The following is a 57,671-nucleotide window of genomic DNA, read 5'->3' as shown; positions in this document are numbered from 1 at the left end:
TATATTCACGCAGCATCGGCCCGAGGCCAGCTCGACCATCGCCTCGACGGGAGTATGGCGTTCTTCCTGAGCCTTTTAGCTGAATATCCAACCGCTCTCCATTAGGCGTAATCTGTTCGCCAAGCAAGATAGCCCGGCCGTCCCCTAACATGTTAAAATGTCCGAATTGATGCGCCGCATAGGCCTGAGCAAGCGGTAATGCGCCTTCGGGAATCTGGTTGCCAGCAAGAATGGCCACACCTTCATCGTTTTGTAACGCATCGGCGTTAAGCCCCAGATTTGCTGCCAATGGACCATTAAGTATGACCAGCTTCGTTGCGTGTCCAGGTGTTGGGTCAACCTTCGTAAAGAAGGATTGCGGCAAACGTGCATAACTGTTGTCAAAGTTCCATCCTGTATCTTGTGTGGCTGGGTTTTCTGTCATTGTAGCTCCTTTTTGTATACTCATTTTCATCTTCGTTTTTTACATCATACACCTATATTATACCCTTTTCACATCGATGGACACCAATTACATGCCAAAAAGAGCCTACTCAACGTAGGCTCTCAATTTGGGACGAACGTTTATTATTCTTCGTAAATAACGACTGATTTGGTCTCGTCTTCCCATTTAACCGTTGCTTTCAATGATTCGCTAATGAAACGAACCGGTACGACCGTATTGCCTTCAACGATCGTTGCAGGAACCTCTAAAATAACTTCTTTATCGTTTACCAAAGCCTTCGTGCTGTCGATAAATAGCTTCACACTAACACCGTCGCGTGTAACTGTTACCGAACGCTCTTCTGCGTCCCACTTCACTTCAGCTTTTAACGCCTCCGAAATGGCACGGAATGGCACCAAAGTGCTGCCATCTTTTATGAATGGATTCACTTCCAAAGTTGGCTCCTCACCATTTACGTATAAGAAAACACCTTTTTTCCCTAGCTTATGATAAAGCTTAGTTAGCTTTTTATAGGAATTGATGTTTTTAAGGTTTACTTTCACTGCTTCCTTTTGAACATAAACCGCATCTGTTACACTTCCCTGCTCGTCCAATACGTCAGCGACAGCAGATAGCGCAGCATCTCTATCCTTAATTAAATCAAGTTCAGCTTTCAATTCATCACTAATATGGGCACCGTAGTTAGTCAAAAGAAGCTCAGCAATCACAGCACCAGCTGGCTTATCCTTGACATTTTCTATAGCGTTCAGAAGACCTTTATAACCGTTTTTACCATTACCATACGTATTGGAAGTAACAGTTGCATCCGTTCCATCCACTTTCACATTGATTTTTACGCCTGTTTTTGACGTATCTGGTTTATCTGGGTTGTTGCCATTCTCGGATTTGGCGAATGCCGATCCAGCCATAAGGCTAGTTGCAACGATGCAGGAAGCTGTAATCATCCATGTTTTTTTCATTTTCATAATAATGACTCCTTTTTTATGTATCTTTTTATGTCACTTTATCACTCTCTTAGTTATTCGGTAGACTTCCTGATTTTGGATGGGTCGTAGTAAAAAAAGGTCGAACAAGGATCTCTCCTCGCTCAACCTTTTACCCTATCCTTCCGTAGCACGTTTCCAGCATGCTTCCGCGATACTTTTCAAAACCAAGGCCTGTTCCCACCGACTGGATAGTTCCTTGCCATCCGCCCCTGTGAGCGCATAAGGCGCAGGTCCAAGCTCGCAGACGAAAGGCAGCACATCGCCCGGCTTAGCTCCCTGCAGCCAATAGCGCATCGCTTGGGTCCACCATTTTTCAAAGCGCTCAAGGATCGCATCGGAGTAGCCAGCATCCACTTGTATTTGCTCACCTGAAGAAATGCGGCTATGAATCGCGGACGTGCGCTGCAGCACGGTTTCGAATAATAGCTCTGCTTTTTCTTGCTCCAACATCATTTCCCCAGCCAACACATAATGGGAGATATCTAGTGTAAAACGCAGATCAGGCAGCGCTTGGGCGTATTGCACGGTGCGGATCAAGTCTTGTGTAATTTTGCCGCGGTGCGTCTCTACATAAAATGGGATCCTATGCGTAGCAGACACAGCAACGAGTCCACGCAACAGCTCCATTGCCTCTTCGCCAATCACAAAAGAGTCGGCCACCTGCCCGTTCACGTAAAGCATTTCCATATCAGCTGCATGCTGAAAATGACTTGTTAAGTCACCCGCTCTATATGGGAAACAATGAGAGCCAAAGCTGAGACTGTATTGCTGCAGTAACCTTTTCCACTCATCCCTCGTATCTACCTCTGGCACTCTAGCTAGGATCCCAGTAAAGCCCGCACCTGCGATACGCTCGAACTTTTCCTCTAGTGGAAGCTCAGTTCCATCTTCCCCCAGACACATCATAGCCCACATGGATTGATGAATTTCAAGTCGCGGTGGGCGATTAGAGCCATCATTAATACGGGCATTATCGAATTTTGCCACCATCAGCGTTAGTATCCTCCCAGGCTTCCTGCCGGTTTATTTTTATTGAGGTCACCATGCGCCTCCATGTACACAGCGCGTTTCTTCATCGTTCGATCCGCCTCTTCCTGTGCCGCACGCGCATCGCCGCCATGGACATCTTCAATCATCCAACGCTGTCCAAAGCCTGCATGCACAACTTCATCTGCCCAGTCAAAATCCTGAAACGTCGTCATCAGCGGATCCTTCGCGACATCTCGGCAAAACTCCCACTCCTCACGTTTACCAGGCGGATACTTCATCGCCGCTTTCTCAATAGCGATCGTCAAATGCGAGTAAGCCTCGGTGCCCTCAAACAGCTGTGCCGTCATATCGTACCACCCCGTCCAGTTGGGGAATTGATACACATCATACCCCTTCGCTCGGAGCGCTGCCTCACCAAACCAGCTGTGGCGAACCTCATCCCACATATGCCTAGCCGTATCGCGATAGAAATGCCAGGGCTTGCCTTCTGTTGTGAAATGGACATACGCCACGCCCTCTGCTGGAGACATCTCGAAATACCTCGCCAGCATCATCGTCAAGAATCGTCCTTCCTCGTTGTCTGGGATGGAAAAACCTTGCATTTTCACAACTTGTGACTGAAAACGACTGTCTCGTACACTCCTTTTCGGCATGGCGAAAGGCTCAGTTGTGATCCTAACAGCTGGATCCACTGGGACCCTTTCTTCCCACCCAGTAATACCGCCAGCTGCTGCTAGCAGTTGCTCCACATACATTCTCCAGTGCCTCGCTTGTTCCTTCTCAGCTTCCGAGGCAGTTAGCAAAAGATGCTGCAGCGCTCCGTGCCCCCAATCCATTTGCTCCTCGCGGTCGATGAGCTGGTGCTTCATGATATGGAGCGTAGGTTCATCAACGAGAGGCTGCGCTTTACCCTTATAGGCATGAATCGCAGCGATTTGTGCCGGTTTCACGACTTCAAAAAGTGCCGTCAACAAGCCTAATGTTGTCGCTGAATTCAGCACCGTTTGCATGAGCTCGTTCAGCGACGCATCTGGGCATTTGTCGAATGCCACGGTGCTCATCCGGAGCTGCTTAATCCGATTGCGGAATTGATCGTGGTGCTCCGCATCCTGCGAGCTTAAGCGCGCAAGTGCTCCTTTTATTTCATATTCAGGTCTAGCCGCCATATGAGCGGCCTCGATCCGCATGAGTTGACGATCTACATAGGCAATTCGTTGTAATGTTTTCGCTGATTCCTCTACTGACATCCCAATACGATCCCAATCCTTGATTCCCATGAATGGATGCAACATAAGTACCCCTCCAGTTTATTTGCACTATTTCGTTTACTCATAAAATAATCATAGTGCCATTTACTATTAATATACATGCATTGAATAACATGAAAATTTGCACTAAAGCACATAATCTTTAGGATCCACTTAGGGTTACTTTGCAGAAAGTGAACGTCATGTTGCCATTGATTCTTCCGCTGATGCTCGCTCGATTGTTTAGATTATTTTAATAACTAAGTAAGCGCCTGTTTAGATATAGGACTTATAATAGGGAGAGAGTGAGTAAATAATCGGGGGTCAAGTATGAGTAAAAAGCTAGGTATGATCTCGATCATCATCATTATTGGGGTAGCATCCGCTTAAATTTAGCGTTCTATTCCGTTATTTACCATGTACATCTCACTCACACATCCCCTGTTTAAAATGAGAAAAAAGTTAGCCAGAGCAGCTCTGGCTAACCTTACTTGTTTGCTATGTTTGCGCTACTCAGTACCAGCTTGTAAACACCGATGAAGTTCCATACGTCAGCGGGATTGCAGCGCCAATCATCACAATTGGCCCCCACCAAGTAAATAGCGAGACACCCGCAACTAGGCTGATGACGATCATCGCTGGTAGGACAAGGATGGGCATCGCCCTCTGAATCGCTTGGTGCTTCATCGTATCTTGAATCGGGAATAGTGACAGAAACGGCGCCTTCAGCTCATCCTTGCAAAACGATTTCCGCCAGAAGACCAGTAGGACTGCCGCAAGAATCCAGACGAGAATTTTAATCGCGCCAGGCAAAATAAACAGAGCTCCGCTAACCACGACAACGAACTGTATCGACTGTCGCCATTGTAAACCATTTCGGAAATAGGATTTTACTAATAGCTCAGCAATACCAGTGCCGGCTCCTTTGCCTTTGAGCAACCGTTTCGATCTACTGAATAAAAGCGGGTACCTGCGTGTCGGCTTTCTTTTGCGCTCCATCACACGAATTAACATCAAGGAGACGATACGCATCCGCGCATCTCGCTCTCTTGCGATATCCGCGAAGAAGGAGCCTTTTTCACGCAGCCGCGTCCGGGTTAGAAGTATGAATGTTACTAGCCCAAGCCCTATCGCTGCCCAACTATAGAAGATTCCATCCGTGATCTCTGTAACTAACAGTTGGAATAGGAAGAATCCGCCCGCAAATATGACAATACGAAACACCCAAAGCATGAACCTCTGGAATCGAAGTGCAAGCAATTGACGAACTAGTCCAATATTCAGCTTAACTACATAAGTCAGTAACCAGAAGCACACGACTTGTACTACGCTATATGTATATACAGGCACTAATAATGGCAGGAAAAGGAGCGTTGCCAACATCGAAGTGACGGCCTGCAGCACCACCGAATAACGATAGCCGAGATGCATCAGATGTCGAAACCAGCCTTCATTTTGCCGGAGAAACAACTGATCTCCCTCTTCCACAAAATAACGCAGCGTACCCATCCATGTGAAAATGTAGAAAAGTGTTGCCACCGTATGTATCGATATCCCGCTTAACCAAGCTGGCGGCGTCATATACCACGCATAATAGTGATAACCTGCCACGATCAACAGGGGAATGACAAAATAAATCGCAATGACCCAATCGACGGCCATGCGTAAGGCACGGTATTGGAATTTGATATCCGAACGAACTCTTCGTGCAAAAACCTGAAAGCTGCTGTTCAAACCGCTGTCGCCCCCTCTCATAATAAGGAATGGAAGCAGTCGAACAAGGTAGCTTCTGGCATGTCGCATTGTTTTTGGATGTCTTGCAGTGTACCGTTCGCAACCAATCTGCCACCCGAAAGCAGCACAAATGAACTGCAAATCCGCTCCGCCGTATCTAATACATGGGTACTCATCAGAATGCCCGCGCCACGCTTCCGTTCCTCTTCCAGCATCCCCAAGAAATCCTTAATCGCCTTCGGATCTAGGCCAATGAAGGGCTCGTCCACGATGTACACATCGGGTTTATTCAAAAATCCGAGAATGAGCATGATCTTCTGCTGCATGCCTTTGGAGAATTTCCCAGGCAATTGATGCTTCTCATCGAGTAAACGGAACCGATGCAGCAGGTCATCTGCTCTCTCCAGGAACACTGTTCGATCCAGTTCATAAACCGAAGCTGCGAATTCCATATGCTCCCACAGCGTCAATTCATCATATAGAATCGGGTGCTCGGGAATATACGCGTAGCTTTTGCTTTCACCCATGAAGGAGATTTTGCCTTTAAAATCCTTCAGTAACCCGAGGATGCTCTTGATTGTCGTGCTTTTGCCAGCGCCGTTCGGACCTAACAATCCCACGAGCTCGCCTTGCCTTACCGTAAAATGAATCCCCTTAATAATATCCGGCACCTCATCGTAACCGGCCTGTTCAATATGAATATCTAATACAGCTAACTGTTCGTCTGACATTTCGTGACTTCCTTTCCATCCTTATCGTGCATCAGGTACACTTTGCCAACATCGTATCATGAAAGTTTGCCCAAAGTATGAAGGTTGGATAAAAAAATAAAAAACCTCTATCGCGGCCACCCGAAAATGAGCGACAGCGTTTAGAGGTAGCTATTACAATTTGGGTTAGATCAGGGTGAAACCTAACATGAAATAATTAGTACCATCTCAAAGCGACAGGCAGAACTTGGATAAACAAAACAAGGTTCGTTAAGCGTTTCATCATCGTATTCACCCTTTCAAAAAGACAGAAAACGCCTATCCTGTGGTAGGATAGGCGCCATTGCCTCGAATATTAGTTGCACATCGTCGTGCGGTTAATATTATTATACGAGGCGATCGTTTACATGTCAATTATAATGACATGAATATTTATACTCGCTTCTTAAAGCTGATACACAGGAAATTACGTCATGTAACCTAACACAAACAATTACACAACTCACTACGAGGTGCTTTCCCCTTGCACACTGTAACTATTGATAATGGCCGCCGCAAAGTCTACGCGGTTGTTCCGAAAAAAGTGATACAACCTGCGAGCTTCAGGAGACTCTTCGTCATAACGCGCAAAGTTGAAAAAGTCATCGTCGACCCACCCCTCACTCCGAAGGTTTTCGATGGATTCCGCAATTCTATTAGGGATGATTGGTTTCAGGATTGTTGTCATATGACCACTCCATTCACTAGAATCTTTCAATCTAGTAAAAGGATGCCCAAATCCAGCAAAAATTAAACTAACATACCGATCTCCCTTAGAACTCTGAATAGCTAGATACCGATTTCACAGGCAATGTTACCGTTATCGCACCGCCAACTACTGCTATGTCTGTTAACTTGGCGAGATCCTCAGTAGCACTTGTTCGTCTACCAGAAACATTGGCCATCGTCAGGCCGCTGATCGTCGTCGTGATCGCAGAAGAGCTGTTGTTAATCAGCACGACGGATGCTCGGCCTGTGCTGTTTTTCCCGCTAACCTCATTCACAGTAGCGGATTTCATCTGCTCTCACCTACGCAATCTATTTGTCTTATGTGTTTATTATAGGTTTTAGGGTGTAGGACCAACAATGAGGGCGGATGTCGATTTACTGCAGTAAAAGTCTTTTTGTGGGGGGATGGGGGCTAGCGCAGGCGCGAAAAGCAAAAAAGAGCTGCCCTCAAGCAGCTCTAAAGCTACTGAAGGACAACTCTTTTTACAGATAAACATTAACAAAGCTTACCAGAACAACTCGCCATGCCCGAGCAACCGAGAAAGACCCTCTACGAAATAGTAATCACCATAGATGAGTGGAACATCGACGTTCTTGCCTTCTGGGTAGTGGCTTGTGCCATGCGTAACCAGACCTTCTTCGGATTCGGAATCCCACGCGCCGTAGTTGGTGTAGAGCGAGTGCAGAATCCGCTCACCCGCTTCACGGTAGAGTAAGGCCTCTTGGCTGCTCACTTGCTCTGCGATCAGGAGCAAACCACAAGCCGCACACGCGCCTGCCGAGGAGTCGCGGTACGCCGGAATGCCATCTGGCAACCGGAAATCCCAATGTGGCACATGGTCCTCCGGCAGGTTCGCCAAGAAGAAGTGCGCGGCACGCTTCGCTGCCTGCAAATACTTCTCATCGCCTGTGTATTTATAGCTCAGGCTCATCCCGTAGATCGCCCACGCGGTTCCACGCGACCAGGCCGATTCCGGCGCAAAGCCTTGCCCACCGTTCACCGAAAGCTTCTCTCCAGTGGCAGGATCAAAAATCACAATATGGTTCACCGATCCATCCGGACGGATAAAGTGATCAACCGCCATGTCGGCATGCCTGACGGCGATTTCTTTGAAGCGCGGATCACCCGTGGTCAGCGCTGCCCAGTGCAGCAAGGGCAGGTTCATCATGCAGTCAATGATGGCCCAGCCAGCATTATCCTCGCCTTCGCGCCATGGATTCCAAGCGCGTATGTAGCTTCCCTTCACGTTGAAACGCGCAGCTAGCAGATTCGCTGCCAACAAGGCGCGGCGCTTGGAGTCATCTGAGCCAAGCAGCTTGTAGCGGGCAACACTTGTCAGCGTCCACATAAAGCCGATATCATGATCCAGACGATAGTAGTCGGTTATAACTTGATCGAGCTGTTGTTCACAGGACTCTGCCAGTTGCTTAAGCCCCTCATCCTTCGTGTCTCGGTACAATAGCCATAGCAACCCTGGCCAGAAACCAGCGGTCCACCAATAAGCAGGCTCCAGCTTATATTCGCCATCCACACTTGCATGTGGGAAGCCATCACCAATTCGCTTGCTGGTTTTGCCTACTTTTGCTACCGTTTGTGCCCAAGCTTCCTGAGCCCACTCTTTCTGAATTGTCATCGGAGACACTCCTCATCAGGTTAGTTGAAACGTTTAACCTATTATATCACCTGGCTTTGAGAAATGCTCAACCTGTTTAAACTTGGTTATCCTGTTATATCTACAACGACAACTCCCACGCATCCAAGCTTTCCAACTTTGCTTCCCCATTCCGAGCAAACAGCTTGATGCCAAGACTGTCTCCCTTTGGATAAATCCGATTCGTTAACGTCTTGAGCCCGTTATTCGCGAACAGCTCCACCGAAGTTCGATCCAAGAACAGATGAAGCCGAATACTTCCGTCTTCCAGCGGTTCCACAATAACTTCACTCACACCCGCTTCACCTGAACCGGCGCGCGTACGATCAACGCGGAGTATACGCTCCGCTACCGAGTAAGAAACTTCCGTGTTCTCGGTGCCATCCGCTGAGCAGCGAACGAGAAGTCCAAACACTGCCTCAGCGCCAGATTCCTTCGTATTAAACACGACAATCAGCTCTAGCTGGTCGCCTTGAACATTCTCCAATGAAACAATCGCATCAGCTGGAATCCTTTGTCGATCGACGCTCTCCTTGCCATTCCGCAGCGCCGCCAATTCGGCCACAGGCTGCATCCGCAGCGTGCCATCCTCAGCAAGTGTCAGCTCACGCGGCAAGGTAAAAGCCCCCATCCAGCCATCTGCCTGCTCAGGCATCTGGGCTCCCCAAATGTTCATCCACCCCATGAGGATGCGCCTTCCCTGTCCGTCCACCAATGTTTGCGGTGCATAGAAATCGAACCCATAGTCCAGCCTCTCAGCGTAACGGCAATCGAATTCCCCCGTCTCATAGCTTAGCTTACCTGTTAGGTACATGGTCTTGGTTGCGCCCATATTCATCGGGGAAATAATCAACACATGCTCATCACCTAGCGGGAATACATCAGGGCACTCCCACATATCCCCCATCGTTCCATTGCTCTCCGCCGCAACCCCGAGATAGCGCCATGCCAGCAAATCAGAGGACGTGTACATCAACGCTTTGCCCAAGCCATCCTTTCCGTAACCGACAACCATGTACCACTGACCGTCATGCTGCCAAACCTTCGGATCGCGAAAGCCGACCCCGCCTTCTTCCGGTGCGCCCCCAATAACAGGATTAGTTCCTGATTTATAAAAAGTTACCCCATCCGTACTAGTTGCAAGACACTGAACCTCTGTCGGTGTGCGCCCATCCACATGGCCTGTGTAGACGACTGTCAATACCCCGTTATCATCGACTGCACTACCCGACCAACAGCCATACCCACCTGTTTCACCGCTGTCGTATTCTTCCGAAGGCGCCAACGCGATGGGAAGATGCTCCCAGCGCACCAAATCCTTGCTTTTGGCATGACCCCAGTGCATCGGCCCCCATTTCGGCTCAAACGGATAATGCTGATAAAACACGTGATACTCCCCGCTCCAATAAATGAGCCCGTTCGGATCATTCATCCAGCCCGCTAGTGGCATGAGATGATAGCCAAGCCTAAATCCATCTTCCGTAACCGACTTGGCGGCTTGCTCCAATGCTTGATTCGCTTGTTCCACACGTTCCATGTGGCGCTTATTCCTTTCTATTCCTAGCTGATGACTCATCTGAGAACCTCCTCCATCCAACTGAAAGAAAGCCAATCAAGTACTTCTATAGCAAAACTATATCATGCCCGAAAATAAAATGCTTGATTTTCAGTTGAGATTATGCAGGTACTTGACAGCCGCAAAAAACGAGCCCCAATGGGCTCGCTAGTTTGGATTTGCAATTGTAGACTCACACTTCCCTACTTGAACAACTTCCAGCTCGGCCTTCCGCGACGGGTAGCTTCCGATGTGGAAGGCTTGCCAGCAGCTAATGCCAAAGACGAGCATGGCCGTAACGAACCAGCCACGTATACCGAAATGAGCAACAATAACACCGCCGAGTAATGGCCCGGACAAGCAGCCTAAAAACATCCAGGAATTCACCATAGCGAAGGTCTGCCCCTCCATCCCCTTACGGGCTAAGCCACGCACCTGGGCTTGAATGTTGGGCATCATGCCTGCTACGCACAGACCGAGCAGAAACCTACAAACAAGTATGAGCGGATAAAGATGCGTCACAGCATGCAGGGCACATAAGAGGAACGCAGTACTGGTCGCTATTTTCAGCAACAATAGAGGTCCTACGCGATCGGAGAGCATGCCCAGCAACGGTGAGAAACCGATAACTGCAAGCGATGTCGCCGATAAGGTAATGCCGAGCAGCCATTGATCGTTGAGAAAGGTAAACGTATGCGTGGATTGCCGCACGTAGTAAGGGATAATTGGATTCGTCCCGACCAGCGCGAAATTAATGCATAAGGCGCTGAGCAATAGAGAGGGGAGCGGCTTCATCCGCCAAATGCGCTTCCAATCGGACAGCAATGTGCTTCGTTCCATTTTAGAAACAACAGGGGTGCGGGGACCTTCTTTGACAAAACATAGAACGCTAACGGTCGCAAGTAAAATACAGATACTCATGGCCGGATACGAGCCTTGTACTGTGTAGAAGGATAGCAATGTTGAGGCGATCAACGGTCCGATTAACGAACCGGTCTCGCCCATCATCTGCATCGTGCCGGCGGAGACGCCGACTTTGTTTTTGGCAGCGCCAATCAAGATCAGCACCATTGTGAATGGCAGGATGCCGGTAAAACAGCCCTGCGCCAATCGCAGCAGCGCCAACTGCCAAGGCTCGTTGGCAAGTGACATGCATGCCGTTACGAGAGTCATACCAAATCCCGACCACAACATGACAGGCTTTCGTCCATACCGATCCCCGATACGTCCGAGGAAAGGCATCAACAGCATCATGATCATGAAATTGGCCGAGAAAATCGCGCCTGACCATATGTAAAGGGAATCCCCACTCACATGCCCAACATCCTGAAGAAAGCTGGGCAAGAGGGGAACGAACATACCGTGTGCGGTTGATACAAGCAATTGTACAGAAAGCAACGCTGTAAACTGCCGATTCCACGGGTCCATGGCGTTAGAAAGAACCTTCGATAATGCTTTCATTCAGCGCATCCACGGGATAATTCGCCTTGCGATGGGCCTCCACCTCAGGGGATACAACCGCTTGATTACCAGCTTGTGTTGATACGGACATATTCATCATTTCCTTTCCGAATAGGCGAAGCACCTTTATTTTAAAAGCCACTGATTGAGATCAAAATCCTTCTCCGCCAGCTTCTCTTCCACTAGAAATTTCTTCGTTCCATCAAGCAGCTTCACACCATCGTCCTTAAAATTAACATCTTTGATCGTCTCGATCGGTGTAACCTTCTTGTTCAATTCCGGTGTGAAGCCATTCAGTTGGGATAGGAATTGATAATATTCATCCGGTTTGGATTGCAAATCCTTGAGCGCTTTCTCCCTAGCTGCATTCCACACCTTTGGGAAATCAGGGAATTTCTTCAGGTAGTCCTCGGAGACAACCGTAACGCTACCTCCGATCAAATTCGGATGCTTGGAGGCATCATCAATCAATGGAAAGCCATTCTCAATTTGTTTCAGAGCAAAGATCGCGCTGTTCGTCATAGCGTCCACTTCGCCACGAGACAGAGCTGCTTCACCATCAGGGCGCAGCATATGGATGAACTTTACGTCGGGCACATTTTGTTCCTTCACAAGTCCGGCAATATAGCGGTGCATGAAGGAGCCTTTTTGAATCGCGATTGTTTTGCCTTTCAAATCAGCAATCGTTGTTGGACCGCCCTTTTTCCCGATTAAATAACCAATATTATCTGTTGTGTTCTGCGTAATAGCCCTCGTCTTCGCGCCAGTCGAACGAGCAAGAAGCGCTGGCGTATCACCCAAGCTGCCGAAATCCAATCTACCGCTGATCAACGACTCGCTTTGGTCAGGTCCGTTAGGGAAAGCCACGGGCTTGATCTCGGTGATGCCGTACTTTTTGAGCTCCTCTTGAATAATCCCTTTATATAAGCCCCAACCCTCTGCACCACCTGGAAAATTCAGCTTGTTCGTGCCAATGTAGCCATAGTTGATCACCGCTGGCGGTTGCACTTTGTCGGCTCCGCCATCTGCTGCTGCGCTGGCCCCCGCTGTCTTCGCTCCTCCGTCGGAATTACCACATGCCGCTAGGAAAGCAACCATTGCCGCTAAGATAATCATCAAATGTGTGGTACGGAAAAGTCCGAATCCCCTTTTACTTTGCTTCTGTCTCTCTCTCATCTTTCATTCTCCTTTCATTTTGGACAACAACAACTTCAAATACATTTACCCGATGGATGTTCGCTTCGCTAATTCATACATATAGGGATGCTCAGCGACTGGCTTACGCCCTTTCCCCCAACCGACTTTCTCCCGATAACCGCCAAATAATCCTTGCTCATCGAGGATCTCCTCACTTACAAGCATTAATCCCTCGGCATCAGGCGCCACATAAAGCGCATCCGCCGGGCAGTACAGCTCGCACATGAAGCAGGTTTGGCAGTCGCTTTGCCGAGCAATGACGGGGATGCCATTTTCCACGCGATCAAATACATTCGTCGGACACACCGACACGCACAGGTTACACGAAACGCATTTGGACTCGCTGACTAACTCAATCATGGGGTAACAGCCTCCTTGTTCACTTCAGCCTTTTGCGTCCACACCTGATCCAGACCTCCGCTAATTAAACGGTACCCTTGCTCAGCATCGATATTCGGGAAATCCTCACGCTTATGCATACCTCTCGTCTCGGTACGCTCACGCGCCGAGTTGTACATAAGGCGGGCCGTCGCTGTCATAGCTGCTGCTTCACGATGACGAACACCTGCCAGATCTAACGTCGTCACACGTTCTCGCAGATCGTTCCAGAGTCCATCAAGACGATTGATCGAACCCTCCAACCCTTTCTGAGTACGGAATAAATTGCGGTCATACGGCATGACTTCCTCTTGTACCGCTTGAATGGCTTCGCTTGTTTTGCTTAAAATCTGACCTGATCCCGACTTCGTGAAGGTTGTCGTTGAGACACTTTTGAGCTGACGATGGGTCGCTCTATCCCCAAGATCCTTAGCAAATTTCGCGGCACCTTCCCCTGCAAATGAACCAGAAGACATCGCCCAAGCTGCATTATGACTGCCGCCGCCTGTGAATCCTCCACAGATTAACTCACGAGTCGCTGCATCACCTGCGGCATATAGACCAGGGACAATCGTCGAGCATTGCTCATCCACGATGCGAATCCCGCCCGTTCCGCGTACCGTGCCTTCTAAGCGAAGGGTAACTGGGAATTTATCTTTGAACGGATCGATCCCGAGTCGATCGAATGGCAGGAAAAAGTTCGTCTGATTCACACGCAGTAGTGGACGAATGTCTTCCGGTGCTTGATCCAAGCTAGCGTAAACTTGACGGCCTTGAAGTAAATTCCGCGCAATGATTGAGCGTCCCCGTTGTGACCCTGCTCCTTCCACAATCGATCCGTCCTCATGGTAGAAGGATGCGTAGCGGTAGTAGGCTGTTTTGGTTACGGAAGAGAATGTCGGGCAGATCGCGTAGGCGTTGGAGAATTCCATCCCCGAGAAATCGGCGCCCGCTTCAGCCGCCAATAAATAGCCATCCCCCGTCAACACGTTCGTACCTAAGGCTTTGCTTAAAAAGGCACATCCACCCGTTGCGATTACCACCGCTCCGGCATGTACCGTCCAGGTTTGGCCGCTTTGCGTTCTCACGCCTGTCGCGCCACCCACGCCATGCTCATCGGCAAGCAATTCGAGCACGGGACTGTGATCGAGGATTTTTACAGCTGCCTTTTGAACCAATTTACGCATCAGCTTCATGTATTCGGGTCCTTGCAACCCGCGCTTATAAGGATCGCCGAAATCATCCTTCGGAAACGGATACCCCAAGGAACCAAGCTTGTTCATATTCGCATAGGTGCGATCGAGCACCCGGTTCATCCAAGGCACCTCCGCCAGCTTGCCTCCCAGCAAATAACGACTCTGTCTAGCTTCCTCACGCAGCTTCTCGTCTGGCTTGATGTACCAAACCCCTGTGCCCGATGGCGCCGTTGCCCCGCTCGTTCCACAATAGCCTTTATCCACCAAGATCACTTTGGAGCCATTCGTTGCAGCCGTTAATGCCGCCCATGTTCCCGCAGGACCTCCGCCAATCACCAGCACATCTGCAGCGAGCCGCAATTCATTCTCTTCCAAAATCTTTGCCATAAACTTGACCTCCTCTAAAATGTCATTGGAACAAAAAAGAGGCATCCCTAGGTAGGAATGCCTCCGTGTGTACGGTTGGACAGGGTATGCAATTATATGCCGATAAAACCAAGTTGTTTACTAAGATTAAGAACATAGTAGCACCGTATTTCAAAGCCGTCAACCCTATTCTAAGTAATTTCCAAGTGATCCGCTAACCTTGGAAGCTGTCTCGCCAGCTCAGCCATCTTCTTTCCAACCAACGGACAAGCGAATCTACAAGCTTACCGATCACCGCAAAAATAATGACCCCTACGAAAATGAGCTCCGCGCTTGAATTTTGTTTGCCATAATTAATGAGGAAGCCAATCCCTTCCTGTGAGCCGATTAGCTCTGCTACAACGAGACCGAGCCAAGAAATCGCCACCGATAAGCGTAAGCCCAAGAGGATGCCCGGCAAGGAAGCTGGGAGAATCAAGCGGAATATCTGTTTCGTTTTGCTAAAATCCAATACCTTCGCGACCTCAAAAAATTTGTAATCAACACTCCGAATCCCCAGAAAGGTGTAGATGTACATCGGGAAAAAGGCACCGCTCGCGATGATAACGATCTTGGAAACCTCGCCAAAGCCGAACCAAAGAATAATTAACGGGGCGATCGCTAGATGCGGAATCATGCGCAGCATTTGAAAAGAGGGATCTAGCAGAACTTCCAGCTTTTGAACAAAACCAACGAAAAAGCCGAATATCAGTCCAATCGAACCACCTATCAGAAAACCAATGATAGCTCGTTGCAGGGAAATTCCTAAATGCTGCGCAAGCTCACCCGAAGCGATTAATGTGCGAAACTCAGCTGCGATCTGCAGCGGTGTCGGTAAAAAGGAAGGCGAGAACAGCCCCAAATCCCCCGAAACCTGCCAGATGACCAACAGTAATAACGGCACGATCGAGCCAATAACGAAATCGTTCACTTTCTCCCACAACCATTTGATCCGAACAAGCTCTAGCTTCTGCATTTTCGATTTTTCCATGCCTTGTGCTGCCTGGCTCAGTGCTTCGACACTATTGCTCATACCTTCTCCCCCTTCAGCATTTCATTAGCGGCCTTTGTAGCTGTCTCGCCAGCTCAGCCATTTGCGTTCAAGCAGCCTTACGCCAGCATCTGCCACGATCCCGAAAACAGCAAAGATGAGAATCCCAACGAAGACAACGGGTGTTTTAGAAAATTGACGAGCATCCGACATCATATAACCGATTCCGGACGTCGATCCCATTAATTCAGCCACGACAAGCCCCAGCCAGGAGACACCCAATGAGATGCGAATCCCAAGTAAAATATGAGGGAGCGCCGCAGGGATCGTTAATCGGACGGTTTGCTTCCATTTGCTAAATCCTAGCACGCGCGTTACATCAAATAGCTTGTTATCCACGCCACGAATACCAAGAAAAGCATTGATATATAGAGGGAAGAACGCGCCTTTGGCAATAAGTAGAATTTTGGCCGTTTCTCCGATACCGAACCATAGAATAAATAAGGGCGCGATGGCCAAATGGGGCACCATGCGAAGCATTTGAACCGTAGGATCTAACGCTTTCTCCGTCCTGCGAAATAAACCGACAAGAATACCGAAAGCAAGACCTAACGAACCTCCTAGAACGAATCCGGATAGCGCACGCAACACACTGATTTGGATATTATCGTAGAGCTCACCCGTTTGGATCAGTCGAATACCTGCGTTAAAAATGCGAATCGGCGTTGGAAACAGCAAGGATGAAATCACGCCTAGTTGGCCTAATACTTGCCAAGCAAGCAGAACGAGTATGGGTACCAGTGCACCTAGTAGGGCTCGATTTACCCTGTGTTTGAATCGCAGTTGATGGGCAGTAGCTAATTGACCTTGTTGCACGCTCATGAGAATCCCCCCTTCTCCTTAAATACCTGAGCTATCTATCAATTCCAGTTCTTCAATTTTCTCGAATTCACTGAGTACCTTGAGGCGCAGCTCCTGAAAAGACGTCGTCGTCTTCTTTCTCGGAATCGGCAAATCGATAGGTACGATGTTTCTTATGGCGCCAGGCCGCGGTTTGAGGATCACGACACGATTGGCCAGATAGATCGCCTCATCAATATCGTGCGTGACGAAAATCATCGTTGTTTTATTTTTTTGCCAAATATCGATCAACACTTCTTGCATGTGTGTACGCGTAAAAGCATCCAGCGCACCGAACGGCTCGTCAAGCAGCAGCACCTTCGGGTTTCTCAGCAGGGCTCTCGCAATCGCCACACGCTGCGCCATCCCGCCAGACAGCTCTCTCGGGAACGATTTCTGGAAGCCATCTAAGCGGACGAGTTCAATCAGTTCATCCACTTTCTTACGAACCACCGGGTCTCTTAATGAGAGGTCGGCTGCGATATTTTTCTCTACCGTTAACCACGGGAACAACCTCGGCTCTTGGAAAATAAAGCCCTTATCAATGCCTGGACCTTGAATGACCTGACCGCCAAGTCGGGCCACCCCAGTATGCGCCACATCCAGTCCAGCGATGATTTTGAGCAGCGTGCTTTTGCCACAGCCACTGGGACCAATGACCGTAATAAATTCACCTTCTCTCACTTGCAGGTGGATATTGTGCAACGCTTGAACTGCCCCTTTACTGGAGGGAAATGTTTTGTACACATGCTCGAGTTTCAACAACGGTTCGCTCATCGGGTTCAACTCCTTTTCAAAATGAGAACAACTTATCCATTCTTATGTGAAAATAAAAAAAGACACTTTTCTCTCGAAAGAGAATAGTGTCTCCGTTCATACGGTGGTCACATTTCCAGAGTACCACTCCACAATAAACTTCGTCAATGATAATTTATTATATTCCTATAAGTTTTATCGGATATAGGGAACTACATTTACAAAACTTGGTTCTGCTTGTTCTGACTTGTCAGGAGGCATGATCTTACTTATATCTTCACGCTTCACAACATATGTCTTGGCTAGCATATCCCCTAGGCGTTGACGATCATACATCTCGATCTTTCAATGACCCGCATGCTCCTCCCGCATTCCAATCACTTGATTGCCTGTTAAGCATTGCTCGAACATATCAATGATGGCTAGAAAGCGCTCTGCCTCACGGAAGACGTGATCCGCTAGCAAGGGATGGATAATGCTCTTGATTTTGCAAGCTTCAATTAAATCACGGGCTGTCTTTTTGAAATCACGAAGCGCAACGACGGAGACACGATTCTGGTCGAGGAACTGGTCCAAAAGCGGGTCGGTTTGGGATTGAGGCCTCATCCCGCTCAAATCAATGGCTTGGAAGAGGAGTTGGTCAAAATCATGGCTAAAATTCCGCGCCTGTTCCACTAGCTGACGTTCAGATGGGTCCAGCAGGTGACCGATAAACTTGGCGTGATCCGCCATAATGCGCAAAAAGAACACATTTTCATCAATAATCGCGTCAGGTAATGGCTCTAATCGTCCCGAATTTAGTTCTTGTAATCGGTTCCTAAAATAGTTAGCTTCACGACTCGTGTGGTCGACCAATAACGGAAAATTGTTGCCACCTGGGAGCTTGCATTGAATGATGAGTCCGAGAACTTTCCTTTTGAACGCCCAAATATGTGCGACGGCCGCAGACACTTCCGTATTGAAGCGTCGAATTTGTTCAGGATCCGTCAGCGCGGTATAAGCATGGGATCGACCCTCGATATGCTCAAAAATATGATAATAATGATTCGCTTCTTGAATAAGCTGCGTGTCCTCACATCGAAAGCCCAGTTTGAGAAATAACGAATGTTCCTTCATAATACGTGACCAGAACCGGACCTCATCCAATGAACGCATCACGAACTCATTTGACAATTCGAGCACTCTCCTCACCATGATGTTCTCCTATCCCATTTATAATGAGTGAAGGTCCGTTATATGCACGATTCGAGGAACATAGAAGAATAACCTGAGTCCAGTTGATTGGATTCAGGCCTCTATTTCGTTTAGGCATACCATTGCAGCAAATCATCAATGATTTGATTCTGACCGTTGGGTGCCCAGCTCATACTGATCCAATTCGGAATCACACGTGTCTGGTTGTCCCGCACTGCCTTCATCGCTTCCCAGGAGGTTCCCTTCAGCACACCCGAATATAGGGCAGTTTCGTCGGATGGCTTCAGACGTTTATCAACAAAGAGATAATCCGTTTCAAATGGAGGCATGCTCTCGTGAGCGTACTCCTTCGTCCTTTCGTTTAAAGGCACACAGCTACCAGGCTTCAAACCAAGCTCGGCGTACAACAGATTACTTAACGGGTGGTCCACCAGCCCTTGTACACGAATTTTCCGACTGTATAATCGGATTAAGGACACACTGCTAATGCCAATCGTGTCCTTTAATTGGTCTCTCGCAAGCTTTACCCGAAGATCCAATTGACTAAGCGTTTGCTGCGCTTCCTTTTCCCGTCCGACCAATTCCGCAATTCTCATCACATTCACACGCCAATCCATCGTGAAATCAACCATGACGGTTGGCGCTATTTGCTTTAACTGGTCGTGGATCGGAAGATGCCTGTAATCCGCAATGATTAATTCCGGCCGGTAATTACGCAGCTCCGCTAATTGAGTCTGAATGCGCCTTCGATTCTCCTCGATGCCTAATTCCAAATGGCGATACCCATTCAATTCAAACGCGTCCTCCACACCAAGGGATTGCAAACAATCCTTATATCGAAAGCAGGAAGCAACGGCGACCTTCAATTGTCTCCTTTTTACATACATGGTTGGAGATATACCTACGTTGCTCTTAAACATCCGGCTAAAATAAAACTCATTCCCGAAGCCTACCGCGGTTGAAATATCTTTGATCGAGGGATCGAGCTGTTGTAAAAGCTCCTTCGAAGAATCAATACGAATGTGATTTAAATATTCGACAGGGGACATCTGCTTCGCTTTCTTGAAGCTCCTTGAATAGGAGGTTGGCGTCAATCCCGCGATGTCTGACAATGTTTCCATTTTGATTTTCTGATTAAAATGTTTATACATATACGTAATGGTTTGATCAATCCCTTTAGACGCATCCTCAAATTCAATTGCATCTGGCTCTTCCTGCGACATCGCCTGGATGAGACTTTGAAATTTGAGCTGTACGCTAGGATCCTTAACTGACTTCGTTCTGCTATCCTCATAGAGCAGCTCGATCTGTTCAAGATGCTGTTTCCCCTGTTTTACTTGAAGCTTGCCCGTCTGAAAGAGCGCGGGATCAGATGCCGCCTTGGTACAAGTCCAGTTTCCCTTCCGTTTGGAGAATGTTACCTGTTTAATGATCATAACGTAAAATTCTATGAAATCTGATTCGAGCATTACTTCTATTGGCTTGTTTGGTGTGAGAAAAAAGGTCTGATTAGGCTTGATCGTTAAGGCTTGATTATCCATACAGAGAATGCCCTTACCTTGTGTCACAACAAAGAGCATCTCTCCAGTGATATTTTTTTTTTGCAGCGTATTCCGCTTGTGGAACCGACGCTTACGTATGGATGTGAGCACGAGAAGGGTATAGTCCTGTCCTTGCATCGGCAACATGTGCGGCTTCACCCCTTTTAATTATTGATAACGATAATCATTATCAGTAAATTCATTATAAATGGTATCCATTTATTTGAAAAGGGGTATTTGCGGGGTAGTGGGTACCCTTAAAGAGAAAATAGCGCTATGCCATAGCGTTATTCTCCTTTCTATAACACTTTCAGGAGGAATAAGATGATGGCATAACGCTATTCCTAAGTATAAATGAAATATGAGCCTGAGCCTGTAAAGGGAGAATAGCGCTGAAATTCAACAAGCGCGACAAGTCCCGTACTTACCTATTTCCGCCAAAACGTCGAACAATCTGCCTTATCCAGCATATTGAACTCGATCATTTTCTCAAGCAAGGAGAAATCAACTGGACTCTTCCACGGGATACGTACCAACTCCTTGGTATGATCGTAGCCAGCTTGCACAATATCATCCGAAAAACGATTAATTCCTGCCTTCTCGGGGGCAACAGCCATATGTTGTTTGGCTACGCTAAAGCCAATAATAAATGTGCCGTGATCGGAAAACATAGGTTGATTCCACGCAATTTTCGGCTCTAAACTTGGAAATTTCTTAGTTACCCACGTCAAAACTTCTTCCGTTCGGTCCCGATGAGCCGGGTTATCGATACGCGTTAAAAATTCTTCGAAAACTTCCATGTTTCTTCCTCCTAAAAGTTCATCCCTTATTTTACCACATACAGAAAGGTGAATTAAAGCACCGCACCAAACATGGTATGATACTAGTTATAACGTACAAACAACTGCTTCAGGAGGTATTTCATTTGAAAAAGTGGATGATGGTTAGCGGCTGTTTATTGATACTGCTTGGGTTTTGGTGGTTATCCCCTAAACCATTTGCCTACTTCGTTAAAGGAAACAACATTGTAAAAATCACTATGCGACATGGCGGATCAGGTTTATTTTATGAAACTCAAGATCCAGAACTTATCGGACGTTACACACAGACAATGCAAAAAGTAAAGTTTAGACGAACATTCTCCCTGGGCTGGTGGGTGGGATCTTCAGGACTAAAACTATACGATATCAAAGGCAATCTATACACAATAACGGGAAATCCCCACGGAACCTTCGAAATCAACGGAAAAAGATATAAGACTACAAACAACATCGATGAGGAACTCCAACAATTTTACGTAGACTTCTTAACAGACAAACATGTAATTACAGGCAAGTAAAGAAAAAAGTCGCAGCTATGCGACTTTTAAGTATATAGACGCTTATCACCCGACAAGCCCGTTACACATCCAGCAAATCGTTAAAGATACCTCGGAACTGTTCAGCCACTGATTCAGCACCTTCCTCCAGCTCTTCGCAGCTGAAATAATAACGGTGATGGGACTCATCCATATCCATCATATCTGATAAGAGTCCGCTAAAGCCACGCGCTCTGCGGTCAAATTCCAGGAGGACCTCAACCCCGTTTTCATCCGGGTAGAATACAAGCTCCAGCTCATCAACGGAGCTGCGATATTCGCCATTTGGATAGGGTACAAATTCAAAGTTTTGAATAAATGGCAGGTGATAATCACGTTGCGGATAATATTCGTTCTCTGCTTTATGTAAATGAAAGCCCAATTCCTCCAGTGCTTCAAAAATCACCGAGGTGTGCGGATGAGCCAGAACTTCAATATTATCACGATCCGATGGATCAACCGCATTGTCAACATCCATGCCTGTACGAACCCAGATCGGGCTTACGCCAATCGAAATGGGTGTCTCATGCGGCAACACGAAATGAAAAGGAATTTCGATCGATTCTCCCGGTTCAAAAACAAAACTTTCCCCCAACAGGATGTTGGCTATCACAACCGTTTCTCTGTGCATACGATTCGAATCGTTATCATCGGGCTTGAGATATTCTGTCATAATTTGAAAATAGATTTTGTCCACTTTCTGCTCTATACTGCCGCCTTTGGCAACAATGACGCCCTCTACCAGCTCGCCTGGAACGAAGGCCTCCGTATGGAACTGCGTATCGATTTCAATGTTCCCGATCCCTACTTTAGCCATCATTTTCTTAAAAAAAGACATACTTATGCCTCCTCATCCTCATAATTAAGAATAAAAAATCTCTCGTTAAATGGAATTGATCCCTATCTTTATACGCGATTGGCTCAATTGCGGTTTCAGTATGTGATAGACTGCAGCTTATTTCCCACTCCTGCTAGAAGCACGAATTCATGTGAAACCACTTGTGCTTCTCATCGTATCAGTACATATAAGAATGACAAGGAGGAAATTTACACATGACCATGTTCAAACGAATGCTCGCGAGTGTCGGGATCGGCGCAGCCCAAGTAGACCTAATGCTCCATCAAGATGAGGTGAACGCTGGGGATATGATCAGCGGCGTCGTCCGGATTCAGGGGGGACGCGTGGATCAGCAGATCGATGATGTTTACGCCTTCGTCATGACACGTTACTTGAAGGAACAAAACGATACAAAAATACAAGTGGAAGCCGCCGTGGCCAAGTTCCAGCTTACGGGGAAATTTACTGTTGAGGCGGAGCAGGTTTATGAGTTCCCCGTCTCGTTCGAGCTTCCAGCCATTACGCCAGTGACGAGGGGAAGAACCCCTGTTTGGATACAAACCGGACTTGATATTAAAGAAGCGATTGATCCGAAGGATACTGATCAGCTTCAAGTAAGTCCACACCCACATTCCGCGGTTATTCTGGAGGCTGTCGAAGAACTTGGATTCCGGCTCCGCGAGGTGACATGTCAATACGCACCGGCATATGGAAGAATGAACGGATTGCCCTTCGTTCAAGAATTCGAATTTGTTCCCACTTCGCAATTCCGGGGCCAACTGGATGAATTGGAAATTATCTTCTTTCCAGATGAGAGCGGTGTCGAGTTGCTGCTGCAGATCGATCGCAAAGCGCGCGGGCTAGCCGGTCTGTTCGCAGAAGCGACGGGGATGGATGAGAACTTTGTAAAGGTACGGTTCGACCGCAATCAATTAGCTTCAGGAACGGACTATGTTGCCGGTGAGCTGGCCGATTTGATCCGCAATTATATATAAGACTTCAGAAGCCTTTCCCAATGCGGAGAGGCTTCTTTATAAACTAACAGTGAGGGTGAGAAAAATAAATGAAGAAATGGATGCTATTCCTATTCATTCTTTCAACTATGATGTTAAGTGCGTGTTCATTATTCGAGAAAGCAACTAATTCAATAGATTATGCAAATCAAGCGACTGAACACATCAATAACTTGAGTAATTTTGCAGCACAAGCACCTCAAATGATGAAAGATGCCGCTACGAATCCAGAGACAAAACAGGAACTTGAAACTCAATTAAACAAATTAAAAAAGGAAATATAACAATTTAACCTAAGCAGTGTCCCTTCGATTGCAAAGGATCTCCATCAACAATTGGTAGACAAAAATAAAATACTGTTAGATGAGATCAATAATGTGCTTGTGAATGGTCATTTGGCACTTGATAACCTTCAAAATTCTCAAATAATCACTACAATTAGTGATATTACAAGCTTCATCAATCGAATTAAAAATTTAGGCGCTTAAAAACTTCACCGATATGTGGCGTTTTTTCACTTTTAATAGTCCCCTACATGGATAGACAGCAACTTGCCATCTTTCTTAGATTCCTTATAGGTTATTGGCAACATTCCGTCCGGGAACGGCACCTCGAGCCGGTGAACACGGGTCTTCTCGTCGCTTTGGTCCAAGAGTTCTTTGGCTTCATACCCTCCCTGAACACCAGCTTTTGACAATAGCTCCAGGGTCTTCTGCAAGCTGACACCTTGATATCGGTCACGCAAGTTGTTGGTCCACGTCACGTTGTCCCAGTCAGGAGCTTTCACGTCTACACCAGCCTGACGCATCGTTTCTAAAAGTTTACCGACCATGCGGCCATCTCCTTCCTGCAAGGCACAAGCAAGAGCAAGGTAAGCTCGGTTAAGTGTTGTAATGTCATTTGCTTTGTTTTTCGCGGCCAGCAATTCGAACAGATTCTCCGCACGCTGATCTTCGGTGAACCAAAAAAAGTGAAAATCCAACGGATTCATCTGGCTTGTTCCCGGAATCAAATACCTTCCGTCATCCGAAACTCGGAATACATTGGCGATATCAAAGCGCGTTGGGTATTGCATGACAAATATATGCTTACCCTTCTCACTTACCATAATTTGAATGGACAATGGCTCGCGCGGCTGCTCCACTCCGGGCAGGATCGAAGAAGAACCATTCAAACTGGAGTAGTAGATGCTGCCATCCTTAGCTGTCTCCTTGACAAGTCGATACATGAGCTGGCTTGTGTGCATGATCGGCTGCACATCGGTATGGATTGAATTCCCATTTCGATTGCTGATTTCTTCATTTAGCTGCCATGTAATGTCGGCTATCCCACGCAGTTCATCAGGCATCCGTTCGGATAAATCGGGGAGCCTTATATCCATACGGTAATCTTTCGTCTGCCACTCATAAGTTGTATACCTATGTTCCGATGCATAGAATACGTCTGAGAAGCTATTCATGTAGAAGATACCGTCTAGCTGCTTTTTACTACCAAATTCAAACGCACTTAAGTGCCTGCCATTAGCTGCAAAAATACCTGATGCGACGAGTACCGGCACGAGCAGCAACGTCATCGCGTTTCCCCATCTCCGAGTATGGACCTCGCCGAATGGCAGATCGGGAGCCTGTTCGCCGTCCAGTCTTAGCTTCACAGACAGCTGTCTCATAAGCTCGCCAATCAGCAAGGTTCCAATGCAGGCGTAAGCGAGCAAAGGTACCGCATACCCCCAAGGAGGTGTCAGTGACCGTAGTAGGCTGACAATTAGCGTGCAAAGCATGGCAAACAATGCAAGCGGCAGCAATGTGCCGAAATTGCGCCGAAATATGCGAGGCGCCTTCGCCAACGCATCACTGAAAGTGATATCTTGGAGGACAATCAGATACGGCGTAAGTGAATAAAACATGATAATAATCATCAATATGAGCCCTAATGGGAACAAGGCTGCAGCGAGGTAAACAGTCATCACGCCTACCACGCTTTGAAAGATCGACCATGCTATCATATCGCCGAAATACCTGCGTCCACATGCGATTAGCGGGACTAGCTTCCGATTCAGAACCCACCCTTTCAGACCGCCGAGGTACATGCCCCGGACAAAACTTTGTAATCCCATTAAAGCCGCCGATACCAGGAATGCCAAGATACCCCATGCCTGTGCCCCGACCTGAAGATACGTGTATGGGATTTTCAGATCCGTGAGCGACGGCATATATAATGGAATCGTTGCGTTAAACCCGCCGGTCCCCATAGACGCACCAGTTGACATTACTGGCGACTGCGAATATGGATATACGGAAAATCCAACATAAATGCCAAGACCGATTACAGCCGTGATGAGTACTTCAAACATCATCACCAAAACAATCAAACGTGTATATGCCATCGTTACCTCCTAGCAATCCGTGTTAAGTATTAATCAATATACTATTATTTTACATTTTTTAACACTCATTTTCATTGACGGCTACCAAAAAGCCCACGAATCCTAAAGCGATTCGTGGGCTAAATGATAGAAAATTATCTAGAATCAATAATGGTAAGCATCTCTTCCGCGAGTTTACGCGGTTGCTCGGTTGGAATCGATGCCGGATAGCCGACATGCAGCACACCAACGATTTTCTCGTCTGTCTGCAGGCCAACTACTTGCTGGAATCCTTCTTCATAGTTATAATTATTCGTTTTCCACACAACGCCCAAACCTTGTTCCCAGGCAGCTAGTTGGAAGTTTTGGATGAGGGCACAGATCGCGCCATAGTCTTCATCCCACTGCTTTTGACGTGGGTCTTCCTTCAGAATCACAACGAGATGAGCGGGTACCTCCAGGAAATACTCCCATTTGCGTTTCCCATGTTTCTCTCTCATTTCTTCATCATCATAGGATTGGAGCATCGCATCAGCCAATATCTCGCGTCCCTCTCCTTTATATAAAATGAACCGCCAAGGCTGTCTGTTCCCATGGTTGGGTGCCCATACTGCTACATTCAGCAGCTCGAGCAACAACGCGTCCGAAACGGGATCCTGTTTGAACTCGCGAATCGTTCTTCTATCTTTAATTACAGCGGCTACGGCTCCCAATGATTTAACTTCGGATGAGTTCATGGCTTGCTTCCTCCTTCGTCTTCTTAGCTTCGAACTTGTCAGATTTTCGTCCCTTCCCTTTCGGAATGCACATCGGCGTACCGAAAAAGGGGTCCCCAATAATTTCACATTCCATGCCGAACACATGCCGGACAAGTTCCGAATTGATAACATCCTCTGGCTTTCCTTGAGCAAAGACGGATTTATTTTTGATTGCTACAAGATGATGCGCATATCGGCAAGCAAGATTGAGATCATGGAGAACCATGACAATTGTTCGTTGTTCGCGTTCATTTAATTCAAACAACAGATCCAAAATATCGACTTGGTGAGCCATATCCAAATAGGTTGTCGGTTCATCCAACAGGATGGTCGGGGTCCCTTGCGCGAGAGTCATCGCGATCCAAGCTCGCTGACGTTGTCCACCGGACAAGGAATCGACTGCCGTTTCGGCGAATTCTGTCATTTTGGTAACCGCTAACGCCTCATTCACATAACGCTCATCCTCATCGGACCACGCTTTAAGCCAATTCTGATACGGATATCGTCCTTGTTTGACCAACTGGAATACCGTTAACCCTTCCGGGGCAATCGGACCTTGCGGCAAAATGGATAGACGCTTCGCGATCTCTTTGGTCGGAATCTCCGCGATATGCTTGCCATCGAGTATAATTTCACCCTGAGCAGGCTTCAATAATCGTGCCATTGCACGAAGAAGTGTTGATTTCCCGCAGCCATTTGAACCGATCAATACGGTAATCTTTCCTTTGGGCATGGAAAGATTCAAACCTTCGATAATATTTTCGTTGCCATAGGTCAAATTTAGATTTCTGGTCACTAAGGTTGGCATTCTCTTCACTCCTATCTTGCATTTCGCTTGGTGTACAGCAAATAGATGAAAAATGGCGCCCCCACCGCTGCCGTAAATACACCGACTGGCACATCCAACGGTAGAAAGAACGTCCTTCCCGCTAGATCAGCCAACATCACAATAGCACCTCCGAGTAGAGCTGATACGGGTAAAAGGCTGTCAAAGCTTGAGCCGACCCACTTGCGTGCCATATGCGGAGCGATTAAACCAATGAATCCGATCGCGCCAGCCACAGAAACAGCTGAACCGGCTAACCCCACGCTGATGAGCAGTAATAATAAGCGGTTGAACTCCACTGCACTTCCCGCACTTGCTGCCACATCATCCCCGAGCTGCCCGATATTCACATGGCGAGCTAAGAGAAACGCAAGTGGAATCAAGGTAACTGTCCACGGCAGAACGGTTAATACATTTTCCCAATTCGCCGCATAGACGGATCCTGTCAGCCATAAATACGCTGTGCCGGGATCGTTTTTCGGACTAAAGACAATCATCATTGTCGTCGCAGCCGACATGAGTGAGGACATCCCGATGCCCACCAGAATGAGCCGTATCGGTGTTACCCCTTTTTTCCAAGCGAGCACATACAAAATAATAGAAACAATCGCTGCGCCCAGCATGGCTGAGACCGGCAACCACCGAATACTGATCGCACTATTGAAATACGTGAGGAACGTGACTGCTGCCACCGACGCTCCGCCCGTTACCCCCATCATATCTGGCGATGCCAATGGATTACGAATGATCCCCTGCATGATCGCACCTGCTGAAGCCAGCGCAGCACCTACTAACATCGAGATGACGATACGTGGAAGCCGCAGCTTCTGAACGACCATCGCGTGATCTTCGGCGCCAATGCCTATCATGCTTTTGACAACATCAATTGGAGAAATGTACATTTCCCCCATCCCCGTGCTTACAATCGCGATAAGCGCACAAACCACGAGTAAAACTAGGGATATTAGTAATGCTTTTTTTTCCACTAAAAAAGAAATCTCACCGCGACCAAATCGCATCGGAACATGACCCTTCATGATTTGATAAGCCCCCTTCGCGCAATATAAATAAAGAATGGGGCACCAATGATGGCTGTCATGACGCCAACGGGCATTTCCTCTGGAATCATAATAAATCTTGCGGCTACATCTGCCAGAATCAGCAGGATCGCCCCCAATACAGCGCAATAGGGAATGACCCAACGATGATCAATACCAACGAAAAACCGGGAAATATGCGGAATGACAATGCCGATAAATCCAATTGGACCCGCGACGGACACGGAGGAACCCGCAAGTACGACAATCAGAAGGCCTGCGACTGATTTAATCCAAATTGTCTTTTGACCTAAGCCTTTGGCTGTATCCTCACCCATGAGTAGTAGATTCATATCCCGTGCGATGAACCATGCAGCTACCCAGCATATGGCCATAAAAGGGAACACCGTGATCAACATCTCAGGAGATCGTCCCGCAATGGTGCCCGTCAACCAGAACAAAACCGTGCTTAGCCCCTGTTGGTTCAGCACCAAGATGCCTTGTGTGAACGAGGAGAATAAAGCGGTCATGGCGGCGCCTGCCAGCACAATTTTGAGTGGCGTCAGTCCATCACGGCCAAAAGAGCCCAAGATATACACGGATAAGGCACCAACTGCCGCTCCGATAAAAGAAATCCACATCAGAGCTTGCATGGATGAAATTTGTAGGGCAACCGCTGCAAGAACAACGAACAACGTTGCTCCTGCATTGACCCCAAGAACACTGGGCGAAGCCAGCGGATTGCGGGTTAACGTCTGCATAAGCGTCCCCGCGATTGCTAAGCTGGCTCCGATAGCTGCTGCAATACAGGCTCTAGGCACGCGCGTTGTGCGAAGAATGATTTGCTCGTTGATATTCTCGTCGTAATGAAAAATGGAAGACCATGCCGTATGCCAGTCATACTGTGTCGCCCCAAAAAGAATGCTGGAGACAAAGCTGCCAAGCAGGATCAGGACCAATGTGAATAGTCCGGCGGTTCTCCCTATGCTCGTATTCATAAGATTCATGATGAAATCTCCTTGGAATCCACAAAGGAATGAACAAAGTGTTCATTCCTGAGTGTTTCAACTATTTGATATCAAAATATTTGTAGAGATCCTCTAGCATCGCTTGCGCTGCCATCGAGCCTGCGGCTAAGTTCCAAGTAATCGTGTCGACTTTAAAGTATTTGCCGTTCTTCACGCCCTTCAAGTTCTTCCAAAGCGGGTGAGACGTCCAGTCGTTCTGCGATTTCTCTACCGCAGGTTCACTTGCACTCAAGCGGGTAAGATCGAAGATGTAGTCGCCATCTAACTGCGACATTTGCTCTTTGGAAGTAAGGCTCACGACAATCTTACCATCCACGATTTGATCCTTCGGACGCGGCAAGCCAAGCTCCTTGAAGATCGTTCCTGCAAAGCCTGTTACATAGAAACGGGCACTGCCGTCTCTCTCAAAGCGGACAATCGATACTTCGGATTTCGCCAGTTTATCTCCGGCCTTTAGTTTAAACTCAGCAACTTTCTTATCCCAATCCGCTATGATCTTAGCGCCTTCTTCTTGCTTATAAAGGGCATCAGCGGCAATTTTCAGATTCGTTTTCCAATCGCCAATCTCTTCCGTAATGATCGTTGGAGCAATGCTTTCCAGTTGAGGGTAAATTTTTTCGTGACGAGCCTTAGTACCAATAATTAAGTCTGGTTTCAAAGCTACGATCGCTTCTACGTTCGGCTGTGTTTCTTCCCCTAGATTTTTGACACCTTCCATATTGGATCTCAAATAGTTGTACCATGGCTTCTCTTCCCATGACTCAACCGAACCGACTGGCTTGATGCCCAAGTGTGTAACAATATCCGTCATACCATTGAACAGGACGACAATCCGCTCTGGTTTTTTCTTCAAAGTCACCGTACCCATCGCATGCTTGATCGTTTTCTCTACCGCTGCTGCGGCTGTAGCCTTAGCGGCTTCTGGTGATGCACTTGCACTACTTGTACTGCTCGCATTTCCTCCTGTTGTTGAACTACCACAAGCCGTAACGGCCAATGCTAGTAACACCATGATCATCATTTTTAAAGCTTTCATCTGTTTCTTCCTCCTTGTACAGCAAAGCAAACACTGGTGATGAACAAGCCATCTATTTAGAATGCTGATGCTGACTCCTTATTTTTAATTGATAATAATTATCAGTCTCAATTATAAAGTGCTTAAATACCATTGTACATATCCGATTTTATCCGATTCATGGACTGAATTTGTCACGTGTTGCCAATATCTTCCTTTTGTTTTATACTATACATAGATAATCGATGCATCGTAATTCTATAGTCAAGAAAGGAGCCCCATGTATTCATGAAAATCAGTAAAGAGCTCATGAAAGGAAGCACGGTCATCCTGATTCTTACCCTTTTGGATCGTAAGGACATGTACGGGTACGAGATGACCAAAGAGATGGAAAAACACTCCGATGGCGTGTTCACATTAAAGGAGGGTACGCTTTATCCTATTTTGCACACACTTGAGTCTGAGGGATATGTTGAAGCGTATTGGGATGAGAAAGATGGACGGAAGCGTAAGAATTATCGCATAACGAAGGCAGGCAAGGGCGAGCTCAAGGTGAAGAAGCAAGAATGGTCACTTTTTCGCAATACGGTTGATCGTGTGCTTGGGGAGGGCGGTGTATGAGTAGCTTTCGTCAATACGAGGAGGTCACTACGTTCCTGAAACAGGTTTGTCGTGAAATTAGAGCAAAAGAAGTACACGAAGAAGTGCGTATGGAACTTGAAAGTCATTTGCAGGAGTTAATTGAGGAGAAGCTGGGTGCTGGAATTGATGTGGATGCGGCTGTTAAGGAGTCGATAGCTCAAATGGGAACTCCTGATGTCATTGGCAAGCAGTTTCACCTTGCTCATCGGCCTCAATTTAACTGGGGATTGCTTGCCATGGTCGTTCTTTTTATGACGATTGGGTTAGTCGCCATATTTTCTGTTCAAGCTGCAGTATCCCATCGTATAGGTATCAGTACCATAGGGCAGAAACAAATTATATATTTGGTCACAGGTTCATGCATCATGCTGATGATTGGCTTCAGTAACTATAGCAAGTTCGCAAGGTACTCATGGGGACTCTATTTAGCTACAATAATGTTACTTTGCTATGTCGTGCTATCTGGGAACGCGATTAATGGATTAAGAGGCTATCTGGGATTGGGACATTTTCAACTGAGTATCTCTGCGCTATCCCCTTACTTGCTACTTATCGCATTAGCTGGTATTTGGAGCACACCCTCTCGGATCGTTGCTAACGAATCCTCCCTCCGTGCATTCGCTCGTAAGAGTTGGATCAACGTAGGAACCGTCTGGTTGCCCAGTTTCTTCATTTTAAAAACACATTCTATAGCGAATTTCGTTCTATTCTTTATAGGATGTATGACCTTGTTACTGGTTTTGAAAATGAAGCGAACCATCCTGATTGCTCATTGTAGTCTACTTACTGCTAGCGTTGGTTTGCTCCTGTATGGTCAATATAAAATAAACCGTCTACTCGCTTTTATCAATCCAACTGATGATCAGCTAAATTATCAAGTCACCCAGTCCAAAATAGCGATGCATTCCGCTGGTTGGTGGGGGCATGGATTTGGAGCGCCCATTCACACCTTGCCCTTGCTTCAAGCCGAAATGATGTTTCCTTTCCTCATCTATTGTTTCGGCTGGGGGGCTGGTATTGCCATGGTGATTATGGTATCTCTATTCGTCCAGCAAATGCTTGGCATTTCTCGGAAGGTGAGAGATCCCTACGGAAAAGCTTTAGTTTCTAGCCTGCTGACCTTGCTTATTACGCAGTATATGTGGAGTATGCTCATGTCTATGGGCTTAGCTCCCTATAGCTCTTTTCAACTCCCATTTATAAGCTATAGTGGACCGCTTGTCATTTTTCAATTTATAGCTATTGGTCTCATGTTCAGCGTCTATAGACGTAAAGACCTCGGGATATGGCGATATTCCTAGATATATTTAGGTGACGCGGTTCTATTTCCACCCACTCAGCCACTATCTCGTACCAATTTGTCCTACAGACATATAGTTAAGAGAAAACACCTATGGGGAGGATCTGTGTGGCTATGAAATCAGACCGTCTCACAATTATTATTGAAAAAGGGAAAAAACGCATCATTACGCAATCACCGATTCATGGCATTGATAGACTGGTTTTCGTCATCAACCATCAATTTACGAACGCCCCTAACACAACGCAGCTCGCAAGTGGTGCAGGCCGGAACAGCGCAGATGGCAGTAACGCCGCTATTAAATCGCCGCATAGTCAGCAACAGCAAAGCGTTGGGGCGGGCGGCAAAGCGAAGAACAAATTTGTAAAGAGCACCAAAGGCGGATTTCATGATAGCAAAAACCTATCTAAAATACGCCGTAAGGGTAAAGAAATCATCGTCGTCATTAATGATCAAGTCGTTAAGCTCCCTAAGCGTGAAGCTAACGCTTCTGCCACTCAAGTCGCCAGCGGCGCTGGAACGTACAGCACGAGCGGGACTAACTCAGCCATCGATAGCCCTGGAACTAAGCAGCAACACGCTGTTGGCGGGAATGGAAAGGCTTCGAATACGTTGGCAAGCAAGCGTAAGAAGAATGCGAAGTAGCATCTGGTGTAAAAATGAAAGAGGAGTGTGATATTCCAGAATTAATTAGAAAACGGAGCCCGCAGCGCTCCGTTTTTGTTGTTTCAGAATTCATTAGAATTTTCTATTCGCCGCGACGAAATTAGCGATTTGTTACAGAATTCGTTAGAAAAAAAATTTAACCCAATATAAAGTTTATGCATAAATATACACAGAAAGTATTTGGTTATAAATATGCTTCTTTTACCAGCAAATCAACAGTTCTTGTTTTCTCATCCCATTTGACACTTCCACCAAATGATTCAGTAATAAAACGAAGTGGAACTAGAGTGGAATCATTTTTGATCAGTGGCGCTTGCTCTAAGATTATAGCATCTTCATTAATATAAGCAGTATCTTGATTAATATAAGCGGTATCTTGATTAATAATCAGTTTCATTTCTTTATTCCCTTTTGAGGCAATAATAGTTTGAGTTGCATTTTCCCATTTCACAGTTGCACCTAGAGATTCAAAAGTTTTTCTCAATGGAACCATTGTCGTATTATTAATGATTTCTGGATATTGGTCGAAAGATAAGTACTGTTCATTTAACTTTACTTTCAATACTTTAGGAATATCCACTCTTTGTGGTTCATTAAAGCTCCATCCTCCAGGGCCAACTTGCCCAACTTGGTTAAATCCCCAAGCCCACACATTACCGTTCTGATCAAGAGCCACAGTATGAGTGCCGTCACCCAGTTGACCAAGACTATTCTTTCCATTTCCCCAAACTGTACCGTCTTCTTTCAGAATTACAATAGAATGATCTTCATACTTCCTCTGTCTTGATAGAAGGATGGTTTTAACTCCGTTTATTTCCTTAACTTTAACTGGTGTATAATTTGGAGTGGTGTTATTATTTCTTAAAAGTTTAAAGATATCTGAACCCCATTGCCACACCGAGCCATCATAGGTGATTGCAAAATTAGAATCTCGCCCAAGTGATTCGATAGACTTAATATTATTACTAAAATTCTTTACCTGAACAGGATTGTAATAAATTTGTAGGTTGTCAGTAGACCCATTCCCTATAGATCCGGAAGAGTTTAAACCCCACGTCCACACTGTTCCATCTTTTTTAGTGCAACGTTGAACAGACTTCCAGCGGTTATTTGAGTGATGCCTTCAATCCCTATTACTTGAGATGGAGTATTATTAATAAATACATAGGGGTCATCAATGCCAAGTTGACCTGAATAATTTTGCCCCCATGCCCAAACAGTACCATCTTCCTTAAGAGCTAGAACATGGTTGACTCCAGATGAAACAGCTACCACATCAGAAAGTTCCTTAACTTTGGTTGGAGTTGCTTTATCATGATTCAAACCACCAATTTCATTAATTGAAAATGGTTCTCCATTTACCAATTTTCCCCAGACCATGTCCCCATGGCTAGTTGTCTAAATGTGTTATCACCCCAAGACCATACTGTACCATCAACAAGTAACGCCAAGTTAAAATAATCTCCAGATGAAATCTGAATAACATCACCGTGACTTTCAGTTTCTGCATAGCTATTAATTGAGAAATGGATTGTAAATACACTTAGGGCTACAATAGCTACAAATGTACGTTGTAATAACTTAAACATTTAACAATATCCCCTCCAATTTATCTAATCTCTATTTTGTTTTGATGTTTATCGTTGAAGTTGATTCTTCCCAATCCAATGTGGCTCCTAATGTCTCGGTTATGAATCGCAGTGGAACCATCGTTGTGTTCATATAAAGCTGTGGTTTAACTTCAAAATACATCTCTTTATCGTTAACCAATACTTTTCTTGATCCTACTGTTAATTTCACTACATTTGTGTTTGTTTTTGCTGTTATACTCTTGGTCGGTTCGTCCCAGCTTACATCGGCACCTAAAAGCTCAAAGATTGATCTCATAGGCACCATAGTTCTATCATAGGAAAGTGTAGGATGCACATCAAATTTTTGTAACTCACCATTTACTTTAATGTTACTTTTGGACATCAATTCTTCTGGAACAATAATTTCTACACCTTTATCTTTCAAGTGATTTAATACCTCTTCTGCTCTTGTGTCTAAAGGTACATTCTTAATATATAATGTTTTTAAACTCTGGATTTTTTCTAATGGAGACAAGTCTGAGATCTCGGTATCACAAATGTTCAATGAATTGATAGGATGAGTTACTAGTGGGGTCAGATCAGTAATTGAAGTATTAGCAAGGTCAAGTTTATGGATATTTTGCACCTGATTCAAAACGGAAATATCTTTTAAATACGAATTACTTTCTAAAGACAAACTCCCAAGCCTAAGCCCCTTTAATGCGCTAATATCTACAATATTGTTATAATCCAATCCTAAGGAGTTAAGCCTATTTAGATTTGCTATTGCAGAAATATCCGTTATTTCATTATGATTCAAACTTAGAAACCATAAGTTTTTTAAATTTACAATCGGCTTTAAATCCGAAATCTGATTGTATTGAACTAAGAATTGTCCGAGATTAGTTGCGTACTCCAATCCATTTAAGGATTCAATATTATTGTCCTTATATATTAAGAGGTAGTGCAATTCACTCAGTTTCTCTTTAGATAATTCAGTGACATTCAACTTATTTTTGATAGCTGACTCGAGGCTAGCGTCCTCAATAATAGTTTCCTTAGCCATTGAATTTGTAGGAACCAATAAGCATGCCAATAAGATAAGTGAAGTAATCACTTTGTTCTTCATCTTTATTTGTACCTCCACAGGATTCATAAATATGTTTAATATTTTCTTCATGTTACATTTCTAACTACGCTTATAATTCTTTTCCTAACCTCGTAACATCCTTAGACCAGTAAATAAATTCAGCTCTACCTATAATTGATTCTTCGGATATTGGCCCGAAGTTACGACTGTCTAAACTATTATCGCGATTATCTCCAAGCACAAAATAATGTCCTTCTGGAATTTTCTTAGGTCCCCAACCAACATTAAACTGTGGCGAGTTCATGATGAAAGGCTCATTAATTTCCTGTCCGTTTACGATGACCTTCCCTTCTTTCAATTCTACCATTTCTCCTCCGACCCCAATGATCCGTTTTACAAATTGCTGCTGTCTTCCATCTGGACGCCAAAATACGACAATATCACCCTTCTCAAAACTATTAGAGTGGGTTTTAATTACAAAACGTTCATCCGTTTGAAGTGTAGGGGCCATTGAAGGACCCGAAGTAATCTCAGCTTTCATCCCTACTAAACTTTTAGTATCAACTAATAAGGAATATCCAATAGAAACTACAATAACTAGAAGATAAATATAGCCGCGTTGAAATCTGGAAAGTGTAATTTTTTTCGTTAAAATGGAAACAACAATTGCATCTATAACAGAATAAAAGTAAATACATACCCCTATGACGATCAAAGTTACATAACCATAAAAATGATTTAACATTCCAGTAAAAAGAAGAATAAATATGAGCGAATATCGTGTGATCAATATAAGAAGCGCTTTACGAAGTTGACCATTATAAAGCTGCCCTAATCCCGGAACTAATAATGAAAGTAAGGCTGCAAGAAAAGGATTCCTTCTTTTATTAGGTATTTCTACTTCAACTTGTTCCATTTGTTTACACCCTTCTTTTTAAAATATGAGTCTTGAACCATGTTCTACCAATTCGTGTAAACTAAATAAATCCCTCCTTCTTTAACGAAAACTTACACCATTATGGAAATTCGCAATGTCATTAGTTAGATTACACTGTGCTATGTACGTGTATATCGTGAATTTCAAAAAATTGATATTCCATAAATTATTAGAAAACGGAGCCCGCAACCCACGGTGCTCCGTATTTTTTCTTTCAGAATTCATTATTTATTGAATTTCTCCTAGTCTAACTCAACTATGTGTATCAAATTTTTCTATTTATTGAAAAATAATTCTATGCGAAAATATTCAAGAATAAACAATTATCCGCTTAGTCCTTAATATCGATTCAATTTCTTTTAAATTTATTGTATTAAACTTATCGAGAAATATGTAGAAATATGGAACACTCTTCTTTATACTTATATACATAAAGTGGAAAAGGGAGAAATAAATCAATGTATATTAACTGGTTTCAAATAAAAAATTTCCGTTCAATTATTGATAGCGGTAAATGTTATCTTAATAAGAACATTACAGTTTTTGCAGGAAAAAATGAATCTGGTAAGAGTAATATACTTTTAGCTTTGAAGGCATTCTCAAGTGGAAAAATAAACAAAGCTGATTTTGTTAACTCAGTAGATAGAAATGAACCCGAGATCACCATTTGCTTTATTTTTAATCAATACGAAATTTTCAATTTGTATAGGGAAATACTAAACTTGAAGGAAGAAGAATATTCCTTTGAAAATATAGATAAAGAAGCTAGTTATGATTGCATCATTACAAGAAATTCAAATGGAGTAACAAAAATTGAAGGAAATTACATAACATTAATAGATGTTATAAAAAAGAAGGAACAAGAATACTGGAAAGAACGATTAAAAAAAGATATTGATGATTTAATTAGTTCAAATGATATTAACCAAAGCTCTCTAGCTGAATTTAGCAAAATAAATAATCATAAAGATGATGTCATTAAAACAGCAGAATATATACTAAATCCAAATAACTCAATGAACATACAAAATGACAAATTGAAAGTTCTAAATGAAAGTTTAGATTCGCATAATATGTTCACAAAAACTATTTCGGCAAAACAAATTAAAAATGAATATTTACCAAAGATTATAATCTTTGATTCGTTTACTGATATGTTACCTGCAAGTGTAAATAGTAATTCAGTTATAGAAAGTAATATTGTTAATCGTTTTTTTAATTTAGTTGAAATAAAACCTGAGCAAATTTTTAACGAGACTTCGAAACAGATAAGAAAGCAACTTGTAAATAAAGCTTCTTCTAAAATTACGGGTGACTTCTCGTCTTTTTATAAACAAAATGATGTTAGACTTACAATTGAGGTGGATAATGATGAGATTAGTTTTTTCTTATACGACCAAGAGAATAATGACCCTTTTACACCAAATCAACGTAGTCAAGGATTTCAATGGTTTCTATCGTTTTATTTAACATTAATGGCAGAGAATAAGTCAGAGAATGCAATTATATTAATTGATGAACCTGGACTATATCTTCATGCAAAAGCCCAAAAAGACATGCTTGAAGTCCTAGATTCTATAGCTATAAAAAACCAAATTGTTTTCACAACTCACAGCCCTTATCTACTTAATTCAGACAGATTAAATGATATAAGGTTAGTATTGAAAGAAGATGGCCACACGAGAATAGAATCAAAGATTCAAAAAGTGTCCGATAAAGATACATTAACTCCCATTATCACATCAATTGGTTATGATCTATCTCAAGGTTTAGGTGTGAATTCCAAATTAAATTTAGTAACAGAAGGAATTTCGGATTATTATTACCTTCAAGGAATGAAAGAATATTTAAATAAGAACTATAGTTTTACAATCATTCCTTCTGTAGGTGTTGACCAAATCCCCAATATTGCTTCAATTTTATTTGGCTGGGGTGTTCCTATAATCTGCCTACTAGACAATGACACACAAGGCAAAGGCGTAGCTAAAAAACTAAAAGATAAACTTGGATTTGAAGAAAATAGAGAAATTTTATTTGTATCTGAAAAAAATATTGCCATTGAGGATTTAGTAACATCTGCTGATTTTTACAAATATGTATTAAATGAAGATCTTATTAAAGAAACTGAAACAGTAATATTAAATTCAAAGAAAGCTGATGGCAATAAAGTAATACTCGCAAGAAAGTTCTACGATAGTATTAAAGCTAAGCACTTAGAAATTAAGTTGCAGAAAGAAACTACCGACAATTTCGAGAAAATTTTCAATACAATTGAAAAAATGCTGCAACCGACTAAAATAGCACAATAATTAAGTAATCATTGATAATGAAACCCCATGGAATGTAATAGATATTCCATGGGGTTTTTCTGTGTGGAACCTTTTATTTTACATTCCATTATATCGGGTCAAGGACATTTTTATGGAATTTATACTTGTATTGATTCTTAAGGTTCATGCTATTTTAGAGACTATATATTTATGCATTTTCTTGTATATCAAAGTTTCTGAAACAAAAACTACAATAAAATAAATTTGAAACATTTACAGATATTTATGAAAAATAACAAAAAAAAATAAGTTAAGCCACTTAAATGCGCTTAGCTCCTTTACGTTTTGCCTCCACGCCGGATGCTGTTTTAGTCCGATATCTCCGAGTTAAAACGAGGATTCCTTTTTAAAAAGGACCTATAGTCCGATTCAGCCGAATTATCTATCCACTCTCCATGCGTGAGGGTAGTATGGGTCGATTTAATTGGGCTATTTCGGGCTAAACCGACTAACTCGCGTATGAAATCGGCTTGCAGCATTATTTATACAAAAAATAGTCGTAGTACGCACCTTGAATCAGTAACACCACATCACCAAACACACCAACAGCAAAAAACAAGAAATAGTAAGATGCCTTTGTTATTTCTTTGTTAAATAGCTCCTTAAAAGCTTGAATGATCAATCTTTCGAATTTGAACCAATTTAATATCCATCCAACAATAAGAAAAGTCATAATTGTCATTGTGCATTAACCTCCAAACAAGTCATGATATGTCCATTATAACCTATTCCAAGCCAAATAAAGACATAACCCAGCTACGACATTACCTAGGAATACAATCCATAAACTTTTCGAGATATCCATCAAATGGAAATTCCTTTCTTCTAACCTTGTCCTTTAAGGCCACTAACTCTTGTTCGGCTTGATGGATTAGATCATCTGGATATCCAAATTTAATCGCATGGGATGCGAACTCATCTTCATCAACAACCTGCCAGATACCGTTCCTCTGCACGTAATCTAGATCCAAATCTACAAAAGAAACGGTGTTCCCCCTCATCACTGCTGGCTGGTTAATATTGCAATAAAATTGTTCGAATTTACCGTCAACGACATCAGCGCTAACCGTAAACCAAGAATCAAACGAGAAAAATTCAAGGGTCCAATTCTCGACTGTAAACACTTTTCGCTTCGTGTAATGATGCAGCTTTCTGCCGTACTCACCCAACACAACGATGTGTGAATCCGTTTTTTCTAATAAGGTTGTGTCCCATTCATAATGTAGAAGATTTCCATACTTTAACGCCTGAATTGTGATTTGATTTTCCATGGTTTCGTCCTTCTAAGTTTCAATAAGCGACCTGATTTCGCCCAATAGCTCATCAGGCAGCGGCTCATTCATCAGTATGTGAATAATTTCCTTCTTAGCACCGGCTTCCCTCAAATAAGAAAGCAATATTGCTGCCTTTTCCATCCTTTTCATTAGCGAATAGGCAACATACCAGACTTCGGGACTGCCAACGTGTATGCCGTTCCAAGTGAAACTCGGGATGGAAGGTAGCTTGCACAGTCCTCCATGGGTATAGATCGAGAGCCCACCGATGATTTCCACTTGTGGTCCATCGCTATGAACGACTAGCTTATATGCGGTTCCAAATGGATAATCTCCACTGATTATTTCTTCCACTTTGTCGTTCTGTAGCGCATTCAAAACACGATCTTTAGGGGCTTCAACCATAATATCCCAGTCACCCACCGTGTTTGTTAAACCCAAGCTAAGCATTAAACCACTGCCACCCAAAGAGTAGCTAATGCCGGATTGCTCCAATTTTTCAGTTACAGCAGCTAAGTTACCCATATCTATATTCACGTTTGGCTCTCCTTATCATTCCTCGGATTTCATGCTATTCAACATAAGAATCAGTTCTATTCTATCACGTTCGCATCGTGATATGTCTGTCTAGCTAATGGAAAAAAGCAGTCCTTTCCTTGTCGGGGAGGGCTGCTTCAAAAAAAAGGATTTGATTGGAACTACAAAAAGGGCTACCCCTAATAGGGCAGCCCTCAACACGCTATGGTCCAGTTCCATCCGCAATCACACGATAGCCTAACCAATTCTTCTTCACCCAAATAAAGGATCGCGATAATTCGCTAACATTGTACAAGTTGGCCCCACCAAACGAAGTACTGCCTGTCTTTGTTACCTGTGCACTGAAAGCTTTGATGGGATGTAAAGAAAAGAAAATATGCCTTCTTACCGTTAATTCAGCCGTTGGAAAAGGAAGTAGAAACAAATAAACAATCAGAAGTGACATACTGGATATCAGCCATATCTGCTTTGCCCTTTTGTATTTTCGGATTAAAAATTTCACGCAATCACTCCTTCGCTCTTTCACAAGCATGCCTATTAATTTGACGTTATTCCCATTATTTAAGTTGTATCTGTAGGGAATTCCGACCAACCTACAAATCACCCGATGGAGGTTTTTCAGTTATTCTATTTCTGAGAGCTGTTGAATCACAAACAAACAGTACCCGTAACCGCACGCAAAAAAACCAGCAAACGCAATGTCTGCTGGTTCAGTTCCGTTCATTTTACTCCTAAATCTACTTGTTAAAGCTACCCTCAAATGACTCCACATCTTGTCGAGTTGGCAGTGAGGTTTGAGCGCCGAAACGTGATACGGTCAGTGCGCCTACTTTCGCCGCATACGCGATCGATTGCTCAAGGGTGTAACCTTCTCCATGCCACACCGCCAATGCGGCATTGAAGGAATCGCCAGCGGCCGTTGTGTCCACCACGTTCACCCGATAGGCAGGATAGGTTCCTGCCGCGCCATTCAGGTGGTAGGAAACTCCTTTTTCCCCTTGGGTGATGATGACGTCGGTCTTCGTCAGGCTCCGCAGCACGTCCATAATCTCCAATGACTGCTGATCATCTGCACCCGCTGCCTGTCCAGAAGTCAGAATTGCTGCCTCTGTCTCATTGGGTGTTACCAAATCAACGAACGGCCATATCTCTTCCGGCAGCACTGCCGCTGGAGCAGGGTTCAAGATCACTTTCACGCCGTGGCTTTTGGCAAGCTGAACCGCACGCATAACCGTCTCTTGAGGAATCTCAAGTTGGACAAGCAAGATATCCGCGCCAACAAACACATCCTTGGCACGCTCCACATGCGCAGGCGTTACACTAGCATTCGCACCAGGGACAACCGTAATCCGGTTTTCACCATCCTGCACTTGAATGAGCGCTACCCCCGTCGTTTGCTGAGAATCCGTCAAAACGTAAGAGGTTCCTACGCCTTCATTGGCTAATTGCTCCAGCATTTGCTTCCCGAACGGGTCGCCGCCCACGCAGCCAACCATTTCAACCTGTGCGCCTAGCCTCGCGGCAGCAACCGCTTGGTTCGCTCCTTTTCCGCCGGGGATCATGACGAATTCCTGTCCCGTCACGGTCTCTCCTGCGACTGGAATATGTTCAGACTTCACGACAAGATCGATATTGATGCTGCCGACCACGACGATTTTCGCAGTTTTTGTCTGCATGTTACACCCCCTAGATTTCACTGTATATCGGCTGTTCAACCCCGGACTTCAAGGTAATGACACAGTCGAGTGCATTCACACCTTCACCTTTTGGTAACACAGCAAGCGGATTTATCTCTACACTCTCAATCGTATCCTGCTGATCATATACCCAGTAGGAGAAGGTTTCCAAGGTTTGAAGCAAGGCATCCATATCGGTCTCCGGCATGTTGCGGAAGCCTTGTAGATACGTCAGAAGTCCCTTAATCTCGCCGAGCATTCGCTTCGCTTCCTCTTTGTCGAACGGAGCTACACGCCAGGTCACTAGCTGGAACAGCTCGGTAAGCACACCGCCAAGTCCGATCAGAACGACGGGTCCGAAGATCGGGTCATTGGTCGACCCCAAGATCAATTCCACTTTATCCCCGACCATTTCCTCCAAAAGCATCCCATCCACATCAGCTGCGTCATCAGTACTGTGCTGAATACGACGCTCAAAGAATTCTCGCACTTGCTCCGGCTGCTTCAAGTTCAAAGCTACGCCGCCGCTATCGCTTTTATGTGTAATCGTTCGTGACACGAGCTTCGCCACATAACGTCTGCCATCGAATGGCATCGTGTTTAGGAAAGAGGCAATATCCCCGTTAACCGCTAAGAAGAAACTCTCTGGAACCGAAATGCCGACCGATTGCAGCACCTGCTTGCCTTCGATCTCCGTCAGTGTTAATGAACTTGTCTGGTTAGCAAATGCCTGCAATTGCGCCGCGCCATCCGTTGTCGTACGGTTATTAACAGTTTCACCACTTAACTCAGCATCCCGGGAACGTTCGTAAAATTCTACTAATCGCGTAAGCGTGGACGCTAATTGCTTCGGATTAAAGAAGAGCGGAATAGGAAGCTTCTTTACAGCTTGCAATTCAGGATCTTCTAGACTTCCTGTCCACAACCAGTACAACGGCTTATTCGACGAACGGTCTAGGGCACCAAGACGTTCTGTAAGTGGAGATTTACCATGCGTAGCGTACACAATCCCGCTCAATTCCGCCTCACCTTCAAGCGCAGCATGAATGTCGAGAATTTGTTCAGTTTGCATCGTACCCGACAAATCGAGCGGATTATTCGCCGTCCCGAAACCAGTAAGAAGCGTATCAATGCGCGAAACCGTATCGGCCTGCAGTTGGGGTACGCTGAGCCCCGCTGCGCCCATTTTGTCGCCAACGAACCCGCCGATGCCGCCGGAATGCGATAATACTGCAAATCGACGTCCCATAAGCGGTTTGCTATATTCACTGCTTTTCACAAGCGCGATGAACTCTTCATAATCCTTTGCTGCCAGAATCCCTTTTTGACGGCAGAATGCATCAAACACCTGCTGGTCACCCGTCATCGACGCAGTGTGACTAGCTGCTGCTTTTTGTCCGACAGCAGATTCACCGATCTTCAAGGTAATAATCGGTTTCCCTAGCTTAAGCGCTTTATCAGCCAGCTTAGCGAAGGCTCTCCCGTCTTTGATGCCTTCAATAAAAAGTCCGACGGCTTTCACATCCGGATCGTCCAGCATGAAATCGGCAAATTGTGCCATCGAGACACTTGCCTCATTGCCAGTCGAAACGATGTAACGGTAACCAACACCATAATCATTGGCGCGATTAAGCAAAGGTCCGAATGCCGTAGCTCCGCTATGCGAAATAAGTCCGACAGATCCGCCGGCACGCTTGCTTTCACCAATGGAGGAAGCAGAGCTCGCCCACATGTAAGCCGTGCTTGAGCTGATTCCTAAGCAGTTGGGCCCACAGATCGGGATGCCTGTGCGTTCCGACCATGCGGTTAGCAAACGCTCACGCTGTTCGCCTTCCTCTGTTCCTGACTCCCTAAATCCGGCACTGATAATTAAGACAGAACCCACTTGCTTAGCCTCGCATTGCGCCAACAAGGACTCGATTGCCTCGGCTTTTACAATAATGACTGCTAGATCGATCTCTGCCTGTATGTCATCAAGTGAAGCGTAACACGGTACGCCGAATATTTCTTTACTTTTTGGATTGATGGGAAATAATTTCCCCTCATAGCCTTGCGTCAGCAAATTTTTCATTAATCTGCCGCCGTAATTCATTTTCTCGCTGGCACCGACGACCGCTATTGATATCGGATTCAACATACGATGAAGAGCTTTGTTCATCTGCCATTCACTCCTTGCTAACTAAAATCGTGTTGCGTTTCAGTAAAAATTGCGCCCGCAAATAAACAGGTGGATCAATCATTTTACCCATATAAGAACAGGACGATCTGCCCTGCTGCTGTGCTTCTTCATACGCCCCAACAATGCCAATAGCCTTATCCAGCTCTTCCTGCCGCGGGGTGTATACCTCGTTCAGAATAGCCACTTGGTCTGGATGAATACAGGAGCTGCCCATAAATCCGAGTTGTTTACTTTTCTCAGCTAAGCGCCTGAAGTTATCTAAACTACGATAATCGGCAATTGAGGATACGAAACCAAGCGGCATCACCTGATGAATACGTGCTTGTAAAACAACCTGCGCATAATAGGGGAATAGTTCCTCCCCTGTTGGCGAGGCTTCAATGCCCAAATCCAGACAGAAATCTTCATTGCCAAGCGTCACTGTGCTGATGCGATCACTCGCTGCCAGCAACTCACCTAATCGAGACAGTCCTAAGGCTGATTCAATCAGGATTGAGATTTCCGTATGGCCTTTGGACAATCCGCGCTCCCGCTCCAAATCCGTCAGCTTCGCTTCAACGTCACGAATGATAGCGACATCTTCAACTTTAGGAATGGTCACACTATGCAACCGTGGGGCTACACAGCATTCCAAATCCTTTTCACACATCTCCCAAGCATTGTTCAATCGAACATTGATTTGTGTCGAAGATAACGGCAGCGTGTTCAGCGCCTCACGCACCATCTGACGGCCAATGTCCTTCTGATCGTAAGGAACACTATCTTCTAAATCCAGCTGTACCGTGTCCGCACCGCGCGTTACCGCTTTCTGAATAAACCGTTCCACATTGCCAGGGACAATGAGCGTAGAACGTCTTACTTTTTCAATGCGATTTCGTACAAATTTCGTTTCCATTGGCTTAACTGCTCCTTCTGACTACAAGCTCTGGCGTCTCGATCATTTCATGATTGTGACGCACGATCGGATGCTCGATCATGGATAATACCATTTCCGCTGTCTTCATTCCGATTTCCTTCTTAGGTACTCGGACCGTTGTCAGCTTAGGTGTACATAACTTCGCCATGCGAATATCATCGTAACCTACGATCGCAACATCCTCAGGTATCCGAATGCCGCTATTCTGCAGCCTTTCCATGATATTAATGGCTGTATAATCCGTTGAAACAAAAATGGCTGTTACTTGATGCTCGCGAACCCAGTCGCTGATCGGATGCTCTTCCGAGAACATCTCTGAGCTTACCGAAAGCTGAGAATCAACGGGCAGCCCAGCTTCTTGATGCGCCAATTCATAACCCTTTTTCTTATTGATGGAGTCATTCGTATTTTTCACATAGCGATTGGTATAAAAGGCAATCCGCCTGTGTCCTTTTTCAACTAAATGCTGAGTAGCTAATTGTCCTCCAAGAACATCGTCACAGAGTACACGGTTATAATCGGTATTACCATCTATGGGATAACGCGTATAGAAAGCAAAAGGAACCTTCTCTTGCTGAAGCTTACGATACATTCGGTCTTTACTATCAACATTCGGAGAAGGATGGATAATCAGACCCGCACTATTTAGCTGCAAAAATTCTTCAATAATGCTGTCTTCTGCTTCGCCCTCATTGTTCGTGAGACCTACCAAAATTTTATAGCCACGCTCTTTGGCGTAATTTTCTATACCCAAAAACACCTCATGACTAAAGTCATCATGAAAGGAAGGGATCACCATGCCAATCAGCTTCATATGCTGACGAGCCAAGCCTTGAGCAATAACATTGGGACGGTAATCAAGCTCATCTGCGATTCGCTTCACTTTTTCCCGCAGCTCTTGACTGACTCTTCCTGTATTATTCAGCACCATGGAAACCGTCGCTTTGGTTACACCCGCTAGCTCGGCAATTTCTTTTAATGTAGGCTTTTTCTCTCGAACCATGTTCTCATCCCATCCCCAATTCGCAACCGAATTTCTCAATTATAAATCAATTGGCTGACAGCATAAGGGAAACCGCTGAAATGGGCCTCTATCAGCTACCATCTCAGCGGTGTCATCTTACTAAATCTCTGTTAATCTTATGTTGCTATAAGATGTCCTTGCCGCAGTAATTGAACTAACACCAAACATACCATATTCAAACGTGTTATCGGTATGCTTTAATACTTCTTCTTCATTAATATATAGTGTAATTGTACTTCCTTGTACAGTTACTTTGAAAACATAATCTTGATCATGCTGCCAAGGATATGAAACGCCCGCTAACTTTTTGTACCCAAAATCATTAATAAAGAATGAAACTTCATTCTCGCCGTCGAATCCAACGTGATAACCGCGCATTGCGCCTTGAACACGAACGGCTGCCAAATGGGAATGACCCGCATGAGGCTTCACATTTACGCTAAAGCTATAATCCTTGGCGAAGTACGCGCCCGTATACGCTTCAGCTGTTTCTGCCGTCATTAGATACATCGCGCCATTCTCAATACTCCATGCTCCCAAGTTGTGAGCAAACGGTGTGATGCAGCCAAAATCGATCGATTGCTTACTAAAGTCAATCGAATAGTCGGATTTGCCATGAATTCTGAACTGGTCAATGAAAATACGTCCTAGACTTTTCGGTTTACGTGTCGAATAGGCTTCCAATACGATACCTACTTCGTCGATCAGTTCACCTTCGGAGTCAGGAATCTGGAATTCAACGTGAAGCCACTCTTCATTCACAAGTTTCACATAGCCTTGCAGAATTTCTTTCTTGCTTTTAGCAAGTCGAATATAGGGGGCAATCCCCATCGTTTCATTCCCGCCCCATTGGTCAAGATAGATTTCCATAGAAACCGTTTGACCGGAGAAAGCTTTCGGCGAGAACACTGGCGAATATCGCTCATCACTAAAATCTTGACGTGTATAAAATGGTTTATAGAAAATTCTCGATTTCTCGCCGCGCGTCATGCGGTCAAACACAATCTCGAGCGCTCCCATGCCTTTAAACGCTTTCTCTGTTGAATGCTTAGCCTGACATAAGAACGGATCCGAAATCCGAATATTATGCGTGGAACCTGGCAGCTCGAAATCAAAATAGATTTCATTTTCGATGAAGCTATCTTTCAAATCCTGCGGACAAGGCTCACCCGCCAAACGATAGCCAAGAATGGCCAATTCTTTCGCATAGCTTGGAATATCCAAGATGTTTAAGTAACCGGAAATACCTGACATCACGATGGAATCATTGATCGGCTTCCGATATTTATCCGCAATTCCCGCGATCCCGGCAGCTACCCCTAGAACGGTACCTACGTTACCTGCATTACAGTCCGTATCCCAACCGCACATGGTAGCAATTTCAACGGTACGGTTGAAGTCCCCTTGACCATAAATCATCGACAATATACATACGCCCGCATTCGGAATCATGTGGCAGACGCCTCTGTACTTATCATAGCCCCAATCCCGCTCAAGCATATCACGGCAAGCTCTGAAATCGTCTGGCTGTTCCGCATGGAATTTCAACACGGCTCTTGCTACTCTGTTATACGTAGACTCTGCTGGAACTTGAGCCAGCCCTGCTTCGATAATCGCATGGATATCATTCGTTTCAAAAGCGGCAGCAATCGCCGCACAGAAAAATCTAGCTCCATAGACGCCTTCGCCATCATGGGAAACCCGTGCTGCCGCTTCGCCGAAATCAGCCGCTTTCTTCGGGTTGCCTGGGTTGACTAAGCCCCACGTATCAATGAAAATTTGACCGCCGATTTGTTCCGCCATGAGTTGGCCGTTTTGCTCGATGGAACCAGATTGAGGAGCTGGAACGCCTTTTTTCAAATTGATATAAGCCGTATGCTCTGTACTAATCCCGTAACCGCCCCACCAGAACATGCCGACGCCTTCACGCGTATAGTTCAGCCAAGCACGAGCCACATCATTCGGCGTAATATCGCGATCTTTGGCATCATCATAGAGTGCTCTTAGGAAATAAAACGGACCATTCGCATCATCGTCAGCTGCGAAATTAATGAAATCCTTCACATAATCCGTAATTTCACCATACGTATTTTTAATTCTTTCATATGTCCAAATCGTTGGCTCAACCGGTGCACCCAGCCTGATGCCAATGTTCATGCCTAGGTAACCAGCATACAACTTCTCCAAATAATTTGATGGAATCAAACTAAACACCGCCCTTCTTATTTAAATACTAATTGTTCTTGTCTACGTGCGTTCATTTCTAAATCTTGAACGATAATGGATCTAGCTGCTTCCGCAAATCGATCACAATTGTTCTCGATGTCTTGCTTATTCGCTGATTCCAACACGGCAATCTCCGACGCAGGAATCGCTGAAACGCCTTGCATAGCGCCAAGTATGGCACCGATCATGACACCAATCGAATCTGTATCACGGCCTGAGCTGACGCCATCCTTAACGGCTTCCAATAAATTCCCATCATGTAAAACGATATAAGCTAATGCTAGCGGAAGTTCCTCAATGGCGAACAAACGACTAGGTGTATAATGATTAGAAGGAATGCCTACTTTATCAATGCTGCGCGTCACATCGTCTCCCATAGGTGAATAATTGCGAATAACTTCATGGAAACGAGTTACGACTTTATCGCGATCTTCTTTCACGTGTTTCAGCTCACTAGCAGCCGCACAGATGTCTTGAATGGCCCTTTTGGTGCCATCTTTGGCATAGAGCAAAGCTGTATTTACGATATCTTCGATAGTAGCTCCTGGCTCAAACGCTTTGGCTACACAAGCAGCCATTACGCCAGCTGCTTCTAAGCCATAACTAACTTGATGCCCCGAAGCAAAAAGAATGGCTTCATCATAAGCTGCCTTCGGATTACATGCGTTAACGATACCCATTGGCGCAATATACATAGCCGCGCCGCAGTTGACCATGTTGCCATAACCGCCTTCGCGCGGCTCGCAATTGGCTAATACATGGCGGTTGAAAATGTGCTTCTCCGGATAGAAGAGTCTATCCATAATTAAAGCTTCTTTACCAAACTCCGGAATATATCTAGGTCGGAAGGCGATTTCCTTCACGAATTCATTGGCAAGATCATAAGCGTCCAAGTGACGCTGTTCCGTGCAATAAACATTCATCAGAGCAAGCGTCATTAATGTATCGTCTGTGACGATCCCTTCGCCTCTCATTCGTCCAAGCCTTGCAGCTTCAGGCCAATCGGCTTTCCACCACTTTGTCATCGTTGTATCTACTCGGCCGTACCTGCTTTTAATCTCACCATACGTTAACTTCTCAACAACAGCGCCCATAGCATCACCATAAGCCGTTCCGAATACGACACCTTTAACTCTCTCAGCAAAAGAAATCATTTATCTCTCCACTCCCTCTACAGGGAGTGTGAGGCATCCCTGCCTCACACTTTGCAGTTCTATTTACTTCATCTATTACTTAATCGTTTTACTTAATCGTTTTATTCGCGTACTCTGTTACTTCTTTACCGCCAGCAGCATTCCATGACTCTACAAATTTATCGAAATCAGCCACTGTTTTCTTACCAGTTACCACATCGGCTGCAAAGCCTTTGTACAACGCCAGCGCTGCATCCCACTTCGCAGCCAACTCGGCTGGCATAATGAATGCATTATCTTTGGTTGACATGGATGTGAACATTTCCAAAGATTTCATTGCGGGAGCAGATAGGTAAGGCGTGCTTGGATCAAACGCTTTGTCCGGTTTGAAATTAACCGTGGACTCTACGAAGTGCGGGAACCAAGAAGCAAATTTATCTGTTAATTTGATTTTGTTATCAACGATTGTGTACTCTTGACCTTCTACACCAAGCTTGTCCAGCATTTGTCCTTTCGTAGAAGCCATGAACTCAAGTACGGAGAAAGCAGCATCTTTGTTCTTGGAATTCGCGGAGATCGCGAAGCCGCGGCTTTCTTTACTGATGTCAACCGGCAAGTAGCCTTGCGCCTTCCCTTTCGCTGGTGGAAGAGGCGTAATTTTCGCATTCGCACCATTTTGACCTGTCATTTTCGTGTTATAGATATCGACGACTTTACCTTGTGTACCTGCAACAACCGCAGCTTGTCCATCGTAGAACGCTTTTTCTTTGGTATCGAACTTTTTCGTCAAATATTCCGGATCAAGCAAGCCTTCCTTATATAGCTTTGCATAGTAAGCCAATTTCTCTTTCTCGGCGGCCGTTGTTCTGCTGTAAGCATACTTGCCGTCTGCACCTTTGAGCCATGTCGAGGTCAAGCCGAAAGCTTGGGCAAAAATTACATCTAGCTCGTCTAGGTTACCAGCTGTCGTGTAGGCGAATTTCGCACCGTTCTTTTCTTTGACTTCTTTCAAGAACGTATAGTAGTTATCGATTGTTGGATTCGCCAGCACTTCTTTTCCTGATGCTGTTTTATCTAACCAATCTTGACGCACCACAGGAACTGGCGTGTTAATCGGTGAAAGCCAAAGGAGGTACGGATAGTTCTTCATTCTTTCTTTATTAAAATCAGTCATAGAAGCTTTCACATTCGTGGACTTCTCGATGTAAGGCGTCAAGTCCGTTAGAATCTTCTGTGTAACTGCAAATTGATAGTCTCCGCCTTGGAAATAGATCAAGTCAGGAATGTTCCCGCTTTGCAATAAAAGACCCAGTTTCTCGGAGTACGTACCGCTTTGCACAGGCACAATATTCAGCTTAATGTTTTTGCCTTCTGCTTTCATACCTTCTTCGATACCTTTAACCAGCTTCTGAGCGTTAGGATCATCAGCAGGGAAATCTTTCGCCACAACATTAAGTGTAACTGGGCCTTGAGCCGCTGCATTTGTAGCCGCTGGTGAAGTTGTTTCTGTAGGTTCTTTTTTGGTACCGCATGCTGTCGTCAGCACCATAAGAGCTGCAACAGACGTTAGTAGCACTTTTTTCATCGTCATTCCTCCTAAAATTTTGTAGCCAGTACAACTGGCATCGAAAGCAAAAGCTTAAGTGGTGTGCTTGTAGTGCATCTATTCTTTAATACCGCCCTCCATTACTCCTTTAGCGAAATGCTTCAGAATAACGGGATAGAGCAAAAGAATCGGGACCATCGCGATTACAATTGTAGCCGCCTTTAGTGCAGAGACATCGAGTTGGGCAATGTTGTTATTCTTCATCAGATTGGCCGCGCCAACCAAAGCGGAGGTATCTCCTTCAACAATGAACTGTCTGAGCAGTACCTGTAGAACCGTATTATCACGACTGGAGAGGAAAATACTCGATTTAAAAAATTCATTCCATCTAGCTACGAAATAGAACATGCCGATTGTTAGCAGGGGGACACGAGAAAGCGGCAATACAATCTGGGTAAACGTCCGCAAATGTCCAGCCCCGTCAATCTTAGCTGCTTCCAACAATGCTTCGGGAATCTCCTCAATGAACCGCATCATAATGATGAGGTAGAACACGTTAATTGTTCGATAAATCACCATGACCCAGAGATTGTCCAGCAAATGAAGGTCTTTGATCACCATATATTCCTGTACGATCCCAGGCTCGAAAATCATGATAATAATGAGAAAGATCATGAGTGGTGTTTTGCCGACCAAGTTCTTACGCGTCAATACATAGGCTGTAATCGTAGTAAAGAATACACTGATACATACGCCTACGATGGTGATAAACAACGAATTCAAGAGCGCGCGGCCTATCAATGGATTGCTTAGTACGACGTCAAAGTGTATGAGGGAAAATCCCTTTGGCCAAATGTTATAGCCGTGGATAAAGCGAACTTTATCAGGGCTCGAGAATGCTCTTGCAAATATGTTCATAATCGGTACAAACATCGTCAATGTGAGGACGGATAGGATGGCCCCGATCAACAACTTGGGAAAGGTAAACTTTTTACCTACCATGAATCTGCCTCCTTACCAAGCACCTTTAGTGGTGAGTTTTTTGGAAATAAAATGTGTGGAGAGCACTAGCGTGACGCCAATGGCACTTTTGAACAAATTCGCCGCAGTGGCAAATGAGTATTGGCCGTTGATTAAACCTACCCGATACACATAAGTATCGATGATATCGATCTGGCTATTGACAGAGTCGTTGGTGAAGTTTAACACCTGATCGAGGCCAGCATTCATAATAAAACCAACATTTAGAATGAAGATGGTCACCATCGGAACGTAGAGATGCGGAAGCACGATGCGGGTAACGATATGCCAGCGACTCGCTCCATCTACATAAGCGGCTTCATAAAGACTTGGATTAATACCAAGGATTGCAGCAAGGAAGATGATTGAATCCCAACCAATGTTGCGCCAAGCTTCACTTGCGACGAGTACCCACCTGATCGAATCTTTGTCAGTCAAAAAGTCTTGCGCTGGGAAGCCAAAGGCTTGAATCAATGCATTGACAGCCCCCGTTGACTTGGAAAGGAACTCGAACCAAATCCCCGCAATAACGACCCATGACAGAAAGTGAGGCAAGTAAGAGATGACTTGCACCGTTTTGCGAAATTTACCATTCATGAACTCATTTAGCATTAAAGCGAAAATGATGGGTATCGGAAAAATCAGAAACATTTTCATCGCACTGATGATTAATGTATTTTGAATGACTTGCGCAAAGATCGGTGTGCTGAATAATTCTCGGAAATATTTGAATCCTACAAAAACGTTATTTCCCATAATCCGAAAATCATAGAAGGCTAGTTTCATCCCAATAATGGGCCATACATGAAAGATAATAAAATAGACCAAGCCAGGAAGAAGCATGAAGTAAAGTACCTTGTCAGTCCACATTTGTTTCAATTTGGAACTCATGCTATCAGATTCAACCCCTTTCTAACTCCTGCAAAAATTCCAAATGCATCTACGGAGCCATTTCACTGGTTAACCGATTAATCAAAGTGATTAACCGATTAATCAATCTTGCAAATTTAGAATATCCTAATATGAAAACGGTGTCAATCTATGTTTTTTTCCTAATCGAATAAAATCTTCCCAACTCCAGCACTTCCGAATGGACCTATCTCTGACAACTCGTGGAAGGAAATAACAATCCTATGTGCTTTATCCCAATAGGGGAGCTCCATGCCTTCCTCGCTGCGAAATGCGTTGCGATTCAATCTGTATGCCGACCACCCTGGACTCACAGTGAGCTCATGGGTCCACTTTTTCTGCCCGGCTTGATCAGGACGATACAACAAGGTGACTATCCAACGCCCAAGTTGCTCGTTATACAGCTGGATACAAAGCTTGTTTGCATCACTTAAGACGGCCATCATCGGATCCACAAGTTTATTCGTTGCAAGCTGGAATGGGAGCTCAGGCTCATCCATGCCTAGGGCTTTGCCGCCTTGCGGATGTTCAACAAAGGTATATTGAAAATCAGCATCATAAGGCTCTGTCCGCATAAAAGGACAACTCCACCCATCAAGGCCATTAGAGAAATCGGCAAGCACATGGCTATTCTTCTCTATCGTATGATTCACGCCAAGATAAGCTGGTGAGAAGCGAACTGGGAATGAACTTGTTTTGACACCATCGTTATAAATAGCATCTACGTACAGATAACCACTTATTTGCGGATCGATGACAGGAATCGCCGTGCTAGCTTCTGCAGAAGCATCTGTCTCCACGACATGCCAGTACCTCCCCGGCGGAAGCACTTCGCTGAAGTCCCACCAAGACCAACAAATACGGAGCTTCTCTGGAAGCTCTGATGCTGCATCTAAAATAACATTCACATGTAAACTATCATAACCTGAATTGGTTGACAGACTGAAGGTGACGCGCGGCGTTTGCCGCTTCTGTGCTCCACCTTTTACATATACATCCATCCAGTGATCCAGTGTCTTCCCAGCCCATGTGTCGAGCTGATGATTCTGATTAGCCGCGAAAAACAAGCCTCGGTTTTCTTGCGGTATTTGTACCGCTGCCTCGCAAACAGCATCCATCCATCCCCAATAATCATTGGTAGCTGTCATTGCCAGAACAGGCGCATGCTGGCGCGACGCAAGCGTCACCCCGTCCAATAAACGGTCCCATTCGAATGTATCCTCTAAGCTATGCGATTTGCGGATGTTACGATTCAGCCTTCCGGGAGCCAAATGCTTACCGCAGCCGTAGATCGGAACAGCTGCCTTAAGCCGATCATCCCACGCATTCAACAGCCAAGTAATACTGCCGCCTCTGGATATACCAAATACGCCAATACGACTGGGATCAACCTCTTTACGCAAGCTGAACCAAGTAACCATTTTCTTAGCATGTAACACTCTCGTTAGCATGACCGATTGCAAGGGGTCATATTCATCTTCCATATCAGAAAGTGGCATATTTGCTAAATCACTAAATCTCTCCTGGCCGCTGATTTCTTCTTTCCAATCATAGCTCAAGGCGACATAGCCTCTATTCACCCAATGCCGGACATGATCAAGATTAACGGTCTGATCACCTCCGCCATGAATGTGCATAACGGATGGATATGCATGCGCACCCTTAGGGAAACCTAACCATAAATACGTTGTCACCCATTCACCAGGCAGCAGTTCCGTTGCCATGTACATGGCCCAATACTCGGCATGCTCTTCGATCACACGCTCTACAATGGTTTCTTTGTATGTGCCCATCCGACTGGCAGCATCCATCCAATCTTGAAAGGTACTCTTCATAAAATCAGTCCTCCAAAATGATTTCCTTGTGGTTAACCGTTTAATCAAATATGATTGTGATTGTAAGCGATCTTAAAGAATGTTGTCAACTTTTCCGATATTCATTCATTTATGTCCTAAAGGAGAGAATCTTCCCATGACACCTGCTTCACAGGCTTATTCATCGATGTACAGTGAACAAGTATTCATCCCGGGCACATCCTACATATATCGTGTGCAGCACCGCATTATGGAAGGCGATTGCCAATGCGATCATGGCCCTCGATTCGTTACCGCACCTGATTTTTATATAGATCGTTACCCTGTTACCAATCTGCAATTTCAAGCCTTTCTTGAAGAAAGCGGTTATTGGCCCGACGACGACACCAACTTTCTCAAGCACTGGGTGGGCAATGTGCCTTCCTTGGGCAAAGAACATCACCCTGTCATTTGGGTAAGCCAGCGTGATGCTAGGGCTTATGCTTCCCATTACGGAAGCAGGCTTGCGAGCGAGATCGAGTGGCAGCTCGCGGCGGGCGGAGCGAAGAAATTGAAATGGCCTTGGGGCATGGGGTTTCTTGCAGATCGCTGTCATGCCGCGGGTGTAGATACGCAGCCAGTTGACGCTAATCCGGATGGTGTTAGCCCGTACGGCTGCTTCGACATGAGCGGCAACACATGGGAATGGGTGAGCGATGTCGTGGATGACGAGCAGCATCGATTCACCTTCCTTCGCGGCGGTTCTTATTACAAAGCTCAGCATACTTGGCACGCTGAAGGCGGGCCTCATCCGACCGATTTCCATTTGAAATTTCAATTACTGAACGAAGGCTTGAATCGCTGTGAAACGGTCGGATTCCGCTGCGTGAAGGAGACTAACCATGATACGAACAGATCATAACGGACTCATCACCATAGAAAATGAAAAAATGGGCTTCACCCTTCAGGTTTCCGATCACCTTACCTTGTGTGCGGTGAAGCATCATGCGATTCCTGTCCGCGAGTCGTTGTCAGTTGAACAATGTGAATTGTTCGTGATGGATGTGGAGGGCGGTCATTCCTTGCCCGCAAGCCATTGGAAGGTTGGCAGGGTTGATACCGTTTCCGATCTAACGGAAGAGATGATTTCCGTGGAGCTTCAGACCGAGGTCGGTCAGAACTTACTGTTCGCAAAAGTGATTTTCCTGCATCATCTTGGGGAGCAATCGATCCGTTTCTTGATTCAGTTCGCAGCTGAATGGGATGAATGGGGACCGCGCGAGGTCTACATGCGCATGCCTTATCTTGCTCAACTTCAGTTGGTAGACGGCGAAGACAATCATTACTTCTTCCCATCGAACCCTCAATCCAAGCGAGATGGCAGCAGTATTGTTCAAATGCATGTTGAATTCACGATGCCCCTTGGCATCTTCCATCCGAACCAGCAGCAAGGCTTCAGCTTAGCTTTTCCGAATTTGAACGAAAATTGGTTCATCTGGGTTCAGAATCGCAATATGGACATGAAGCCATGGACGACTTTAAAGGAATTACAGCAGCATCAGTTCCTGCTTCGCCCTGATCAGGTGTTGGCTGATGTGATGGAAATCAAATTTACAGCTATTGATCATGGTTGGACGGAGTTTTTCAGTGAATGGCGCAAAGAAGCCCGCGAACCGATTAATTTCGAGGAATATAAGCGTCCTGAGCTGCATTGGTACAAAGACACGTTCCTTCAGCATTTCACTTATTTATATAGCAAAGAAATCTACAATTTCGAGACGAATGAGATTGAGGTCGATCGGTTTCTATCGGAAGGTGAAGCTTTCGGCGGCTATGATTCCGTTCTGCTGTGGCACCAATATCCGCGTCTTGGCGTAGATCCCCGTAATCAGTGGCAGTTTTTCGAGGACTTTCCGGGCGGCATGACGGGACTGAAGGAACTTGTGGAGCAGTTCCACCGTCGTGGAGTGAACGTGTTTCTCCCTTTCAAGCCGTGGGACATTGGATTTGACGAATCCCCTAAACAGTCTACCTTCAGCATTGTAGAAGTGGTTCGGGAAACAGACATCGATGGTGTTTTCCTCGATACGATGGATAGCGTGCCAGACGGTTTTCGTGAAGCGATCAACGAGGTCAAGCCGAGTTTTGTCTTCTGTTCCGAAGTCCGTCCGAAGAAAAGGAATCAGATCAAGCTGATCACCGGCTCCTGGAATCAATTCAAAAACCGTGAATCCATGCCCGAGGTGGATGCCTTCCGGTACGTCATGACGGAGCACTTCTCCCCCATCATTTCTCGTTGGCACGTCGGCGTTCGTAAGGATTTGCTAATTAAACGGGCTATTTTCAATGGGACAGGTATTCTAATCTGGCAGGATGTATTCGGCAGTTGGTTACCTTATCATGCCGAGCACAAAGCGTTAATTAAGAAATGGAAACAGGTTTGGAAGGCGCATAAAGCCAACTATCAAAGCAGCAAGCCCCTTCCGCTTTATCCAACGCTGAGAGCTGGTTTACACTGCAACATGTTTCCTAGCGACGATGAGTCGAGTGTGATTTACACAC

Annotated in this window: 54 protein-coding genes and 1 pseudogene (2 of these 55 cut by a window edge); 9 read left to right on the top strand and 46 right to left on the bottom strand. The window is 45.1% G+C overall.

The window, feature by feature from the left end:
- The 20 genes from AC58PQ_RS16245 to AC58PQ_RS16150 form a co-directional block, all read right to left on the bottom strand.
- Nucleotides 1-424, bottom strand: partial view of a protein adenylyltransferase SelO gene (locus AC58PQ_RS16245; protein ID WP_497243203.1) — the beginning only. The gene continues 1,064 nt to the left of window position 1, outside the view; 424 of the gene's 1,488 nt are visible here — the first part of the coding sequence; it begins with the start codon at nucleotides 422-424; its stop codon lies off the left edge, out of view.
- Nucleotides 425-567: 143 nt separating this feature from the next.
- Entirely contained in the window at nucleotides 568-1,404 is an 837-nt protein-coding gene (locus AC58PQ_RS16240) for a copper amine oxidase N-terminal domain-containing protein (RefSeq protein ID WP_497243286.1), read from the bottom strand.
- Nucleotides 1,405-1,545: 141 nt separating this feature from the next.
- Entirely contained in the window at nucleotides 1,546-2,421 is an 876-nt protein-coding gene (locus AC58PQ_RS16235) for a sugar phosphate isomerase/epimerase family protein (RefSeq protein WP_497243201.1), read from the bottom strand.
- A gap of 5 nt (nucleotides 2,422-2,426) precedes the next feature.
- Complete coding sequence (locus AC58PQ_RS16230; RefSeq protein WP_497243199.1) at nucleotides 2,427-3,713, bottom strand: hypothetical protein; 1,287 nt, start codon at nucleotides 3,711-3,713, stop codon at nucleotides 2,427-2,429.
- A 468-nt stretch (nucleotides 3,714-4,181) separates the two neighbouring features.
- The gene (locus AC58PQ_RS16225) at nucleotides 4,182-5,402 is read right to left on the bottom strand and encodes an ABC transporter permease (protein ID WP_497243197.1); all 1,221 of its coding nucleotides are present in this window, start codon (nucleotides 5,400-5,402) and stop codon (nucleotides 4,182-4,184) included.
- Nucleotides 5,403-5,419: 17 nt separating this feature from the next.
- Nucleotides 5,420-6,133 (bottom strand): ABC transporter ATP-binding protein, encoded by a 714-nt coding sequence (locus AC58PQ_RS16220; RefSeq protein ID WP_497243195.1) that lies wholly within the window; start codon nucleotides 6,131-6,133, stop codon nucleotides 5,420-5,422.
- Between the two features lie 484 nt (nucleotides 6,134-6,617).
- Nucleotides 6,618-6,839 (bottom strand): hypothetical protein, encoded by a 222-nt coding sequence (locus AC58PQ_RS16215; RefSeq protein WP_497243193.1) that lies wholly within the window; start codon nucleotides 6,837-6,839, stop codon nucleotides 6,618-6,620.
- An 85-nt stretch (nucleotides 6,840-6,924) separates the two neighbouring features.
- Nucleotides 6,925-7,170, bottom strand: a complete 246-nt coding sequence (locus AC58PQ_RS16210; protein ID WP_497243191.1) for a hypothetical protein — start codon at nucleotides 7,168-7,170, stop codon at nucleotides 6,925-6,927.
- Between the two features lie 216 nt (nucleotides 7,171-7,386).
- Nucleotides 7,387-8,514, bottom strand: coding sequence for a glycoside hydrolase family 88 protein (locus tag AC58PQ_RS16205; protein ID WP_497243284.1), 1,128 nt, complete (start codon nucleotides 8,512-8,514; stop codon nucleotides 7,387-7,389).
- A gap of 100 nt (nucleotides 8,515-8,614) precedes the next feature.
- Nucleotides 8,615-10,108 (bottom strand): glycoside hydrolase family 32 protein, encoded by a 1,494-nt coding sequence (locus AC58PQ_RS16200; RefSeq protein ID WP_497243189.1) that lies wholly within the window; start codon nucleotides 10,106-10,108, stop codon nucleotides 8,615-8,617.
- A 147-nt stretch (nucleotides 10,109-10,255) separates the two neighbouring features.
- Nucleotides 10,256-11,548: an MFS transporter gene (locus AC58PQ_RS16195; protein ID WP_497243187.1), complete on the bottom strand. Its 1,293-nt coding sequence runs from the start codon at nucleotides 11,546-11,548 to the stop codon at nucleotides 10,256-10,258.
- Nucleotides 11,549-11,674: 126 nt separating this feature from the next.
- A complete protein-coding gene (locus AC58PQ_RS16190) occupies nucleotides 11,675-12,724 on the bottom strand; it encodes an ABC transporter substrate-binding protein (protein ID WP_497243185.1) in 1,050 nt (349 codons plus the stop codon).
- A gap of 45 nt (nucleotides 12,725-12,769) precedes the next feature.
- On the bottom strand, nucleotides 12,770-13,105 hold the full coding sequence (locus AC58PQ_RS16185) for a 4Fe-4S binding protein (RefSeq protein ID WP_497243183.1): 336 nt from the start codon (nucleotides 13,103-13,105) through the stop codon (nucleotides 12,770-12,772).
- Nucleotides 13,102-14,706, bottom strand: a complete 1,605-nt coding sequence (locus tag AC58PQ_RS16180) for an FAD-dependent oxidoreductase (protein ID WP_497243181.1) — start codon at nucleotides 14,704-14,706, stop codon at nucleotides 13,102-13,104. Before AC58PQ_RS16180 ends, AC58PQ_RS16185 begins: the two co-directional genes overlap by 4 nt.
- 193 nt (nucleotides 14,707-14,899) lie before the next feature.
- Nucleotides 14,900-15,757: an ABC transporter permease gene (locus tag AC58PQ_RS16175; RefSeq protein ID WP_497243179.1), complete on the bottom strand. Its 858-nt coding sequence runs from the start codon at nucleotides 15,755-15,757 to the stop codon at nucleotides 14,900-14,902.
- Nucleotides 15,758-15,781: 24 nt separating this feature from the next.
- Complete coding sequence (locus AC58PQ_RS16170) at nucleotides 15,782-16,597, bottom strand: ABC transporter permease (protein WP_497243177.1); 816 nt, start codon at nucleotides 16,595-16,597, stop codon at nucleotides 15,782-15,784.
- Between the two features lie 18 nt (nucleotides 16,598-16,615).
- Entirely contained in the window at nucleotides 16,616-17,392 is a 777-nt protein-coding gene (locus tag AC58PQ_RS16165) for an ABC transporter ATP-binding protein (RefSeq protein WP_497243175.1), read from the bottom strand.
- A gap of 324 nt (nucleotides 17,393-17,716) precedes the next feature.
- A complete protein-coding gene (locus tag AC58PQ_RS16160; RefSeq protein ID WP_497243282.1) occupies nucleotides 17,717-18,526 on the bottom strand; it encodes a DUF2935 domain-containing protein in 810 nt (269 codons plus the stop codon).
- A gap of 149 nt (nucleotides 18,527-18,675) precedes the next feature.
- Entirely contained in the window at nucleotides 18,676-20,253 is a 1,578-nt protein-coding gene (locus tag AC58PQ_RS16155; protein ID WP_497243173.1) for a helix-turn-helix domain-containing protein, read from the bottom strand.
- A 281-nt stretch (nucleotides 20,254-20,534) separates the two neighbouring features.
- Nucleotides 20,535-20,906 carry an iron chaperone gene (locus AC58PQ_RS16150; RefSeq protein ID WP_497243171.1) on the bottom strand — a complete coding sequence of 124 codons (372 nt, stop codon included), beginning with the start codon at nucleotides 20,904-20,906 and terminating at the stop codon, nucleotides 20,535-20,537.
- Between the two features lie 125 nt (nucleotides 20,907-21,031).
- Here AC58PQ_RS16150 and AC58PQ_RS16145 point away from each other — a divergent pair, with 125 nt between their 5' ends.
- Nucleotides 21,032-21,445: a hypothetical protein gene (locus AC58PQ_RS16145; RefSeq protein WP_497243169.1), complete on the top strand. Its 414-nt coding sequence runs from the start codon at nucleotides 21,032-21,034 to the stop codon at nucleotides 21,443-21,445.
- 61 nt (nucleotides 21,446-21,506) lie between these two features.
- On the opposite strand, the gene AC58PQ_RS16140 is transcribed toward AC58PQ_RS16145, so the two are convergent.
- Nucleotides 21,507-22,301 carry a sporulation protein gene (locus AC58PQ_RS16140; protein WP_497243167.1) on the bottom strand — a complete coding sequence of 265 codons (795 nt, stop codon included), beginning with the start codon at nucleotides 22,299-22,301 and terminating at the stop codon, nucleotides 21,507-21,509.
- A gap of 215 nt (nucleotides 22,302-22,516) precedes the next feature.
- Between AC58PQ_RS16140 and AC58PQ_RS16135 the strand changes: the two genes are divergently transcribed.
- Complete coding sequence (locus AC58PQ_RS16135) at nucleotides 22,517-23,296, top strand: sporulation protein (RefSeq protein ID WP_497243165.1); 780 nt, start codon at nucleotides 22,517-22,519, stop codon at nucleotides 23,294-23,296.
- 68 nt (nucleotides 23,297-23,364) lie between these two features.
- Nucleotides 23,365-23,802 (top strand): annotated as a pseudogene (locus AC58PQ_RS16130) (DUF6376 family protein).
- A gap of 32 nt (nucleotides 23,803-23,834) precedes the next feature.
- Here the strand turns inward: AC58PQ_RS16130 and AC58PQ_RS16125 are convergent.
- The 6 genes from AC58PQ_RS16125 to AC58PQ_RS16100 all read right to left on the bottom strand — a co-directional run bounded on the left by AC58PQ_RS16125 (nucleotide 23,835) and on the right by AC58PQ_RS16100 (nucleotide 30,361).
- Nucleotides 23,835-25,697 (bottom strand): hypothetical protein, encoded by a 1,863-nt coding sequence (locus AC58PQ_RS16125; protein ID WP_497243163.1) that lies wholly within the window; start codon nucleotides 25,695-25,697, stop codon nucleotides 23,835-23,837.
- Nucleotides 25,698-25,831: 134 nt separating this feature from the next.
- A complete protein-coding gene (locus tag AC58PQ_RS16120) occupies nucleotides 25,832-26,413 on the bottom strand; it encodes a nitroreductase family protein (protein WP_497243161.1) in 582 nt (193 codons plus the stop codon).
- Nucleotides 26,394-27,242: an ABC transporter ATP-binding protein gene (locus AC58PQ_RS16115; RefSeq protein WP_497243159.1), complete on the bottom strand. Its 849-nt coding sequence runs from the start codon at nucleotides 27,240-27,242 to the stop codon at nucleotides 26,394-26,396. The genes AC58PQ_RS16120 and AC58PQ_RS16115 overlap by 20 nt, the downstream gene beginning before the upstream one ends.
- An 11-nt stretch (nucleotides 27,243-27,253) precedes the next feature.
- Nucleotides 27,254-28,297, bottom strand: coding sequence for a FecCD family ABC transporter permease (locus AC58PQ_RS16110; RefSeq protein ID WP_497243157.1), 1,044 nt, complete (start codon nucleotides 28,295-28,297; stop codon nucleotides 27,254-27,256).
- Nucleotides 28,294-29,304, bottom strand: a complete 1,011-nt coding sequence (locus AC58PQ_RS16105) for a FecCD family ABC transporter permease (RefSeq protein ID WP_497243155.1) — start codon at nucleotides 29,302-29,304, stop codon at nucleotides 28,294-28,296. The genes AC58PQ_RS16110 and AC58PQ_RS16105 overlap by 4 nt, the downstream gene beginning before the upstream one ends.
- Before the next feature lie 61 nt (nucleotides 29,305-29,365).
- Nucleotides 29,366-30,361, bottom strand: a complete 996-nt coding sequence (locus AC58PQ_RS16100; RefSeq protein WP_497243153.1) for an ABC transporter substrate-binding protein — start codon at nucleotides 30,359-30,361, stop codon at nucleotides 29,366-29,368.
- Between the two features lie 267 nt (nucleotides 30,362-30,628).
- On the opposite strand from AC58PQ_RS16100, the gene AC58PQ_RS16095 reads away from it, so the two are divergent.
- The 3 genes from AC58PQ_RS16095 (at nucleotide 30,629) to AC58PQ_RS16085 (ending at nucleotide 32,927) form a co-directional block, all read left to right on the top strand.
- Complete coding sequence (locus AC58PQ_RS16095) at nucleotides 30,629-30,961, top strand: PadR family transcriptional regulator (RefSeq protein WP_497243151.1); 333 nt, start codon at nucleotides 30,629-30,631, stop codon at nucleotides 30,959-30,961.
- Nucleotides 30,958-32,283, top strand: coding sequence for an FtsW/RodA/SpoVE family cell cycle protein (locus tag AC58PQ_RS16090; RefSeq protein ID WP_497243149.1), 1,326 nt, complete (start codon nucleotides 30,958-30,960; stop codon nucleotides 32,281-32,283). The genes AC58PQ_RS16095 and AC58PQ_RS16090 overlap by 4 nt, the downstream gene beginning before the upstream one ends.
- A gap of 113 nt (nucleotides 32,284-32,396) precedes the next feature.
- Nucleotides 32,397-32,927, top strand: coding sequence for a hypothetical protein (locus AC58PQ_RS16085; protein ID WP_497243280.1), 531 nt, complete (start codon nucleotides 32,397-32,399; stop codon nucleotides 32,925-32,927).
- 205 nt (nucleotides 32,928-33,132) lie between these two features.
- On the opposite strand, the gene AC58PQ_RS16080 is transcribed toward AC58PQ_RS16085, so the two are convergent.
- The 5 genes from AC58PQ_RS16080 to lepB all read right to left on the bottom strand — a co-directional run bounded on the left by AC58PQ_RS16080 (nucleotide 33,133) and on the right by lepB (nucleotide 36,525).
- On the bottom strand, nucleotides 33,133-34,011 hold the full coding sequence (locus AC58PQ_RS16080) for a stalk domain-containing protein (RefSeq protein ID WP_497243147.1): 879 nt from the start codon (nucleotides 34,009-34,011) through the stop codon (nucleotides 33,133-33,135).
- A complete protein-coding gene (locus AC58PQ_RS16075; protein WP_497243145.1) occupies nucleotides 33,993-34,328 on the bottom strand; it encodes a hypothetical protein in 336 nt (111 codons plus the stop codon). Before AC58PQ_RS16075 ends, AC58PQ_RS16080 begins: the two co-directional genes overlap by 19 nt.
- Nucleotides 34,307-34,537: a hypothetical protein gene (locus AC58PQ_RS16070; RefSeq protein WP_497243143.1), complete on the bottom strand. Its 231-nt coding sequence runs from the start codon at nucleotides 34,535-34,537 to the stop codon at nucleotides 34,307-34,309. Before AC58PQ_RS16070 ends, AC58PQ_RS16075 begins: the two co-directional genes overlap by 22 nt.
- Before the next feature lie 31 nt (nucleotides 34,538-34,568).
- Nucleotides 34,569-35,648 carry a stalk domain-containing protein gene (locus AC58PQ_RS16065; RefSeq protein WP_497243141.1) on the bottom strand — a complete coding sequence of 360 codons (1,080 nt, stop codon included), beginning with the start codon at nucleotides 35,646-35,648 and terminating at the stop codon, nucleotides 34,569-34,571.
- A 70-nt stretch (nucleotides 35,649-35,718) separates the two neighbouring features.
- Nucleotides 35,719-36,525 (bottom strand): signal peptidase I, encoded by an 807-nt coding sequence (gene lepB, locus AC58PQ_RS16060; RefSeq protein ID WP_497243139.1) that lies wholly within the window; start codon nucleotides 36,523-36,525, stop codon nucleotides 35,719-35,721.
- 479 nt (nucleotides 36,526-37,004) lie between these two features.
- Between lepB and AC58PQ_RS16055 the strand changes: the two genes are divergently transcribed.
- Nucleotides 37,005-38,855, top strand: coding sequence for an ATP-dependent nuclease (locus AC58PQ_RS16055; protein WP_497243137.1), 1,851 nt, complete (start codon nucleotides 37,005-37,007; stop codon nucleotides 38,853-38,855).
- A 499-nt stretch (nucleotides 38,856-39,354) separates the two neighbouring features.
- Here AC58PQ_RS16055 and AC58PQ_RS16050 read toward each other — a convergent pair whose 3' ends face one another.
- From AC58PQ_RS16050 to AC58PQ_RS15985, 14 genes are all read right to left on the bottom strand, one after another.
- Nucleotides 39,355-39,558 (bottom strand): hypothetical protein, encoded by a 204-nt coding sequence (locus AC58PQ_RS16050; RefSeq protein ID WP_497243135.1) that lies wholly within the window; start codon nucleotides 39,556-39,558, stop codon nucleotides 39,355-39,357.
- 82 nt (nucleotides 39,559-39,640) lie between these two features.
- Nucleotides 39,641-40,147, bottom strand: coding sequence for a DUF402 domain-containing protein (locus AC58PQ_RS16045; protein WP_497243133.1), 507 nt, complete (start codon nucleotides 40,145-40,147; stop codon nucleotides 39,641-39,643).
- Nucleotides 40,148-40,159: 12 nt separating this feature from the next.
- On the bottom strand, nucleotides 40,160-40,687 hold the full coding sequence (locus tag AC58PQ_RS16040; protein ID WP_497243131.1) for a hypothetical protein: 528 nt from the start codon (nucleotides 40,685-40,687) through the stop codon (nucleotides 40,160-40,162).
- 202 nt (nucleotides 40,688-40,889) lie between these two features.
- Nucleotides 40,890-41,189, bottom strand: a complete 300-nt coding sequence (locus AC58PQ_RS16035; protein WP_497243129.1) for a YjcN family protein — start codon at nucleotides 41,187-41,189, stop codon at nucleotides 40,890-40,892.
- Between the two features lie 235 nt (nucleotides 41,190-41,424).
- Nucleotides 41,425-42,363, bottom strand: coding sequence for a ribokinase (gene rbsK / locus AC58PQ_RS16030; RefSeq protein WP_497243127.1), 939 nt, complete (start codon nucleotides 42,361-42,363; stop codon nucleotides 41,425-41,427).
- Between the two features lie 10 nt (nucleotides 42,364-42,373).
- Nucleotides 42,374-44,521: an acetate--CoA ligase family protein gene (locus AC58PQ_RS16025; RefSeq protein WP_497243125.1), complete on the bottom strand. Its 2,148-nt coding sequence runs from the start codon at nucleotides 44,519-44,521 to the stop codon at nucleotides 42,374-42,376.
- Nucleotides 44,522-44,528: 7 nt separating this feature from the next.
- On the bottom strand, nucleotides 44,529-45,437 hold the full coding sequence (locus AC58PQ_RS16020) for an HpcH/HpaI aldolase/citrate lyase family protein (protein WP_497243123.1): 909 nt from the start codon (nucleotides 45,435-45,437) through the stop codon (nucleotides 44,529-44,531).
- A 4-nt stretch (nucleotides 45,438-45,441) separates the two neighbouring features.
- On the bottom strand, nucleotides 45,442-46,461 hold the full coding sequence (locus AC58PQ_RS16015) for a LacI family DNA-binding transcriptional regulator (protein ID WP_497243121.1): 1,020 nt from the start codon (nucleotides 46,459-46,461) through the stop codon (nucleotides 45,442-45,444).
- 120 nt (nucleotides 46,462-46,581) lie between these two features.
- Entirely contained in the window at nucleotides 46,582-48,696 is a 2,115-nt protein-coding gene (locus AC58PQ_RS16010; RefSeq protein ID WP_497243119.1) for an ADP-ribosylglycohydrolase family protein, read from the bottom strand.
- A gap of 8 nt (nucleotides 48,697-48,704) precedes the next feature.
- Nucleotides 48,705-49,862 (bottom strand): ADP-ribosylglycohydrolase family protein, encoded by a 1,158-nt coding sequence (locus AC58PQ_RS16005; RefSeq protein ID WP_497243117.1) that lies wholly within the window; start codon nucleotides 49,860-49,862, stop codon nucleotides 48,705-48,707.
- Nucleotides 49,863-49,950: 88 nt separating this feature from the next.
- Nucleotides 49,951-51,426 carry an extracellular solute-binding protein gene (locus AC58PQ_RS16000; RefSeq protein ID WP_497243115.1) on the bottom strand — a complete coding sequence of 492 codons (1,476 nt, stop codon included), beginning with the start codon at nucleotides 51,424-51,426 and terminating at the stop codon, nucleotides 49,951-49,953.
- Between the two features lie 78 nt (nucleotides 51,427-51,504).
- Entirely contained in the window at nucleotides 51,505-52,389 is an 885-nt protein-coding gene (locus tag AC58PQ_RS15995; protein WP_497243113.1) for a carbohydrate ABC transporter permease, read from the bottom strand.
- A 12-nt stretch (nucleotides 52,390-52,401) separates the two neighbouring features.
- Nucleotides 52,402-53,298 carry an ABC transporter permease gene (locus tag AC58PQ_RS15990; protein WP_497243111.1) on the bottom strand — a complete coding sequence of 299 codons (897 nt, stop codon included), beginning with the start codon at nucleotides 53,296-53,298 and terminating at the stop codon, nucleotides 52,402-52,404.
- A 161-nt stretch (nucleotides 53,299-53,459) separates the two neighbouring features.
- Nucleotides 53,460-55,151, bottom strand: a complete 1,692-nt coding sequence (locus AC58PQ_RS15985) for a dienelactone hydrolase family protein (RefSeq protein ID WP_497243109.1) — start codon at nucleotides 55,149-55,151, stop codon at nucleotides 53,460-53,462.
- A gap of 136 nt (nucleotides 55,152-55,287) precedes the next feature.
- On the opposite strand from AC58PQ_RS15985, the gene AC58PQ_RS15980 reads away from it, so the two are divergent.
- Both AC58PQ_RS15980 and AC58PQ_RS15975 read left to right on the top strand, forming a co-directional pair.
- Nucleotides 55,288-56,031, top strand: coding sequence for a formylglycine-generating enzyme family protein (locus AC58PQ_RS15980; protein WP_497243107.1), 744 nt, complete (start codon nucleotides 55,288-55,290; stop codon nucleotides 56,029-56,031).
- Nucleotides 56,012-57,671, top strand: partial view of a hypothetical protein gene (locus tag AC58PQ_RS15975; RefSeq protein WP_497243105.1) — the 5' portion only. It continues 206 nt past the right edge of the window; the window shows 1,660 of its 1,866 coding nt (coding positions 1-1,660); the start codon lies at nucleotides 56,012-56,014; its stop codon lies beyond the right edge, outside the window. The genes AC58PQ_RS15980 and AC58PQ_RS15975 overlap by 20 nt, the downstream gene beginning before the upstream one ends.

The sequence above is a fragment of the Paenibacillus sp. J22P143 genome (genome assembly GCF_059692035.1).
This window is presented reverse-complemented; position numbering and strand designations above follow the sequence as displayed.

Excerpts from the sequence above, each read along its gene's own strand:
- AC58PQ_RS16240 (WP_497243286.1), bottom strand. The coding sequence starts at position 1,404 with ATGAAAAAAACATGGATGATTACAGCTTCCTGCATCGTTGCAACTAGC.
- AC58PQ_RS16235 (WP_497243201.1), bottom strand. The coding sequence starts at position 2,421 with ATGGTGGCAAAATTCGATAATGCCCGTATTAATGATGGCTCTAATCGC.
- AC58PQ_RS16230 (WP_497243199.1), bottom strand. The coding sequence starts at position 3,713 with ATGTTGCATCCATTCATGGGAATCAAGGATTGGGATCGTATTGGGATG.
- AC58PQ_RS16220 (WP_497243195.1), bottom strand. The coding sequence starts at position 6,133 with ATGTCAGACGAACAGTTAGCTGTATTAGATATTCATATTGAACAGGCC.
- AC58PQ_RS16215 (WP_497243193.1), bottom strand. The coding sequence starts at position 6,839 with ATGACAACAATCCTGAAACCAATCATCCCTAATAGAATTGCGGAATCC.
- AC58PQ_RS16210 (WP_497243191.1), bottom strand. The coding sequence starts at position 7,170 with ATGAAATCCGCTACTGTGAATGAGGTTAGCGGGAAAAACAGCACAGGC.
- AC58PQ_RS16205 (WP_497243284.1), bottom strand. The coding sequence starts at position 8,514 with ATGACAATTCAGAAAGAGTGGGCTCAGGAAGCTTGGGCACAAACGGTA.
- AC58PQ_RS16200 (WP_497243189.1), bottom strand. The coding sequence starts at position 10,108 with ATGAGTCATCAGCTAGGAATAGAAAGGAATAAGCGCCACATGGAACGT.
- AC58PQ_RS16195 (WP_497243187.1), bottom strand. The coding sequence starts at position 11,548 with ATGAAAGCATTATCGAAGGTTCTTTCTAACGCCATGGACCCGTGGAAT.
- AC58PQ_RS16190 (WP_497243185.1), bottom strand. The coding sequence starts at position 12,724 with ATGAGAGAGAGACAGAAGCAAAGTAAAAGGGGATTCGGACTTTTCCGT.
- AC58PQ_RS16185 (WP_497243183.1), bottom strand. The coding sequence starts at position 13,105 with ATGATTGAGTTAGTCAGCGAGTCCAAATGCGTTTCGTGTAACCTGTGC.
- AC58PQ_RS16180 (WP_497243181.1), bottom strand. The coding sequence starts at position 14,706 with ATGGCAAAGATTTTGGAAGAGAATGAATTGCGGCTCGCTGCAGATGTG.
- AC58PQ_RS16175 (WP_497243179.1), bottom strand. The coding sequence starts at position 15,757 with ATGAGCAATAGTGTCGAAGCACTGAGCCAGGCAGCACAAGGCATGGAA.
- AC58PQ_RS16170 (WP_497243177.1), bottom strand. The coding sequence starts at position 16,597 with ATGAGCGTGCAACAAGGTCAATTAGCTACTGCCCATCAACTGCGATTC.
- AC58PQ_RS16165 (WP_497243175.1), bottom strand. The coding sequence starts at position 17,392 with ATGAGCGAACCGTTGTTGAAACTCGAGCATGTGTACAAAACATTTCCC.
- AC58PQ_RS16160 (WP_497243282.1), bottom strand. The coding sequence starts at position 18,526 with ATGCGTTCATTGGATGAGGTCCGGTTCTGGTCACGTATTATGAAGGAA.
- AC58PQ_RS16155 (WP_497243173.1), bottom strand. The coding sequence starts at position 20,253 with ATGTTGCCGATGCAAGGACAGGACTATACCCTTCTCGTGCTCACATCC.
- AC58PQ_RS16150 (WP_497243171.1), bottom strand. The coding sequence starts at position 20,906 with ATGGAAGTTTTCGAAGAATTTTTAACGCGTATCGATAACCCGGCTCAT.
- AC58PQ_RS16140 (WP_497243167.1), bottom strand. The coding sequence starts at position 22,301 with ATGTCTTTTTTTAAGAAAATGATGGCTAAAGTAGGGATCGGGAACATT.
- AC58PQ_RS16135 (WP_497243165.1), top strand. The coding sequence starts at position 22,517 with ATGACCATGTTCAAACGAATGCTCGCGAGTGTCGGGATCGGCGCAGCC.
- AC58PQ_RS16125 (WP_497243163.1), bottom strand. The coding sequence starts at position 25,697 with ATGGCATATACACGTTTGATTGTTTTGGTGATGATGTTTGAAGTACTC.
- AC58PQ_RS16120 (WP_497243161.1), bottom strand. The coding sequence starts at position 26,413 with ATGAACTCATCCGAAGTTAAATCATTGGGAGCCGTAGCCGCTGTAATT.
- AC58PQ_RS16115 (WP_497243159.1), bottom strand. The coding sequence starts at position 27,242 with ATGCCAACCTTAGTGACCAGAAATCTAAATTTGACCTATGGCAACGAA.
- AC58PQ_RS16110 (WP_497243157.1), bottom strand. The coding sequence starts at position 28,297 with ATGAAGGGTCATGTTCCGATGCGATTTGGTCGCGGTGAGATTTCTTTT.
- AC58PQ_RS16105 (WP_497243155.1), bottom strand. The coding sequence starts at position 29,304 with ATGAATCTTATGAATACGAGCATAGGGAGAACCGCCGGACTATTCACA.
- AC58PQ_RS16100 (WP_497243153.1), bottom strand. The coding sequence starts at position 30,361 with ATGAAAGCTTTAAAAATGATGATCATGGTGTTACTAGCATTGGCCGTT.
- AC58PQ_RS16095 (WP_497243151.1), top strand. The coding sequence starts at position 30,629 with ATGAAAATCAGTAAAGAGCTCATGAAAGGAAGCACGGTCATCCTGATT.
- AC58PQ_RS16090 (WP_497243149.1), top strand. The coding sequence starts at position 30,958 with ATGAGTAGCTTTCGTCAATACGAGGAGGTCACTACGTTCCTGAAACAG.
- AC58PQ_RS16085 (WP_497243280.1), top strand. The coding sequence starts at position 32,397 with ATGAAATCAGACCGTCTCACAATTATTATTGAAAAAGGGAAAAAACGC.
- AC58PQ_RS16075 (WP_497243145.1), bottom strand. The coding sequence starts at position 34,328 with ATGGTCTGGGGAAAATTGGTAAATGGAGAACCATTTTCAATTAATGAA.
- AC58PQ_RS16070 (WP_497243143.1), bottom strand. The coding sequence starts at position 34,537 with ATGTTTAAGTTATTACAACGTACATTTGTAGCTATTGTAGCCCTAAGT.
- AC58PQ_RS16065 (WP_497243141.1), bottom strand. The coding sequence starts at position 35,648 with ATGAAGAACAAAGTGATTACTTCACTTATCTTATTGGCATGCTTATTG.
- lepB (WP_497243139.1), bottom strand. The coding sequence starts at position 36,525 with ATGGAACAAGTTGAAGTAGAAATACCTAATAAAAGAAGGAATCCTTTT.
- AC58PQ_RS16055 (WP_497243137.1), top strand. The coding sequence starts at position 37,005 with ATGTATATTAACTGGTTTCAAATAAAAAATTTCCGTTCAATTATTGAT.
- AC58PQ_RS16050 (WP_497243135.1), bottom strand. The coding sequence starts at position 39,558 with ATGACAATTATGACTTTTCTTATTGTTGGATGGATATTAAATTGGTTC.
- AC58PQ_RS16045 (WP_497243133.1), bottom strand. The coding sequence starts at position 40,147 with ATGGAAAATCAAATCACAATTCAGGCGTTAAAGTATGGAAATCTTCTA.
- rbsK (WP_497243127.1), bottom strand. The coding sequence starts at position 42,363 with ATGCAGACAAAAACTGCGAAAATCGTCGTGGTCGGCAGCATCAATATC.
- AC58PQ_RS16025 (WP_497243125.1), bottom strand. The coding sequence starts at position 44,521 with ATGAACAAAGCTCTTCATCGTATGTTGAATCCGATATCAATAGCGGTC.
- AC58PQ_RS16020 (WP_497243123.1), bottom strand. The coding sequence starts at position 45,437 with ATGGAAACGAAATTTGTACGAAATCGCATTGAAAAAGTAAGACGTTCT.
- AC58PQ_RS16015 (WP_497243121.1), bottom strand. The coding sequence starts at position 46,461 with ATGGTTCGAGAGAAAAAGCCTACATTAAAAGAAATTGCCGAGCTAGCG.
- AC58PQ_RS16005 (WP_497243117.1), bottom strand. The coding sequence starts at position 49,862 with ATGATTTCTTTTGCTGAGAGAGTTAAAGGTGTCGTATTCGGAACGGCT.
- AC58PQ_RS16000 (WP_497243115.1), bottom strand. The coding sequence starts at position 51,426 with ATGAAAAAAGTGCTACTAACGTCTGTTGCAGCTCTTATGGTGCTGACG.
- AC58PQ_RS15995 (WP_497243113.1), bottom strand. The coding sequence starts at position 52,389 with ATGGTAGGTAAAAAGTTTACCTTTCCCAAGTTGTTGATCGGGGCCATC.
- AC58PQ_RS15990 (WP_497243111.1), bottom strand. The coding sequence starts at position 53,298 with ATGAGTTCCAAATTGAAACAAATGTGGACTGACAAGGTACTTTACTTC.
- AC58PQ_RS15985 (WP_497243109.1), bottom strand. The coding sequence starts at position 55,151 with ATGAAGAGTACCTTTCAAGATTGGATGGATGCTGCCAGTCGGATGGGC.
- AC58PQ_RS15980 (WP_497243107.1), top strand. The coding sequence starts at position 55,288 with ATGACACCTGCTTCACAGGCTTATTCATCGATGTACAGTGAACAAGTA.